This is a genomic window from Microtetraspora sp. NBRC 16547, from assembly GCF_030268965.1.
Classification (GTDB): Bacteria; Actinomycetota; Actinomycetes; order Streptosporangiales; family Streptosporangiaceae; genus Microtetraspora.
This window is the reverse complement of record NZ_BSSE01000020.1, coordinates 57,672-115,342: the sequence shown is the minus strand read 5'-3', so window position 1 is coordinate 115,342 and position 57,671 is coordinate 57,672. Positions and strand designations below refer to the sequence as shown.

Sequence of the window (57,671 nt, the reverse complement as noted above, 5' to 3'; positions counted from 1 at the left end):
CCACCGGGTGCGACGCGCTGCTGCTGGGCCGCGTCACCTACGAGGGCATGGCCCAGGCCTGGCCGAACATGGGCGGCAACCCCTACGCCGACCACGTCAACGCCATCACCAAGTATGTGGTGGCCTCCCAGCCGGTCGACACCAGCGCCTGGGACCCCACCATCGTCATCCCCGGAGAGGACCTGGCCGCACAGGTCGCCAAAATCAAGGAGCAGGACGGCGAGGACATCCTGATCTGGGGGTGTGGCCGGCTCACCGACGCGCTGATGGAGCACGGCCTTCTCGACGAGCACCGCATCTGGATCTACCCCGTCATCCGCGGCGCGGGGCAGCGCCTGTTCCGCGAGGGCACCGAGGCGACCCTGGAACTCGTGGACTCCACGACCTTCGACTCGGGTGTCGTCGTCCTCACCTACCGGCCGGTGAGCGCGGCGGGTGAGACGGGCGGCGACACGGGTGGGGAGACCGCGGCCACCGGCTGATCGGCCCGCCGGCGCCGTGCCCGCCGGTGCCGTGCTGCCCGGCGGGCCCGTGCCGTCTAGCGGTGCCGTGCTGCCCGCCGGACCGTGGGTGCGTTCGCGACGGGCACCGAGGCGGACCCGACTGAGGCGGGATCTGAGAGGGCGTTTCGCGAGTGAATGCCCGGATTGCGTAGTGTGATCGTGTGAATTTGTAGCGTTACGGCCGGTCGGCGGACTTGGGTGTGCTGGGATGGCGACGTGAGTGAGCGCAAACCGTACCCGAGCGACTTATCCGACGAACGGTGTGCCCTGATCGAGCCCGTGATCACCGCATGGAAGGCCGCGCACCCCTCGGTCAGCGGCCACCAGGGCAGCTACGAGATGCGAGAGATCGTCAACGCGATCCTCTACCAGAGCCGGACCGGCTGCCAGTGGGACTACCTGCCCCACGACCTGCCGCCCCGCAGCGCGGTGCTACTACTACTTCACAAGTTTGTCGGCGATCGTGAAAGCGGCCGGATCCGTCACCGGTCGATCATCCATCCGGTCGGTCGTGACGGCCTACCGGGTTTCGCGCCGGTCGCTGGCGTCGAACACCGGAAGCCGCCCGGTGGTGCGGGACTGGTCGAGGCTTGCTCGGCCGTCTGAAGGCGGTCCGGATTGATGGCCCGGGCAGGGCTGTTGCGCGGCGAGGAAGTCTTTCTCGCTGACCAGCGCCGGGTGAGCGGTCGTTGCGGAGATCACCCACTGTTGTGTCGCATTCCAGCGGCGAGCGTCCGCCCGGGCGAGCAGGTCGCCTGCCTCATTCGGCGGGCTGTGGCCGGTGCCGAATGGGCACTGCGGACATGGGAGCTAACGGTCAGCACAACTGCAGGTCAGCGGCCATTCTGATCATGTAGTTGGGGTTCAACTCGGGCCTCCGACACGAACTCCCATCCGCCGAGCGCCGCTCCCGCGTCGCTGCCACGCCCCCGGGCGAGACCTCATGGCCTATGCGGGATCTGCCGTTTGGCCCGCAGGCGCAACACCAAGGCGCGAATGTAATGCACGGTGCGCGCTGCTGCGAGGCTGGTGGTGACCAATAATCGTCATTCCGGGCGCGCCTGGTCCGGGTACTGCTCCTGGGGCGGCCCGGGGGACCCTCTGCGTCCGCAGCGCTCTTCGGCGCCTCGGCCGTCCGCTCGCAGCGGTCGTGAGGGGGGCGGTACGCGCGCGCCAGCTTGCCGCGGTCGCGGCGAGTCACGTCGCATACGAACTGATCAGCGCGATGGCGCCGGGTTCCTGAGCCCCCCGAACTCGGCCTGTGCGGGTCGAGGAGCTGCGCGTGCGCCGCGTCTCGAGACCCAGCCGTTTCGATACGCGCCTGCGGCGCTACTCGACCCACGCAGCGCGTCAGCCGAGCGCGAGCGACACCCCTGCCACGACGGTATACGCCGTCACCGCGGCCAGGGTGATCGCGAGCGTGCGCCAGCTCTCGCGGGCGCGGAGGCACTGCGCCCCGCCGAGCGCGAACGCGAGGCCGAGCAGCACGAAGCCGATGACGTCGTCCTCGCGCGGGTTCTCGATGATGCCGCCGGCGAGCCGCCAGACGATCGCGCCGACCGCGATGAGGGCTCCCGCGACGACGAGCGCCCAGAGCGCCGCGAGGAGCAGCCCGCGCGGTCGGTCCTCCGACGCGACACCGCCTGCGGGCAGGCTGCGGCGGTCGGGCGCGAGGAGCACGGTCGGCACTACGAGCAGCGCGAGCCATCCGACCGCGAAGATCGCGGCGCCGACGAGGTCGCGACCCTGGATGACCGACGAGACCACGCTGGTGATGCCCATCGCCGCGACCATCGCGACGAACCAGGCGGTGAGCGCCGACCGCCGGCGCGGCAGTACGGCGAGGACGATGCCCGCGGCGCCGACCGCGCCCATGACCGCGGCGCTCACGGTGTCGGCCGTCCGGTGCAGTTCCGGCGTGCGGGTCCAGCCGTGGTCTGTGGTGTCGGCGAAGCTCACCCACGGCGTGAGGATCGACAGCCACACGTTGAATCCGACGATGAGCAGCAGCGCGATCGCGGCGACGATGATGCGGAACGCGATGTGGCGACGGACTCGCGTGGGTGACGCGGGCGCGGACGGAAACGCTTCGGCGGACAGGGACATGGGATCTCCTTCGGATCATGAACTGGTGGACTGGGTCGTGCTCGACCAGCGTCGCGGCGCGGGGGCGCCCCGGGACAGGGCGAGGGAACCCGTCGACTCGGGCGATGTGCCCGGCCGAACGGGACGCTGGCCCGTGGCGTCTCGGGCGCGCGGGCTCCAGACTGATCCCATGTGGGTCCCGAGAGCCGCTGTCGGTGCAGTCGCCGTGCTCGTCGGCGTGGCCGGCCTGGCGGGCGCGGCGGCCGAGGGGTTCGCCGCGGCCGCCTACGGCGCACGGCTCCCCCTCACGCTCGCGCTGGCCGGCACGCTGGTCGGTGTCGGATGGTCCGTCGCCGGTGCGCTCCTCGCCTGGCTCCGCCCCGCCAACGCGATCGGCTGGCTCCTCCTCGTCGTCGGGACCATGACCCAGCTCTCGCTGACCGAGGAGGCGTTCGCCGCGGCCGGATGGCTCGGCCCCGCAGCGGCCGCGGGCGACTGGATGGCACGCGCTCCCGGGCTGGTCCTCACCCTGGTCGGCGGATGGAGCATCATGGCGATGCTGGGCACGCTGCCCGCGTTCTTCCCCACCGGGCGCCCGCCCGGACGTACCTGGTGGTGGCCGGTGGGCGTCGTCGCCCTCGGCGCGGTGCTCATCCAGTTGCACTGGCTCGCGGGGCAGCCGTCGGACGGACCGCTCGGCGCGGTGTCTTTCGTCGTGTACCTGGCCGGTACGGCGACGATCTGGGTGCTCGCGATCGTCAGGTTGGCCAGGTCGGCCGCGCCGCGACGCCAGCAGCTCGCGTGGCTGCTCGGCAGCGTCATCCTCATCATCGTGGTGAACTTGCTCGGCGAGAGCCTGGTCGCCCAGGTCGCCCAGGTCACGAGCCTGTACCTGCTGCCGGCGGCGATCGCGATCGCGGTGCTGCGCTATCGCCTGCTGGGCATCGACGCGTCACCACGGGCGGATCCGGTGCGGATCGTAGCCGAGATCGGCACGCACGTCGGCGCGCCGGCCGACACCGACGGTGAACTGCTCACCGCGGTACTCGCCGCCGTGCGGCGGTCGGTCGGCGCCCCCGGCGCCCGGATCCGCGACGCCTCCCGATCAGTGATCGCGTGCAGCGGCGACCTGCAGCCCGGCGCCGAGCTTCCCGCCACGGCGTTCAGCGCCACCCTGGCGGTCGGCGACATGCCACTCGGCGTGCTAGAGGTCGCGCCGAGATGGCCGGAGGAGGGGTTCGCACGGCGCGAGGAACGGATGCTCGCCGCGCTGGCCGCGCAGGTGGCCGCCGTGCTCCACGCGCGGGGCCTGGCCGAACAGCTGGAAGCGCAGCGGGATGCCGCGATGGACGCCCGCAGGCGGGAGCGCGAACGGCTCCGCCACGAGCTGCACGACGGGCTCGGGCCCGCCCTGACGGGGATGGGACTGGGGCTTGCCGGACTGGAGGACGCGATCCGGGCGTCCAGTGCGACGACCGCGCTGCAGATCACCGGGGTGCTCCGAGCCGAGGTGGCCGGGACCGTGTCGGAGGTGCGTCGCATCCTCGACGACCTGCAGCCGGCGGCGCTCGAGGAGCGCGGCTTCGCCGAGGCGATCCGGCGCGGGGTCGTCTCGGTGGCCGCGACCCTGCCGGTCAGCGTGGAGGTCGGTCCGCTGCCCGCGCTGCCGCCGAGGGTGGAGCAGACGGCCTACCGGGTCGTGGCCGAGGCGGTGACCAACGCCGTCCGCCACGCCGACGCCACGCAACTCGACGTGTGCGTGCGAGGCGATGAGGGCGACAACCTCGTTATCGACGTGCGCGACGATGGCGCAGGATTCGACCCGTCCCAGCCGCCGCGCGGCGGGATCGGCCTGGCCTCGATGCGGGCACGTGCCCGCGAGCTCGGCGGCGAGGTCGCGATCAGCTCGTCGGACGCGGGCACCACGGTGACGCTGAGGGTGCCGACGGCGGTGCGGATCGCATGAGCGCGTCGGTCGATGCATCCGCCCCCGTGCGTCTGGTCGTCGCCGACGACCACCCGATGTTCCGCTTCGGCCTGCGCGCGGCGCTGGCCTCCTCACCCGACGTCGAAGTCGTCGGCGAGGCCGCTGACGGCGCGGAGCTGGTCCGTCTCGTGGAGGAACTGTCGCCCGAGGTCGCGCTCACCGACCTTGAGATGCCCGGGGTCGACGGGCTCAGTGCCCTCGCCATGCTGACCGCCCGCTTCCCCGACCTCGGGGTGCTCGTGCTGACGATGCACGCCGACGACGAGCGGCTGCTCGCCGCGGTCCGCGCCGGCGCCCGCGGCTACCTGCTCAAGGGCGCGGAGCGCGAGGAGATCACCCGCGCCGTCCTCGTGGTCGCCGCTGGCGGCACCGTATTCGGCGGAGAGGTCGGCCGCCGGATCGCCGCGTACGCGACACGGCCGCTCACCGCCGCGGGCAAGGTCTTCCCAGAGCTCACCGATCGCGAGCACGAGGTGCTCGGCCTCGTGGCGGCGGGGCTCGGCAACCACGAGATCGCGGCCAGGCTCATCCTCTCCGAGAAGACCGTGCGCAACCACGTCGCCGCCATCCTCGCCAAGCTCCAGGCGCGCGACCGTGCGGCGCTCGTCGCGCGCGCCCGCGACCGCGGACTCGGGCAGCATCCGGTCGAGTGACGTTGTGCGCGGTCGAGGATCGGCGCCTGCGATGACAGCACCGACCAGACGATCCACGACCTGCTGCGCTGGCAGACACGGGAGAAACACCGGCGATTAGCCGATCCGAGCCTGGTGGTGCTGGACACCCAAAGCGTGCACGCGGCGGCCGGGGTGCCGTCGGGCACGACGGGCCGGGACGCGGGTAAGAAAGTGCCCGGACGCAAGCGCGGCCTGGCCGTGGACGTGCTGGGCCTGGTCATCGCGGTGGTGGCGCTGGCAGCCTCAGCGCACGAGAACACCGCCGGGATCGCCCTGCTGGACAAGATCGACGCACGCGAGGCTGCCCTGACCTGCGAGGCTGAACACACGCGCGCCCGGATCGACGAACTCACCGCGAGGCTGCACGAACTCGACCAGGCGATCGACCATCTGCGGATCACCCGCAAGACCCTCGTCTCGCTCGCCGAAGACGACACCGAGCCGGCCACGCCACCTCCCTCGATGCCCGACCACTCCGCCTACCAGCAGATTTTGACCGTCTTCGCCGACGTCGACCGACCTTTGCGCGCTCGCGACCTGTGCCAGGCCCTGGACCTGCCCATCGTGTCGAAGAACACCGAGAACATCCGCTCCAAGCTCAAACGCTTGGTCAGCCGCGGCATCCTCGTCGAGACCGAGCCGGGCTTGTTCACTCAGCCGCGCCCGTCGCCCAGCAGCCGACCGCCTGACCAGCCCGCCTCTTCCAACCCCAACGACGAAAGGGGCATCAACTCACGAACCACCCTCTGAGGCGGGACGGAAGGGTGGAAGGCGGCGATATTGCCATGTCTCTGCAGTGTGCCAAGATCGATACGATCACCGCCATGATGCGCAAAATGATCACGTTGGCCGCTGTGGCCGGAGTCGCCGTTTCGGTGGTTCAGGCCCCCGCGTCCGCGTCCACTTCTTCCGCTTTATCTGCTTCTTCCTCCACCGCCACGACGCCGTTGAGCCTGCGCGGCGGGCTGACCCTGGAGCTGCCGAGCTCGTGGCACGTGTACGGCGGCGGCGACCAGATCCGCGTGGTGACCGGCGCCTGCGCGCGCCCGAAGAGCCACTACTTCGAGCCCAAGTGCCGCAGTTTCTGGGTGATGGGGCAGCAGGCCATCAAGACCGGCGGTGAGGGCTTCCAGCCGTACAACCCCAACAAGGGGCCGTTCTACCCCGCGGTGGACGTCGCGCAGTGCGCGACCGACCCCTCCCTCGGGCAGGTCCTCGGCAAGGCGATCGCGGTCGGCTACCGTGCCGTCGGCGTGGGCCACAGGGCGCAATACCGCGTGTGGCCCGGCCGCTGCGTGCGCTACGACAACGGAGAGCAGAAGTCCACGTTCAACCAGCGCGAGTGGTATCTGCCGAAGGAGCGGGTCCTGATCGTCGACCAGTGGGGCACGCCGGGCCTGCCCACCATCCTGAAGAACGCCGTCTGGCGCTGACGCTCACCGGGACGCCCGGGACCGCCGGGCACGGACCCCGCGTGGCGAGGTGGAGAGCGCCCGGCGGGGACGTAACCGCCGGGCGATAGCGTGAGCAGCTTCCGATCAGGAGGAGGACGGGTTGAAGGGCGCGTTGCTGGTCGCCGGGACCACCTCGGACGCGGGGAAGAGCGTCGTCACGGCCGGGATCTGCCGCTGGCTGGCCAGGCGGGGCGTCCGGGTGGCGCCGTTCAAGGCGCAGAACATGTCGCTCAACTCGTTCGTCACCGGCGACGGCGCCGAGATCGGCCGGGCGCAGGCGGTGCAGGCGGCGGCGTGCGGCCTGGAGCCGTCCGCCGACATGAACCCGATCCTCCTCAAACCGGGCAGCGACCGGCGCAGCCAGGTCGTCGTGCTCGGCCGCCCCCTGACCGACGTGGACGCGATGGAATACGGCGCGCTGAAGGACCGGCTGCGCGCCGTCGCGGTCGAGGCGCTCGACCGGCTGCGATCCCGGTACGACGTGGTGGTCTGCGAGGGCGCGGGCAGCCCCGCCGAGATCAACCTGCGCCGGGGCGACATCGCCAACATGGGCTTGGCCCAGGCGGCCCGGCTGCCCGTCATCGTCGTCGGGGACATCGACAGAGGCGGCGTCTTCGCCTCCATGTACGGCACGCTCGCCCTGCTCGACGCCGCCGACCAGGCGCTCGTCGCGGGGTTCGTGGTCAACAAGTTCAGAGGAGCGCCCGAGCTGCTGGAGCCGGGGCTCGACATGCTCCGCGACCTGACCGGCCGCGCGGTCTACGGCGTGCTCCCGTGGCTGGACGGGCTGTGGATGGACGTCGAGGACTCGCTCGCCCTGGACAACCGGCCGCCGGTGGCCGCGCCGGGCGGGCGCACCCTGCGGGTGGCCGTCGTGAGGCTGCCGCGAATCTCCAACTTCACCGATGTGGACGCGCTGGCGAGCGAGCCGGGGGTGGTGGTCCGCTTCGTGACCTCGGCCGCCGAGCTGGACGACGCCGACCTCGTGGTCCTGCCCGGTTCCCGGGCCACCGTCTCCGACCTCGCCTGGCTGCGGTCCGCCGGCCTGGCGGAGGCCGTACGGGACCGGGCGGCGCGGGGGAGGCCGGTGCTGGGCATCTGCGGCGGCTACCAGATGCTGGGCCGCACGATCAAGGACGACGTGGAGTCGGGCGCCGGGATCGTGGACGGGCTCGGCCTGCTTCCCGCGTCGGTCGAGTTCGCGGAGGGCAAGACCCTCGCGCGCCCGGTGGGTGAGGCGTACGGCTGCCGCGTGTCCGCGTACGAGATCCACCACGGCACGGTGACGGTGGACGCGGTCTCGGCCGGAGCGGCTGGGAACGGAGATCACCGGGCGGAGGCGTTCCTGGACGGGTGCCGCCTGGGCGCGGTGTGGGGGACGACCTGGCACGGCGCGCTGGAGAACGACGGCTTCCGGCGCGCCTTCCTCGCCGACGTCGCGGCGGTCGCCGGGCGGGACTTCACGCCCGCGCCGGACACCTCGTTCTCCGCCCTACGCGAGGCACGGCTGGACGCCCTCGGCGACCTGGTGGAGAAGCACATGGACACCACGGCGCTGGTCCGGCTGATCGAGGGCGGCGCGCCGGACGGCCTGCGCCCGCTGCCGCCCGGCGCCTGATCGGGCCGCGTGTCTCCGGCCGCGTGGTCGGTCGCGTGGTTCCGGTCGCGTGGTTCCGGCGGTGTGGTTCCGGCCGTGTGGTTCCAGCGGTGTGGATCTGACCGTGTGGATCTGATTGGGTGCGTCTGCCGCCGGTGGGTTCGGCTCGAACCACGGGGTCCGATGAATACGATCGCGGGGTGACGGATGACACTCTTCACATTCAGGCCATCGACGCCTTCATCGCAGCGACCGGCACGAGCGATCCGGATCAGCGGTCCACGCTGCTGAGCCGGGCCCTCGCCGCCGACGTTGTCTTCTGGGGCCCGCTGGGCCGCGGCGTCGGGCGCGAGGCGGTCGAGGACTTCATCACCGAGGTGGTGCAGGGACACCCGTCGGGACCCAGCCGGATGGTGCGTACGACAGGGGTGGACGCACCGAGCGAGTGGGCGCGCTTCGGCTGGTGTTACGAGGACGCCGCCGGTCAGATCATCCTGTCCGGGACGGACGTGGTCCACGTGACCCCCGCCGGGGACATCGACGAGATCGTGGTCTTCGCCGGTCCCTTGAAGTGATCCCCGGGCCGCCTTCCCCGCGTCGATGTCGCCCGGCGTTTCTCGGTCTGACCGTCCGGAAAACCCCTCGATTCAGGGCCATATGAATATTTCGGGTCATCTCCGATGACCAGGTAAATTGTCGGACTGCGGCGTTCCTGGTCCGCATGGAAAGCGAAGCGGCCTGGGCACACTTCTCGCGATGTGCAACAGGACTTTCCGCGACGTGGCGGCGATGCCGCCCGGCGACCCGGCGTGGGCGCGCGTGAGCCGGATGCTCGTCGTCATCGTGGTGGCGATCGGGCTCTTCTCGGTGTACGCCGCGTCCTGCTGCACGCTCGACCAGGGACACCGCGGTCACCACCACCACGTCGCCGCCGGCACGGACTGCCCGGACGGCGACGGGTGCGACGACCCGCCCGGGCACTCGGACTGCTGCGACGAGAGCGCGGGACTGTGGACCCGCGCCCTGGATGCCCACGACCTGTTGTTCCACGCGGAGGCCGCCGTGGCGGTGGCCGTGCAGGTCGTGCCGCGTCCCTCCGTCCGGTCCGTCCCTCCGCCGTCGCTCCGCGTACCGTGCCGGGGAGACCGCCTGGCGCTCTGCGTGCTGCGCATATAGACCCACCGCTCCGCGCGGCACGAGTTTCCCCTCGCCCGGGCCACGCGGAAAAGCGCACGCGGAAATGTTCGGCGCCTCAAGAAAGGGGCGTCGCGGACCTTTGGTGGGTTGGTACCAGTGAAATCTCTCGTCAGTTCCACGCTGCCCGCGTTCGAGGGCATTCCTTCGCTGCGGAATTCGCCTGTCGATCCGCGTTTCCATTCGCCGGTCCGAGTCGGTGACACGCCGGTCACGTGGATTCCCACGCGTTCTCCGGAAAGGGGCTTCTGGGCGAAGCTGGAAGGGTTCAATCCGGGCGGGATCAAGGACCGTCCGGCGCTCAACATGGTGCGTTGCGCCCGGCGGCGCGGCGAGCTGGTCCCCGGCGGCACGATCGTCGAGTCGACCAGCGGCACGCTCGGGCTCGGCCTGGCGCTGGCCGGCATCGTCCACGGTCACCCGGTCACGCTCGTCGCCGACCCCGGCCTGGAGCCGCTCATGGCGCGGCTGCTCCGGGCGTACGGCGCCCGCCTGGAGATCGTGACCGAGCCGCACCCGACCGGCGGATGGCAGGAGGCGCGCAAGGAGCGGGTCCGGCGGCTGCTCGCCGAGCTGCCCGACGCCTACTGCCCGAACCAGTACGACAACCCGGACAATGTGGCGGCCTACGCCGCGCTCGCCGCCGAACTGGTGGCGCAGCTCCCGCTGATCGACGTCCTCGTCTGCTCGGTGGGCACGGGAGGGCACAGCGCGGGGATCCTCCGGGCGCTGCGCCGTACCTTCCCCGATGTCTCGCTGGTCGGGGTGGACACGATCGGCTCGACGATCTTCGGGCAGCCGGCCAGGTCCCGCCTCATGCGCGGCCTGGGCAGCAGCATCCATCCCCGGAACGTGGACTATCCCGCGTTCTCCGAGGTCCACTGGGTCAACCCGGCGGAGGCCGTGCACACCTGCCGCGTGCTCGCCGCCGCGCACTACGCCTCCGGAGGGTGGAGCGCGGGAGCGGTCGCGCTGGTCGCCGACTGGGTGGCCAGGACCTCGCCGAAGGGCACCGCGATCGTGGCGGTCTTCCCCGACGGGCCGTGGCGGTACTGGAACACCGTCTTCGACGACGACTACTGCGCGGCCAACGGCCTTCTCGACGGCGCGCCGGCCGAGCATCCGGACGAGATCTCCCACCCGGCCGAGCGGGAGGTCGCCCGATGGACCCGCTGCTCGACCGTGGTCGATCCGCTGGGAGCCGCCGTATGAGAGCGCGGTTCACGTCGTTCGGTCCGGCCGTGCGGCTCCTCATGGTCAACCAGTTCGGGATCAACCTGGGCTTTTACATGCTCGTGCCGTACCTCGCCGACCACCTGTCGGGGCGGCTCGGGCTGGCCGTCTGGCTGACCGGGCTGCTGCTCGGCCTGCGCAACCTCAGCCAGCAGGGCATGTTCCCGGTCGGCGGCACGCTGTGCGACCGGTACGGCTACAAGCCGCTGATCATGGCGGGGTGCGCGCTGCGCACCGTGGGGTTCGCCCTGTTCGGCGTCTCGACGTCGGTGCCCGCGCTCATCGCCGCCTCGGTGCTGACCGGCCTCGCCGGTGCGCTGTTCAACCCGGCCGTCCGCGCGTACGTCGCGGTCGAGGCGGGGGAGCGGAAGGTCGAGGCGTTCGCCCTGTTCAACGTCTTCTATCAGGCGGGGATCCTGGTCGGGCCGCTGGTCGGCGTGCTGCTCGTCGCGGTCGACTTCCGGCTCGCCTGCCTGGCCGCCTCGGTCGTCTTCGCGGTGCTGACGCTGCTGCAGGCCCGCCGGCTGCCCTCTCGCCGGGGCACGGCGGAAGGGACGGACCGCCCGGTGCTGGTGGACTGGAAGGAGGTGATCGCGAACCGGCCGTTCGTGGCCTTCTCGGCGGCCATGTTCGTGTCGTACGCCCTCTCCTACCAGGTCTATCTGGGGCTTCCGCTGGAGCTGCGCCGCGCGGGAGGCGGCCAGGCGGCGATCGCGGTGATGTACACCTTCATGGCGCTGCTGGCGGTGGCCGGCCAGGTCCGGCTCACCGCCTTCGCCTCGCGCCGATGGCGGCCGGAGCAGGCCATCGCGCGCGGGCTCGCGGTCATGGGTGCGGCCTTTGTACCCGTGCTGCTCGCGAGCCAGTTCGCCGCCCAGCCCGAGCGCCTGCCGTACGGGCTGGGGGCGGCGCCCGCGGTGCTCAGCGCGATCCTGCTCACCTCCGCGGGGATGCTGATCTTCCCGTTCGAGATGGCCATGATCTCGACGCTGGGGGCGCCGGAGCTGACCGGCACCTACTACGGGCTCTACAACGCCTTCTCGGCGGTCGGCATCCTGCTCGGCAACCTGGCCAGCGGCTGGGCCATCGATGTGGGGGCCGCCCACGGCGTCCCCGCGCTGCCGTGGCTGCTCCTGCTGGCCGCCGGGCTCGCCTCGGCGTACGCGGTACGGCGGCTCGACCGTGCCGGGCGGCTGCGCCCCGCCCTTCATCGAGATCAGGTACGCCAGGCGGGCTAGTGCCGTGACCGGCAAGGTTTGCCCGGAAGGAGCGGTGTCCAGGGTGGTGCATCGCAAGGCGGAGGAGGAGGTCGTAGCGGAGCCTACGGCCGACATTCGCGGGTGGGGCGACAACGCAGCGAGGTGCCACCCTGGGCGACGCGACGGGGCAAAGATTGACGGGAGGGGCACTAGTGTCATACGCCCACTACAGCCTGATTTGGTGATGGTGGAGCCAGCACTTTCGGTGATGGCCGGCTCGGGCGCGCCTCAGCTCACCGCCTGCTTCACCAGCGCACTGATCCGCGCCTCCGCCTCGGCCGTCACCTCGGTCAGGGCGAAACCGACCGCCCACGTTGTGCCGTCGTCCAGCTTCGCCTGGTCGCTGAACCCGAGCGTCGCGTAGCGCGTCTTGAACTTCGCCGCGCTCTGGAAATGGCAGACGATTTTGCCGTTCAGCGCGTAGGCGGGCATGCCATACCAGAGCTTCGGCGCGAGGGCCGGGGCGCTGGTGGTGATGATGGCGTGGACGCGCTCGGCGAGGAGCCGGTCCGAGTCCTGCATCTCGGCGATCTTCGCGAGTACGTCCTGCTGCTCCTGCGCCGCCTTGTCCGCACGTGAGCTACGGCGCGCTGCCTTCTTCTGGTCCTGGGCGTGCTCCTTCATCGCGGCCCGTTCCTCGGCCGTGAATCCGTCGTAAGTGGTGCTTTCGGTGCTGCTCATGGCAGATTTCCCCCTTGCGGAGCTTGATGTTCGGAATCTTGAGGGGACCTCATGGTCCTCTTTCGGGCCGGTGCCACCGGACCGTGGAGCCTCGATCAGCCGAGGCGTATGGCCGATGCGTCAGACCAACCAACTCCCGATCGCGCGTCGGTCGCCGACGACGTCCGGCTGCGCTGACGCTTTTCCCTGATGGCCTCGGCACCACCGGCCTGTACGTGCGTGATGATGCCGTCGAGGTCGCCGCTCAGCGGTCCTGGATCAGCCCGAGGACGTTGCCGTCGGGGTCGGTGACGGTGGCCACCAGGCGGCCGCCCCCGACCTCGTGCGCGGCCTCCTTCACGGTGGCCCCCGCGGCGGTCACCTCGGCCAGCTTCGCCTCGATGTCTTTCACGTGCCAGTAGGCGACCGGCGAGGTCATGCCCTGCGGTCCACCGTCCGGCACCAGTCCGATGTGCTGGCCCTCGGCCTCGAAGCCGACGTAGTAGGGCGAGTCGGCCTGCGGCGCAACACCGAGCAGGGCCGCGTACACGGCTTTGGCCTTCGCCAGGTCGGACACGGGGTGCAGCACGGTCGTGATTCCCTGAGTGGACGAGCCGGTCATGGTCGCTCCTGTAGTGGTGGGTCACATCGACCCGCTGTGTAGGTGTTCACAGCTTCGCTTCCGGCCTGTCCACTCCACATCCGTGGCGACCACGGAACCGTCCACGGATCGACAGCACGGATCGACAGCACGGATCGCGGGCGGTGGTCACCACGGATGGGGCCGTGGAGCGGATGCGGCAAACTGGGGCAGTGGTGACAGACGTGGAGATCTCGCCTCGGGAAGCCGAGGTGCTGGAACTGGTCGGGGCTCATCTCAGCAACGCCGAGATCGCGGCACGGCTGTGCATCTCGGTGCGTACGGTGGAGAGTCACGTCTCCTCGCTGCTGCGCAAGCTGGAGGTGCCGGATCGGCGGGCGCTCGCCCAGCGTGCGCCCGAGCCGACCGGCGCCGGCCCGTCGCACCCGGCACCGGTTCTGCCCGCCCCGCTGACCTCGTTCATCGGCCGGATGAACGAGCGAGCCGAGCTGACCGAGATGATCAAGGCACACCGCCAGGTGACCGCGGTCGGTCCCGGCGGAGTGGGCAAGACCCGGCTGGCATTGGCGGCGGCCGCGGAAGCGGCCGGCGAGTACTCCGACGGGGTGTGGTTCGTCGACCTCGTCCCGGTCACCGACCCGGGGATGATCGCGACTGCGGTCGCCGGGGCGTTCGGCCTGGGTGAGCAGCCCGGCCGTGACATGACCGAGTCCGTGGTCGCCGCGCTGGCCGACCGTCACGCGTTGCTGGTGCTGGACAACTGCGAGCACGTGGTGGACGGGGTGGCGCTGTTTCTCGAGCGGCTGCTGGCGACGTGCCCTCGGTTGACGGTGCTGGCGACCAGCCGGGCACGGCTGATGGTGCCGTTCGAACGGGTGTATCCGGTGCCGCCGCTGTCGTTGACCGTCGACGGTGAGTCGGACGCGGTCGCGTTGTTCATGGAGCGGGCCGCGGCGGTCGGCTGGCCGCTGGATCCGCCACTGCGCGACCAGATCGCCGCGATCTGTGCGCGGCTGGATGGAATGGCGCTGGCGATCGAGCTGGCCGCCGCCCGGTATCCCACGCTCGGGCTCGATGGCATCACCGCGGCCCTGTCCCACCCGCTCCGGATGCTCACCGGCGGCTCCCGCGCCGATGAACGGCACCGTTCGGTGCGTGGGGCGCTGGACTGGAGCCACGCCCTGCTGGAGCCGGCCGACCGGGCGCTGCTGCGCCGGGTGTCGGTGTTCGTGGCGCCGTTCACCGTTGCGGCGGCGGCGGAGGTGGCCGGATCCGAGGAAGGCATTGTCGCCGAGGGACTGGCCCGGCTCGCCGAACAGAGCCTGCTGGTGGTGACGGCGTCCCCGGGCGGGACGGAGTACCGGGCGCTGGAGACCATCCGCCAGTACGCGACGGAGCGGCTCGCCGAGGCCGGTGAACTGGTCGACGCTCGATCCCGGCACCTTCGCTGGTGTCTGGCCAAGGCCGCCGGTCTGGCGGTGGCACGCCAGGATTGGCGGGCTCGGTTCGACCTGGTGGCGGACGATCTCCGCGCGGCCCTGGTGTGGGCGGCCGAACAGCCGGAGCAGCGCGCGGACGCGTACGATCTCGCCCGGCGCCTGGCGGAGCTGACCTTCACCCGTAACCTGATCGGCGAGTCGCAGGGGCGCTATGAGCAGGCGGCCGCGCTCGCGACCGATCCCGCCGCCACGGCGTCGATGCTGCGGCAGGCGGCGGCCGTGGCCGGCTGCCGGATGAATGGCGATGACATGGACCGCCTGCACCGCGCGGCCGCGGACGCCGCCCGCAGGTCCGGCGACACCGCCGGTGCCGCCCGTGACCTGGCGACCGCCGCCGCCAACGCCTACCGGTTCTCCGGCAAGTTCGTACGGAAGCTGCCGCAGCAGGAGGCGATCGCACTCATCACCCAGGCGCGGGAGCTGGCCGGCGACGACCCGGACGCCCAGGCCGCGGTAGCACTGGCTGAGGCTGGGCGGGCGCTCACCGAGATCGGTGCCGCGCAGGGCCTGGACGACAACGCGGTCCCGGTGACGATCGAACGCGCCGAACGAGCGGTCGAACTCGCTCACCGCACGGGTGACCCGCTCGCCGAATCCGCCGCGCTGGATACGCTCACCTGCGCCCAGAGCTGGGCCGGTGACACGTTCGCCGCCGCCGACACGGCCCGGCGCCGAATCACCCTGCTCTCGTCCACACCGGACACCCCGGCCGGTACCCACGAGCTGATCGAGGCACTTGGTGAGGTCACCGAGGCCAGCCTCGGCACGGGGGACCTGCCTGGTGCCCGCCGGTGGGCACGGCGACTGGCGGATCATCCGCTGCTGGCGGAAGTCGGCCATCGCGCCACGGGCTGGCTCCTTGTGGCCGACGCGTTCGCGGGCAACCTCGACGAGGTACGCGCCGGCAGCGTCCGGTTCCTCGACGCGTGGCAGCGGGCCGGCGCCCCCGCCAGGTCCATCCTCGGTCCGCCGGCGGCTGCGGTGGCGACGATCCACGGCCTGTGCGACGACCAGGACGCCCGGCGCGAATGGAGCGCCGTCCTGAATCAACTCGACCCCTCACCGGGCAATACCTACGGCTACGGGGCGATCTTCGACGCGATGCTTCTGCTCCACCGCGGGCAGGCGCCGCAGGCGCTGGAGCGGCTGGCGCCTGAGCCCGGCGAGGTGTGGCAATGGGTCACCTGGATCTGGCTTCACTGGTACGTGGCGCTGCGCGCCGAAGCCGCCGTGCTCGCCGGGAGCCCCGGCGCTCGCGACCGTGTGGCCGAGGCTCGGACCGTCGTGGCCGGCAACCCGGTCGCCACCGCCATTGTGGAGCGGGCCCAAGCGCTGCTCGACAATGACCAGGAGCGGTTGCTCGCCACGGTAGACGCGTTTGACACCGCCGGCTGCCGCTATCAGTCGTTGCGCACCCTGGTGCTCGCCGGCGGCGACCACGCCGGCCGTGGCGCGGCCGCGCTGGCCGATCTCGGCTTCGCCCCGATGGCCCCCGCCGCGACACCGATGATGACCTCAGAGCGATAGCCGCCGAGGAGGATCCACCAGATCAAACTCAGCGACTGAGCACAGAATCGCGGATTCTCGGCACAGGGTTGCCCGCCAAGCCGGCGCCCGGAGCTCAGTCGTGGCGCGGCGTCCCGGACACCTCGTGATCGGCGTGCGAGAGCGCCTCGGCGATGAGCGTGCGGACGTGCGTGTCCGTCGCCCGGTAGAGGACGCGGCGGCCGTCCCTGCGGGTGCGCACCAGCCCGGCCATGCGCAGCTTGGCGAGGTGCTGGGAGACCGAGGGGCGCGCCACGGCCACCATCCGCGACAGCGACGAGACGTCGTACTCCCCGGAGGCCAGCAGCCACATCAGGCGCAGCCGGGTCGCGTCACTGAGCATGCGGAACGCGGCGACCGCCGCCTCCACCCGGGCGCGGTCGGGTTGCTCCTGCGACATGGTCGTACCTGATTCGTTGTCGCGTGCGTACATGAATACATATAGTCGGCCGGAGAGCCGTCCGACGCAAGCGAGGCACTCATGTCCGAGCCGCACCAGGGTCAGGATCACCCCCACGGCCACCCCTCCGGCCGTGCCCACGCCGACCGGCGCGGGCCGGATCAGGGCCACGGGCATGGTCACGGGCACGGGCACGGTCACGGGCATGGGGCTCGGGGCGGGGCGGGCGGCGGACGGTTCGGGGTGTGGGCGTCCCGGGTGGGCCGGACCGTGGTGCCGCACAGCCACGACACCGCCGACAAGACCGACGCGGCGCTGGAGTCGAGCGGTCGCGGCATGCGGGCGCTGGCGGTCTCCTTCGCGGTGCTGATGGTGACCGCCGCCGCCCAGGCGGTGATCGTGGCGTTCTCCGGATCGGTGGCGCTGCTGGGCGACACCCTGCACAACGTCGCCGACGCCCTGACCGCCGTCCCGCTGGGCATCGCCTTCTGGCTGGGGCGGCGCGCGGCCACCCGGCGCTTCACCTACGGGTACGGCCGGGCCGAGGACCTGGCCGGCGTGCTCATCGTGCTGATCATCGCCGCGTCCGCGGCCCTGGCCGGATATGAGGCACTCCGGCGGCTGGCCGACCCGCACGACATCCGGGCCGTGGGCTGGGTGGCCGCCGCCGGGCTGGTGGGGTTCGCCGGGAACGAGTGGGTGGCCCGCTACCGCATCAGGGTCGGCCGGGAGATCGGCTCGGCGGCGCTGGTGGCGGACGGCCTGCACGCCAGGACCGACGGCTTCGCCTCCCTGGCCGTGCTGGCCGGGGCGGGCGGAGCCGCGCTGGGCGTCCCGCTCGCCGACCCGGTGGTCGGCCTGCTGATCACGGCCGCGATCTGCTTCGTGCTGCGGGACGCGGCGCGGCAGATCTGCCACCGGCTCATGGACGCCGTCGATCCGGCGTTGGTCGAGGAGGCCGAGCGCGTCCTTGGCGAGGTCCCGGGCGTGCGGCGGGTGGGCGCGGTCCGGCTGCGCTGGGTCGGCCACACGCTGCGCGCCGAGGTCGAGATCGTGCTCGATCCCGGGCTGACCCTGGTGGAGGCGCACGCCGTCGCGGTGGAGGCCGAGCACCGGCTCATCCACGGCCTGCCCCGGCTGGGTGCCGCCACCGTCCACGCCGACCCGGACGGCCCCGAGGGCGCCGACCATCACGCGGTGCTGGTCGACCATCAGGAGGCCGCGGCGGAGCGCGTCCGGCACGCCGCGTAGTCGCCGGCCGAGGCGATCAGCGCCGCAAGCCAGCACGCTGCTCCCGCGAATGGGAGGACTGGCGCGGCCGTCCCCGGGAAGGGGGCATGAGGTGCGCTTCGACATCATGGTGGAGACGCCGCGGGGGTCGCACAACAAGTACGAGATGGACGTCACCCGGCAGCGGATCCGCTTGGACCGGATGCTGTTCACCGCGACGTCCTACCCCTACGACTACGGCTTCCTGCCCGGCACTCTGGCGGAGGACGGCGAGCCGCTGGACGCGCTGGTCCTCGGCGACCTGCCCACCTTCCCCGGCTGCGTGATCCGGGTCCGCCCGGTCGCGGTCTTCTGGATGCACGACGAGATGGGCCCCGACGCGAAGGTACTGTGCGTGCCCGCCGACGACTGCCGCTACGAGGGCATCCAGAACCGTGAAGACGTCCCGACGCACGTGCTGAACGAGATCGCCCATTTCTTCGACGTCTACAAGGACCTGGAGCCGGGGAAGAGCGCGGACACCTGGGGCTGGGAGAGCCGCGAGCGGGCCGAGGCCGTGGTGGAGGACGCCAGGAACCGGGCACGGCCGAGGGCCGGGAGACACCCCTGAAGGTGATCCCCCGGCCCTCCGTTCCGCAGGCCGTCCCCGGTCACTGGGCAGCTGGAGTACGGGTCAGACGCTTGCGGAAGACCCAGTACGTCCAGGCCTGGTAGCCCAGCACCACCGGGGTGAAGATGGCCGCCACCCAGGTCATCACCTTCAGCGTGTACGGCGAGGACGCGGCGTTCGTCACGGTGAGGCTGTACAGCGCCGAGGTGCTGGACGGCATGACGTTCGGCCACAGGTCGAGGAAGAGCGTGGCCGTGGCGAGCACGATCGTGATCGCCGTGCCGGCGAAGGCCCACCCCTCCCTGCCGCGGACCGCGGCGACGACCCCGCCGATCAGCGCTCCGGCGGCCAGTGCGGTGGTGGCCCAGGTGAGGGGCTTGCCGTGCATGATCTGGGTGATCACCAGGAACGCCGCGGCGACCGCGACGACGGCGGGGGAGATCCGCAGGGCCAGGGTGCGGGCGCGGGCCCGCAGGTCGCCGCCGGTCTTCAGGGACAGGAAGACCGCGCCGTGCAGCAGGAACAGGCCGAGCGTGACCAGGCCGCCCAGCAGCGCGTACGGGTTGAGCAGGGTGAACAGGTTCCCGGTGTAGATGTGCTGGGCGTTGATCGGCACCCCGGCGACGATGTTGCCGAAGGCGACGCCCCACAGGAAGGCGGGGAGGAGGGACCCCCAGAAGATGGCCTGGTCCCAGCCGCGCCGCCACCGGTCGGAGTCGTGCTTGCCGCGGAACTCGAACGCGACGCCGCGAATGATGAGCGCCAGCAGGATGAGCAGCAGCGGCAGGTAGAACCCGCTGAACAGGGTGGCGTACCACTCAGGGAAGGCGGCGAAGGTGGCGCCACCCGCTACCAGCAGCCAGACCTCGTTGCCGTCCCACACCGGGCCGATCGCGTTGATCATGATGCGGCGGTCGACGTTGTCCCGGCCGAGGATCGGCAGCAGGACGCCCACGCCGAAGTCGAAGCCCTCCAGCACGAAGTAGCCGGTCCACAGCACCCCGATGAGGACGAACCAGACGGTGGTGAGTTCCATGACGTGTTCCTCAGTAGGTCAGGGCGGGGATGGTGGGGTCGGCGGCTTCCTTCTGCGCCGTCAGGTCGGGTGGCCCCGCCTTGGCGTGCCGGGCCATGATGACCGCGGTGATCGCGGCCAGTACGGCGTAGACGATGGTGAAGGCGCCCAGGGAGATCGCCACGGTGGTCACGTCCACGCCGGGGGAGACGCTCGCCGCGGTCCGCAGCACCCCGTACACCGACCACGGCTGGCGGCCCATCTCGGTGAAGATCCATCCGGCGGCGTTCGCGAGGAACGGCAGCGCCATCGCGGCGAGCGCGGCGCGGTAGAACCACCGGCTGTTCGGGGTGCGTCCCTTCCTGGTCAGCCAGAGGCCGACCAGCGCGAGCAGGCTCGCCAGGGCCCCGAACCCGATCATCAACCGGAAGGTCCAGTACGTCACGGGGATGGACGGCCGGTAGTCGCCCGGACCGTACTTGGCGACGTACTCCTTCTGCAGGTCGTTGATGCCCTCGACCGAGCCGTTGAAGTCGCCGGTGGCCATGAAGGACAGCACGTTCGGCACCCGCAGGCTCCACAGCTCCTCGCTGCCGTCCGGGGTTCCGAGGGTGAACAGGGAGAACGACGCGGGCGCGGACGTCTCGTACAGGGCCTCGGCGGCGGCCATCTTCATCGGCTGCTGCTCGGTCATCAGGCGGGCCTGGATGTCGCCGGTCGCGGCGACCGCGATTCCGGACGCCAGCGAGACGGCGAGCCCGATCCGCATCGCCTTGCGGAACAGCGGGACCTCGCGGCCGCGGGCGAGATGCCAGGCGCTGACCCCGATCAGGAACCCGGCGGCGGTGATGAACGCGCCGAACAGGACGTGCGGGAAGGTCACCAGCGTCGTCGAGTTGGTGAGCACGGCCCAGATGTCGGTCAGCTCGGCCCGGTTGGTCTCCGGGTTGATGCGGTAGCCGACGGGGTGCTGCATCCACGAGTTGGCGGCCAGGATGAAGTACGCCGAGAGCGTCGTTCCGATGGCCGCCAGCCAGATCGTGGCGAGGTGCAGCCGGGGCGACAGGCGGTTCCAGCCGAAGATCCACAAGCCGAGGAAGGTCGATTCGAGGAAGAACGCGAGCAGGCCTTCCATGGCCAGCGGCGCCCCGAAGATGTCACCCACGAAGCGGGAGTAGTCACTCCAGTTCATTCCGAACTGGAACTCCTGCACGATTCCGGTGACTACCCCCATCGCGAAGTTGATCAGGAAGAGCTTCCCGAAGAACTTGGTCATCCGCAGATAGGTCTCGTTCCCGGTGCGGTGCCAGGCGGTCTGCATGGACGCGACCAGTAGGGCCATGCCGATCGTCAGGGGAACGAAGATGAAATGGTAGACGGTTGTGATCCCGAACTGCCATCGCGACAGGTCCAGCACGTCCATGGGGGCTTCCTCCTAATTTCCCCCTAAACGTTCCCGTACGAAGCCTTTGCCGGGCAGGGACCTTTGTCATGCATCCGAAGGTCCTACGTACGGGTCCAAGTACCGCCCTTGGCCCGCGATCTACCTGCGGCGGCTCGACGGGCTCTCCCCGTCACTCGCCGGGGAGATCCTCTGAGGGGCCCAGGCGGTGGACGGTGGAGTCCGGCCCGCACCACCGGTCGAGCAGCTCGGTGTCGTGGCTGATCGCGAGCACGCCCGCGCCCGACTCCCGGCGGTACTCCTCCAGCCGCCCGACGAGAAGGGCCTGGGTGGAGGCGTCGAGCATGGTGGTCATCTCGTCGCAGATCACGTAGCGCGGCCGGAGGGTGAGCGCGCGGGCGACGCAGGCGCGCTGGAGCTGGCCGTCGGACACCTCGTGCGGCCGCCGTACGAGCAGGTCCGGGGTGAGTCCCATCTCCTCGGCGAGCCGCTCCGCCCGGTCGAGGGGCAGCCGCGCCACGCGCAGTGGCTCGGCGACGATGTCGAGCAGGGTGAAGCGGGGATCGACGGCGAGCCGCGGCTGCTGGAAGATCAGCGCGACCGTGGTGCGCAGCGCGGGCGCGGCGCGGTGCCGCCAGCGGCGGACCTCCGTCCCGTCCACGCTGACTCGCCCGGCCGAGGGCCGCAGCAGGAGGGCGAGGACCCGGGCCAGGCTGGACTTACCGCATCCGCTCGGCCCGGCGAGCCCGGTGACCACCCCAGGAGGTACGGCGATCGCCACCCGGTCGAGCACCCGGTGGCGGTCGTAGGCGACGGTAACGCCGTCAGCGCGCAGCATGGCGGTCCAGCTCCATGGGATGGTCCAGAGGGTGATGGCAGGCCACGTCCTGCCCGGCGGCGGAGACGGGTTCCGGAGTCCGCTCGCAGGCCGCGGTGGCCCGGTCGCAGCGCGGCCGGAAGGCGCATCCGCCGGGCAGCCGGGTCAGCTCGGGCGGCCTGCCAGGGATGGGCTGGAACGCGCGGGACGGCAGCGCGTCCAGCAGCCCTGCCGCGTACGGATGACGTGGCCCGGCGAAGAACTCGGCGGCGGGGGCGACCGACACGACGCGGCTCGCGTACATGACGGCGATCCGGTCGGCGACCCGCTCCGCGGCGCGCAGGTCGTGCGTGATGAGCAGGACGGCCCGCCCCTCGTCGGCGAGGCGGCGCAACTCGGCCATGGTGGCGTCCACGAGCGGCCGGTCCAGGCCGCTGGTGGGCTCGTCCGCGAGGATCAGCCAGGGATCGCCGGCCAGGGCCAGCGCGTTGGCCACCCGCTGGGCCATGCCGCCGGACAGCTCGTGCGGGTAGCGGTCCAGGTCGGCGGGGCGCAGCCCGGCCCGCACGGCCAGGTCATCCGCGCTCTCCGGGTTGCCGAGCTCCCGCAGGGCCTCCTCCAGCTGGGAGCGCGCCGTGCGGACCGGGGTGAGGTGCGTCGCGGGGCTCTGTGGGACCAGCCCGATCCGGCGGCCGCGCACCGTGCGCGCCAGGACCTCCTCCGGAGCCGCGATCAGGTCCACGGCAGGCCCGCTCCTGGTTTCCAGCCACGCGGAGCCGGTGACCTCGGCGTTGCCGGGCAGCAGGCCGAGCAGGGAGTGGGCCATCACCGACTTGCCGCAGCCGGACTCGCCGACCAGGGCCAGGCACTCGCCCTGCCGTACCTCGAACCGGGCGTCGGTGACGGCGTGCACGGTCGCGTCCGGGAGGTGGAAGCGGACCGTGAGGCCCTCGACACGCAGCCGGGAAGAGGCGGTCATAGCTGAAGCTCCGATCGCCGTCGGGGGTCGCTCCTGTCACGCCAGTGCTGGGCGAGCGAGGAGATCGCCAGGGTGGGCAGGAAGAGGAACAGGCCGGGGAAGAGCGACGGCCACCAGTCGCCCGCCAGCAGCGACCGGGCCCCATCGTTGATCATGTTGCCGAGCGAGGCGAGGTGGGGCGGCAGGCCCAGCCCGAGGAAGCTCAGCGCGGTCTCGTGCCAGACCGCGTGCGGGACCATCAGCACCGCCGTCAGCGCGATGTGCGGCCCGAGGTGCGGCAGGAAGTGCCGCAGCACGATTCGGGTCCTCCCGGAGCCCGCGGAGATCGCGGCGTCCACGAACGGGCGGGAGCGCAGCGTGAGCACCTCCGAGCGGACGATCCTGGCGGCGGTCATCCAGTGCGTCAGCCCGACGGAGACGACGACCGCGGTCGCCCCGGGCGAGAACAGCGCGACGATGAAGATGCCGAACAGCAGGTGGGGCACCGAGTTGAAGCCATCCACGACCCGCATCAGGACGCGGTCGGCCATGCCGCCGAGCGTCCCGGCGGCCAGCCCCACCAGCGTGCCGATCGTGGCCGACACCGCGGCTGCCACCAGCCCGACCAGCAGCGACACGCGCAGGCCGTACACCACGCGCAGCAGCACATCCCGGCCCATCTCGTCGGTGCCGAAGGGATGCGCGAGCCCCGGGGGGAGCGAGGCGGAGTGCAGGTCCACCTGGCTCTGGTCGAGCCGGGCGACCAGCGGGACCAGCAGCACGGCCAGTCCGAGCACGACCAGCGTCGCCGTCGCGAGGCGGCGTGAGCGGGCCGGACCCCGCCGCCGGTCCCGTGCGCGCCACCGTGCTTGCCCCTGTGGCCGCGCCCGCGTTCCGGTCGCCATCAGCTCACCCCCAGCACCCGCACGCGCGGGTCGGCGAAGACGTACGCGGTGTCGGCGAGGAGGCTGCCCGCGACCACCGCGAGGGTGGCGAGCAGCGTGAGCGCCGCGAGCAGCGGGAAGTCCGCGGACAGCGCCGCCTGCACGGACGCGGAGGCGACCCCCGGCCACGAGAAGACGGACTCGACCAGGATCGCGCCGGTGACCAGCTCGGGAACGCGCGCGCCGACCAACGTGATGAACGGCAGTAGTGCGGAGCGCAGCGCGTGCCGCAGGATCACGGTGCGCTCGCGCAGCCCGCGGGCCCTGGCCCCGATGACGAAGTCCTCCCGCAGGGTGCCGATCAGCGACTCGCGGACGAACAGCACGAGCCAGGAGGACTGGGAGAACGCCAGCACGGCCACCGGCAGCACCATGTGGCGCAGCACGTCACCCGGCTCCACGGTGGTGGAGGCGGCGTCGGTCAGGCCGCCCGAGGGCAGCCAGCGCAGCTTCACCGCGAACAGCCAGATCACCAGGAGCCCGGTCCAGAAGACCGGCGCGGCCTCGTTGGCGTAGGCCGTGCCGGTGATGACCCGGTCCAGCCAGGAGCCGCGCCGCCAGGCCGCCGCGACGCCCGCGACCAGGCTGCCGGCCAGCATCAGCACCAGGGCGCAGCCGACGGCGAGGAGGGTCCAGCCGAGCCGGTCGCCGATCACCTCGGCGACCGGCCGGTGCAGGCTCCGGGAGTCGCCGAGGTCACCGCGGACCAGGTTGCCCAGCCAGGTGAGGTACTGCTCGATCAGCGGGCGATCCAGCCCCCAGTTGGCCCGGATCCGCTCGGCGATCTCGGGGCTCGTCGTCAGCGCCCGGTCGCCGAGGTACTGGCGCACCGGGTCGAACGGCGACGCCTTGGCCAGCGCGAACATCCCCATCGTGACCGCGAACAGCAGCGGGACGGCGAAGAGCAGCCGCCAAGCGGCCATCCGGGCCAGGGCGCGGATCACGCCGCCGGCTTCCACTCGGCGAGGTTGCGGAACAGCCCGCCGGCGGCGTGCTCGTGCGCCTCCACGCTGGGGGCGACGCCCGTCCACTCGCCGCGTACGACGTAGACGTGCTGGAGGAAGGCCAGGTACGTCCACGCCTCGTCGTCGCGGATCCGCTGCTGCGCGGCGTCGTAGGCCTGCTTGCGCGTGGCGGGGTCGCTCTCCTCTCGTCCCTTCTCCAGGAGCGCGTCGACCTCGGGCGACTTGTAGTGGCCGGGGTTGAAGAAGCCTTGGCCGGCGAAGCGCGAGTGGAACGTCTCGAAGTTGGTGTAGTCGGGGTCGAACGGGGTGCCCATCCCCATGAGCAGGGCGTCCTTGCTCATGCGGGGCTCGATGGCGTCCCAGTCCAGGCCGGTCGGCTGGACGTCGATGCCGATCTTCTTGGCGTCCGAGGCCACCGCCAGGGCGAGTTCCTTGCGCAGCGAGTCCCCGGCGGGGTACATCAGCGTGAACCTCGCGGGCGTGCCCTTCCGGGCGCGGACGCCGTCGGTTCCCTCGGCCCATCCGGCCTCCTCCAGCACCCGTACGGCCTGGGCCTGGTCGGGGGTGGGGGAGCCCTCGACCGCGGGGTTGTGCCAGGTGGTGTCCGGAGGGATCGGTCCGAACGCGGGACGGCCCGCTCCGGCGAGAATGGTCTTCACCATGGCCGCCCGGTCGAGGGCGAGGCTGAGCGCCTTGCGCACGGCGAGGTCGCCGGTGACCGGCGCGTTCATGGGGTACATCACGCCGCGGTAGTCGGCGCTCGGCACGCGGTGCACGGTCAGGCCGTCGGTGTTCTCGAACCGCGCGGCGGCCTTGGGCGGCAGCTCGGCGGCGTCGAACTCGCCCGCCGCCATGCGGGTGGCGCGGACGTTGTCGTCGGAGGAGAAGGCCAGCACGAGCTTCTTGATCGCAGGGACGCCGCCCCAGTAGGCCGGGTTCGCCTCCAGCACGATCTTGTCGCCCGGAGTTCGGGACACGAACCGGTAGGGGCCGGTGCCGACCGGCTTGGCCTCGAACCCGGAACCTTCCAGGCTGCCGTCCGGCACGATGCCCAGCGTGGCCCGCTGCAGGATCGGCGCGTACGGGTGCTTGAGGTGGAACACCACCGTCGTCGCGTCGGGGGCCTCGACGGAGTCGATCGCCGCGTAGTCCCCGCGGATGCCGGAGTCGTTCTTGTCATCCAGCACCGACCGGTACGTGTAGGCGACATCCGCGCTGGTCAGCGGGGTGCCGTCGTGGAAGGTCACGCCGGTGCGCAGGGTGAAGGTGACTGTCGTGCCCTTGACCTCGGGGATGCTCGTGGCCAGCGCGGGCCGCAGGGTGAGGTCGGCGTTCCTGCTGACCAGGCCGTCGTACAGCAGTGATCCGCCGTCCGCGGCGTACCCCATGACCGGGCTCAGCGAGTCGGGTTCGGAGCCGAGGCCGGCGACGAACGTGTCCGTTCTTACGGGCCGGTTCTGGGCGGGCGCGGCCGAGCAGGCGGCGGACAGCCCGACGATCGCGGCGAGCGCGAGCCGGGTCAGGGCACTTCTCATGGGAGCGAAGGTAGAACGCGACCTGCGACTATTGCAAATATTTTGCAATTACATGTTGCTGTCAACAGGTTGAACGCCGGGTTCTGTGGCGCCGCGGACCCGATGAGCGGTCGCCCGGACCTTGATGCAAGATAGAGGCTATTGCGAGTAGTTCGCGATAAGCTGGCATCGATCAGTGGAGGCATATTCATGGGCCAGTACACCCTGCCGGACCTGCCGTACGACTACGCGGCGCTGGAGCCGGCGATCACCGGCGAGATCCTCGAACTGCACCACTCCAAGCACCACGCGGCATACGTCAAGGGCGCCAACGACACGCTGGACCGCCTGGCCGAGGCGCGGGACAAGGACGAGTTCGGCTCCCTGGTGGGCCTGGAGAAGACGTACGCGTTCAACCTCTCCGGCCACGTCCTGCACTCGATCTTCTGGCAGAACCTCTCTCCGGACGGCGGCGACCGCCCGGAGGGCGAGCTGGCCGCCGCCATCGACGAGCACTTCGGCTCGTTCGAGGCGCTCGCCAAGCAGCTCTCCACCGCCACCTCGACCGTGCAGGGCTCCGGCTGGGGCGTGCTCGCCTGGGAGCCGCTCGGGCGCCGCCTGATCGTGGAGCAGGTCTACGACCACCACGGCAACATCGGCATGAACACGACGCCGCTGCTGGTCTTCGACGCCTGGGAGCACGCGTACTACCTGCAGTACCGCAACGTCCGGCCCGACTACGTCCAGAAGCTGTGGTCGCTGGTCAACTGGACCGACGTGACCGCCAGGTTCGACGCCGCCCGCGCGAAGTAACCGCGCCCGCAGACGGCGGTGCCCCGCGGTCCGGATCCTTCCTTGCTGTTCAGCACTGTCCAATGCTCTTCAGCGCTTCCGATCCGGCCAGCGGGGCATCGCTCTTTCCCCGGCTACTCGCTGTCGGCCGTGGTCCGCTCGCTGTCCCGCCTGATCCGCTCGAACAGCTTGTCAGCGGCGGGCTGCTTCCAGACGAGCCTGTTCTGGTCGGCGGGATACGGCTTGACCGGGACCGTCGTGAACGTGGTGGCGCTCGGCTTCACCGCCACCAGGCTGCGGGCGAGGTAAAGAATCCTCTCCGCGTCGAGTCCGGCATCGACGGTGATCGAGGTGGCGACCGCCTGGATGAAGGTCATGAGCCGCGCGGGATCGGCCGGCAGGTCCTTCGCCTTCTTCACCATGGCGCGAATGAGCGTGTGCTGGCGCTTGATCCGGTCCAGATCGGAACCGTCGCCGAGCGAGTAGCGGATCCGGGCGTACCCAAGGGCCTGCTCGCCGTCGACGACCTGCCGACCCGCGGGCAGGCGCAGTTTCGCCTTGCGGTCGTCCACCGCCTTCGGCAGGGTGATCTCCACGCCTCCGAGGGCGTCGATCACCTCCTTGAACCCGGAGAAGTCGATCGCGATCGTGTGGTCGACGTGTATCTGGGTCAGCGTCTCGACCGTCCTGCGCGCGCAGATGCGGCCGCCCTCGGCGTACGCCGAATTGATCATGTCTATGTGGGCGGCGACCACCTTGCCGTCACTCGCCCGGCATTCGGGAATCTGCACCATCGAGTCCCGGGGGATGCTGACGACCTCGGCACTCTTTCGGTCGGCGGGCAGGTGCACCAGAAGCAAGGTGTCGCTTCGCGCGCCATCGTCCTCCATGTGCGGGCCGTACTTCCGGTTGCTCCCGGCCCGGGTGTCGGACCCGATCACCAGCACGTTGAGCGGTCCGGTGGGCGCGCTCGCGCGTTTCCCGTCCAGGCTGTCGACACCAACGACGGAGTAGTACTGGCTGCGGAGCACCATCGGCACGGTGACGACGGCGGCGGTGAGACCGGCGGCCAGGCCGACCATCGCCCAGTTCCGCGTCCGGCGGGACGCGCTCATCAGGATCCGGCCGCGCGTCCGGCCGCCTACCTGACCGCCTACCTGACCGCGTGCCTGAGCCTGCGCCGAGGGGTCGAACAGGCGCCGCCGCTGGTGTGCGAGCGAGGCCGGGGGCTCGTGCTCCAACTCGCGCCCGAGGTCGCGGAGCAGCTTCAGATCGTCCATGGTCACTCCTCCTCGTGCATCGGGTTGGTGTCGCCGAGTGCGGCGCGGACCTTCTTCCTGGCCCGGTTCAGCCGGGAACGCACGGTGCCGACCGGGATGTCCAGGGCCCGCGCGACCTCCTCGTACGACAGGTCGCCCCAGGCGATCAGCAGCAGGACGTCGCGGTCCCGTGCGGGCAGCGCGGCCAGCGCGCGGGCCAGCATCGGTCGGGCCGACCGGGCGGTGACCCCCGCCGCCACCCGGTCGTCGGGGGAGTCGACGACGTCCTCGGCCGGAGTGCGCAGCAGCGCCCGGTACCGGGCGGACTCGGCGCGGCGGTGCCGCGAGACGAGCTTGGTGACGATGCCGAACAGCCACGGACGCGCGTCGGGATAGGCCCCGTCATAGCGGTCACGCCGGGCGAAGGCGATCAGGAACGTCTCCCCGACCAGGTCTTCGGCGACCTCGGGGCCGAGCCGTCGAGAGACATATCTGTACAGCATGCTGGAATAGCGATCAAAGAGGGCGGCGAACGCCTCGGGGTCGGTCCGGGACTCTCCGATGACGTCGGAGTCGCGGACGCGGTCCGCGGGGATCGCGGTCATCGCGGGCACCATGACACGTGGGCGGCCTTTCGTGGGGGACAGAGGCACCGATGTCTCGCCACGAGGCCGCGATGAGGTTCACGGGCGGGGCGGTCGGGGGAGCCGCGGGAGCCGTGCGATCGACCGCCGTCAGTCGCTGTCAGTCGCCGTCAGTCGCGGTCAGTCGCGGTCGACTCCGTCGCCGGCGTTCACCGCGAGCACGGCGGGAAGCTCGCTCAGCTCCGCCGTCAGGTCGGTGACCGACCCCGGGCCGCGCAGGCCGAGGGTGACGGAGACCGTGCGCCCTCCCGGCAGGCCGGGCTCGGCGCGCTCCCGCCCGTCCGCCCGTCCGAGGTCCGGGATCTCGCCGTGGACCGCTCTCTCCGCGGCGACCTCGGTCACCACGAATCCGCGCCGCGTGGCCGCCACGAGCGCGTCGCGCAGCGTGCCGGTCCCGTCCACGTACACCAGGCGCAGATGGGACGCGCTGGTACGGGCGGGGAGGAAGCGGCGGGTGATGACGTGGAGGCCGAGGACGACCAGGAAGTGCCCGGCGGTGACCGCGATCGCGAGCACGGGCAGGCCGGCGCCACACGCCATGCCGATCGCCGCGGTCACCCAGACCACCGCGGCGGTGGTCAGCCCGCGTACGGCGTCCCGCCGGACGAAGATGAGCCCGCCGCCGATGAAGCCGATGCCCGTGACGACCTGGGCGGCGACGCGCGAGGGGTCGAGCCGGACGTGCTCGCTGAGGACGTCGAAGAAGCCGTACTTGCTGATCAGCATGAACAGGGCGGCGCCGAGACCGACCAGGGCGTGCGTGCGCAGGCCGGCCTGCTTGAAGCGCAGTTCGCGCTCGATGCCGATGGCGGCGGAGAGCACGATCGCGAGGGCGAGTTCGCCTATCTGGGGGAGGCCTTGACCAGGAGAAAGGGCGAACATTCCGGGATCCTACCCACGGATCGGCAGAAAAGTCCGAAAACGAGGCGGGGGCCGGACTCCTCTTGGGGAGCCCGGCCTCCACGCCGGTGGGGTTCTCGTGGCGACCGGTGCGGTGCTCGGTCGCGCAGGGGGGCGGGTTACTTACCGTCGCCCGCCGCGGCCCGGTAGAGGTCGGCGGTGTAGTAGGTGGCGGGGTCGGGAGACTCGGTGATCTTGCCCATGGTGACGAAGATGTCCGCCAGCCCCTTGTACCAACCGGCGACGGTGCCGTCGGCGCTGAACTCGGCGAGCTCCGCCGTCGTCAGGATCTTGGTGACGGAGGAGGCGCCCTTGAACTGCTCGGCCGGCGCCTTCAGGAAGGACGCGGACAGTCCCTCCGCCTCGGCCGTGTTCGCCGCCACCCAGTCGTTGGCCTCCTGGAGGACCTTGAGCACCTTGGTCACCGTCTCCGGGTGGTCCTTGACCAGCTCGTTCCGCGCGACGAAGGAGCTGGGGAAACTGAGCTTGGGGTAGAAGTCCTCGCTCTTGGTCAGCTCGACCAGGTCGGGGACGTTCTTCTTGATGGTGTCGATCAGCGGGTACCAGATGGCGGCCGCGTCGACCTGGCCGGAGGAGAACGCGGTGACCACCGTGCTCGCGTCCATGGAGACCTTCTGGACGTCCGTCGGGGCGAGCCCGGCCTCCTTGAGGGCGAGCTGGAGGATCATGTCACCGGACGTGCCCTCCGGCACGCCGACCTTCTTGCCCTTCAGCTCGGCGATCGAGGTGATGCCGGAGCCGGGCCGGGTGATGACCCGGTCGGCCTGGCCCAGCATGTTGACCGAGATGATCTTCGCCTTGCCGGAGGCGGGCAGCCAGGTCGCGCCGGAGCCGATGTAGCCGACGTCGAGGTCGCCCGCGCCGAGCGCCTGGATCTGCAGCGGCCCGTTCGTGAACGCCTTCAGGCTGGGCGTGAGACCCTGCTTCTTCCACAGGCCCAGCTTGTCGGCGGCGGCGAGGGACGCCACGCCGGAGAAGTCGGCGATGTAGCCGAAGGTGATCTCGGTCGCCCCGTCGGCGGAGTCCGAGGACGAGTCGCCGCAGGCCGCGACGGGGAGGAGGAGGGCCAGGGCGGCGCCGAAGGCCGCGATCAGCCGGCGGGGTTGCCTCACGGGGAGGTCCTTTCGATGGGGGAGGGCTGGTGGTAGACGGAGTGCCAGACTTCCCGCCTGAGCTCGGCGAACTCCGGCGACAGGCGCATGTCCTCCGTACGCGGATAGGGCAGGTCGACGTCGATCACGCGGTGCACGCGGCCCGGCCGCGCGGCCATGACGATCACCCGGTTGGCGAGGTAGACCGCCTCGTCGACGTCGTGGGTGATGAACAGCACCGTGCGCCGCTCCCGGCTCCAGGTGTCCAGGAGCCGGTCCTGGAGCTGCACCCTGGTGAGCGCGTCGAGGGCCCCGAACGGCTCGTCCATCAGCAGGATCGTGGGATCGACCGCGTACGCGCGGGCGATGGCGCAGCGCTGCTTCATCCCGCCGGACAGGGTCTTGGGCAACGCGTCCGCGAAGTCGGACAGGCCGACCATGTCGATGAACCGCTCCGCCGTGCGGCGGCGCTCCTCGGCGTTCACTCCGGCGATCTTCAGCCCGAACTCGACGTTCTTGCGCACGGTCATCCATGGGAAGAGCGCGTACTGCTGGAAGATGACGCCGCGCTGCGGGCTCGGGCCGCGTACCGGCTGCCCGTCCACCAGGACCTCGCCGCTCTGCGGATCGAGCAGCCCGGCCGTGATGTTCATGAGGGTGCTCTTGCCGCAGCCGGACGGCCCGACGACGGTGACGAACTCCCCTTCGGCGATGTCCAGGCTGACGTGGTCCAGGGCGGCGAACGTCTCTCCGCCGAGGTCGAAACTATGCGAGACGTCGCGGAACTCGATCTTGGGGGTCGCCGGCTCAGGGGTCACTGCGTTGGGGATCACTGGGCTCATCTCCGTTCCTGCCAGCTCGTCAGGCGGCGTTCGGCGAGCAGCAGCAGGCGGTCCATCAGGAGCCCGACGAGGCCGATGACGATCAGCTGCACGAAGATCGTCGGCAGGTCGTAGTAGAGCTGGGCCTGCTGCATCCGGTAGCCCAGCCCCTCCTGGGCGGCGAGCAGCTCGGCGGCGACGACCGTGGCCCAGGAGGCGCCGAGGCCGATGCGCATGCCGACCAAGATGAACGGCGTGGACGCGGGGACGACGACCCCGGTGAAGACTCTGCGGTCCTTCGCGCCGAGCACCCGGGCCGCGTTGATCAGCGTGGAGTCCACCGAGACCACGCCCTGGAACGTCGAGACAACCGACGACAGGAAAGAGGCCAGGAAGATCACGAAGATCTTCGGCGTCTCGCCGATGCCCATGAGCACGATGGCCAGCGGGATGATCGCCAGCGGCGGCACCATGCGGAAGAACTGGAGCCAGGGCTCGATCAGGCCGCGGACCGGCGCGTACCAGCCCATCAGGAACCCGACCGGCACCGCCAGCGCGATGCCGAGCACGAACCCGGTGAGCACCCGGCGGAGACTGGCGAACAGGTCGCCGAACAGCGTGCCGTCTCCGATCGACGCCACGGCCCGCTCGGCGACCTCCAACGGGCCGGGGAAGCCCTGAATGCCGCTGTTCGCGAGCAGCACCCAGACGGCCAGGCCGAGCAGGCCCGACCCGATGGTGAGCGGCACCGTCGAACGGCGGTTCCTCGCCGTGTCCCCAGTTGTGGCACTGGGTGAGCTTCTGGCTGTTTTTCGGACCATGTCAGGACACCTCGTCGGCCACGCCGTCGACGTCGGCGGCGCGGCCGGTCCCGATGTCGGCCATGTAGCTCATCCAGGTGTAGGCCGGATCGCCCCGCCGCAGCAGCTCCCGGTAGAGACGCGTGGTCATCTCGCGCCGTACGCCCGCGTAGGAGGGGGCGGTGTAGACGTTGTGCAGCTCGTGCGGGTCGGTCTCCAGGTCGTAGAGCTCGTGCACGCTCTCCGGGTTGAACACCAGCTTGTGCCGCCGGTCCCTGATCATCCGCTGCGAGTAGGGGAAGTGGTGGCCGTGGAACTCGGTGACCACCTCCTGCGGCCACTCCGGCCGCTCGCCGTTGACCAGCGGGAGCAGGCTCCGGCCGTCGCAGGGCTCCTGCGCGGGCAGCCCGGCGAGCTCCAGGATCGTGGGATTGAGGTCGATCAGCGTGACGAACTCGTCGACCGCCTGCGCCGGTGCGCCCGGGACACGCACGATGCCGGGGATGCGGTAGATGTCCTCATACATCGCCGGGCCCTTGTCGTTGAGCCGGTGCGCGCCGGTGAACTCCCCGTGGTCGGCGGTGAACATCACGGCGGTGTCGTCCCAGAGGCCCAGCTCGCGCAGCGCGGCGAGCAGGCGGCCGATCTGGTCGTCGATCATCGTGACGTAGCCCCAGTAGACCGCGATCAGCTTGCGCCACGCGTCGGCGTCGAAGTGGTCGGCCGACCAATACTCCGCGTAGCGCCGCTGGACGTCCGGCTTGCCGGCGAACGTCTCGGCCATCGAGGCCGGCAGCGGCACCCGCTCCGGGTCGTACATGTCGTAGTACTCATCCGGGATGAGGTACGGCAGATGCGGGCCGTACCAGTGGCAGGACAGCACGAATCGGCGGCCGCTGTCATGGAAGTCCCGGGCGTAGCCCTCCAGGAGTTCGAGCGTACGGTCGGCCAGGAACGCCTCGACCGTGGCCTCGACCGGCTGCTCCAGCCGTCCGGCGATCAGGTGGCCGCGCCCGGAGTCGTTGGGCGCCTTGCCGAAGACCGCGTCACGCACCGCGAACGGCGGGTGGCCCTTCTCCTTCAGCCAGCGCTCGTACGAGGGGTGGTGGAAGGGGTTGAGCGCGCCGGGCAGGTGCTCGCCGTCCATCCGGTAGAACTCGGGGCCGCGCTCGCGCCCGATGTGCCACTTGCCGACGTGGCCCATGTTGTAGCCCGCCTCCAGCAGCGGAGCGGCCAGGACGGGGTGCTCGTCGGCGACCTCGTCACGGGCGCCGCCGTTGCGCTCGGGGTTGACCAGCAGGCCGTGCCGGAACGGGTGCAGGCCGGTGAACAGCGAGGCACGCGCCGGGGTGCAGATAGCGGTCGGCGTGTAGAAGCGATCGAACCTGGTGCCCTCGGCGGCCAGACCGTCCAGGGCGGGGGTGCGCGCCACAGGGTTGCCGTAGCAGCCCAGCGTGTCGACCCGGTGCTGGTCGGTCATCAGGAACAGGACGTTGCGTGCGGACACTCGCTCTCCGATCGGGCGATTTTTTCCTGAGGGTTGACGTTAATGCTCCGTGCAAACCGTGGCAAGGGGTGATTCTTGATCACTTGACCGGATTTATTGGGATGCGGCGCGGTGTGAAGGCTTCGGAGACAGAGGCGCATCCGAGACGGGTGCGCCGCCGGTTCCGAGGCCGCGTTCTGCGGCTTCCGAGGTTTCCGAGGTTTCCGAGGTACCAGGGTGTCGGGTTCAGAGACGCGGGTGCGCGGGTTCCTCGTTCAGCAGGAGGGCGATGGCGCCCATCGCGGACGCGTTCACGCCGAGATCGGCAGGCGTGACCTCGATGTGGCGGCGCGCGTTCGGCAGTGCCAGCCGGGCGATCGCCGTCCGGATCGGATCGAGCACCAGGCTGCCGAGCGCGGCGAACTCCCCGCCCACGACGATGCGCTCCGGGTCGAGCTGGATCACGGTGTCGGCCAGGATCCGCCCCAGGTCGGCGGCCGCGGCCGAGATCACCGCGCACACCGTCGGCACCCGGTCCTGGGCGGCCGCGATCAGCTCGTCCAAGCTGGACACCGCGACGCCGCGCGCTGCGCACGCCTCCAGCAGTGCCGGGCTGCCTATCCGGCGTTCCAGGCACCCGCGCCCGCCGCAGTGGCACTCCGGGCCGTCCGGGTCCAGGGAGACGTGGCCGATCTCGCCCGCCGCGCCGTGCGCGCCCCGTAGGAGTCGGCCGCCCACGATGAAACCGCCGCCGACGCCGACCGACCAGCGCACGTAGACCACGTCGCCGACCGAGCGCGCGGCCCCCCAGGTGTTCTCGGCCAGTGCGGCCAGCCGCGCGTTGTTGTCCACCGCCACCCGTACCCCGAACTCCTCCGAGATCCTGCGGGTGATCGGCGCGTACCTGGCCGGAACGGTACTCGCCGGCAGCGAGGGGTCGTCCATGATGCCGACGAGCCCAAGGCCGACCGCCTCCAGGGCGCTGAACCGTACGCCGTGCTCCTCGCCCACCTTCCTGATCAGTCGGACCGCCGCGTCGGTCTGGCTCTTCGTGTCGGCTCCCGCCGGGATGTCGTCCATGCCGGTCACGATGACCTCATGCGCGACGTTGGCGACGGCCAGCCGGACCCGCCTCCGGCCGAGATCGACGCCGATGAACAGGCCCGCGTCGGGGTTCAGGGCGACGAGCGCGGCGGGCCGTCCCCGGCCGCGCGGCTCGGTGGCCGGGGCCTCGATCTCCACGACCGCACCGCGTTCCATCAGGTCGGAGATGATCGCGAAAAGCGTGGTCCTCGACAGCCCGGTCTGCTGGACGAGCTGGGCTCGGCTCAACGAGCCCGTCGAACGCAGCGTGGCGAGGACCGCGTCCTCGTGCGCCCGGCGGAGTCGCCGCAGCGCGTCGGCGGGCCGGTCCGTGTTCACCTGTCCCGTGTTCACCTGTCCGTGTTCACCTGTCCTGCGGTCACGTGTCCGGTGCTCACTTTCCGTGTAATTTCGTAAAATCTCCGGATTAAAGATCGGCGGCGATTCGGAATCCGGTGTTCCCCGAGCTGCTGTCCGGGGTGTTCGCGCTCCGCGCGGCCACGCGGTACCGGTTGCAGTAGGAGTCATGGCACAGGTAGGAGCCCCCGCGCAACACCCGCGCCGTCCCTGTTTCCGGCCCGCGCGGATCTTCGAGCGGCCGGGAGAGATGGTCGGTGGCGAAACAGTCCGCGCACCACTCCCAGACGTTGCCGACCATGTTGTACAGCCCGTAGCCGTTGGGGCGGTAGGTCTTGACCGGGGCGGTCCCGAGGTGGCCGTCCTCCTCGGTGTTGTGCGCGGGGAAGCGTCCCTGCCAGATGTTGCAGCGGTGCTGTCCGCGCGGCGTGAGCTCGTCGCCCCAGGGGTAACGCGCCTGGTCCAGGCCGCCTCGGGCGGCGTACTCCCACTCGGCCTCGGTGGGCAGCCGCCCGCCCGCCCAGGCGCAGTAGGCGCGCGCGTCCTCCCAGGACACGTGCACGACAGGGTGCTCGCGTCGGTCCGCGACCGTGCTGCCGGGGCCCTCCGGCGCGTGCCATGCGGCGCCCTCGATGGCCAGCCACCAGGGCGTTCCCTCGGGAGAGGGCGCGTGGCGGCGGGCGTCCCCCGGCGCGAGCAGGTGGAAGACGTAGGACCAGCCGAACCGCTCGGCCTCCGTGACGTGACCGGTGGCTTTCACGAACGTCGCGAACTGGGCGTTCGTCACCGCAGTGCGGGAAAGGCGGAACGGCCGCACTGTCACCGACCGGACCGGGCCTTCGCCGTCCGATGGGAAGCCCTCGCGGTCGTCCGTTCCCATCCGGAACGTCCCGCCGTCCAGGGTGACCAGACCGCTCACCCGCCGCGTCGTGGGCGCGGCGACCGCCACCCTCGACTCCTCCCGCCCTTCCGCGGTACGGCCCGGCGCGCAGCAGTGCTCGGTCATCAGCTCACAGTCCCAGGTTTCACAGTTTCCACGGTAAAAGTCCGACTTGTTGACATTATCCCAAGGCAAGCCACGCGAACGTGCCCGACGACTTGTCGCGCTGAGGATGTGTACGAGCGTCGGTGGCGTCACCGCCTGGCTGGGGGACACGTCGACCCTGCGAACTCGGGACTCCGTGATGTCGGCACGGCGATGTCGGCACCGTCAGGACAGGGCGTCGACATGTGGCGTACGACCAATTGCCATCCGATGTCCGTGGCGGAAATCGGTACACGACAGGACCAGTGGGTCTAACCTCGATGGCTATGTTCGTCCGCACGGCCCCCGTTGAGATCACCTTCGACCCAGATGAAGAGAGGATCGTACAGGTGGGGACCACCGTGCGGCGCCCCATGGGATCCTCCTCACCGTCGGTGCATGCGCTGCTCGCGCACCTGGAAGCCGTGGGGTTCGAGGGCGCTCCGCGTGTGCTCGGCGTCGATGGGCAGGGCCGGGAGATCCTGACCTTCGTCGAAGGGGAGACGGCCACCCGTCCGCTGCCTACCTGGGCGGTGTCCCACGAGACCCTGGCCGCCCTCGCCGGTCTGTTGCGCCGGTTCCACGACGCGGCCGAGAGCTTCATCCCTCCGCCGGGTGCGATCTGGGAGCAGGGCTCCCAGGCGGACGAACGGCCGGAACTGGTCGGCCACTGCGACGTCACTCCGGAGAACGTCGTCTTCCGTCCTGGACCGAGCGGCCGGATGCTCCCGTACGCGCTGATCGACTTCGACCTGGCCCGGCCGACGACCCGGCTGTTCGACGTGGTCACGACACTGCGGCACTGGGCGCCGATCGCCGACCCGATGGACCGCGACCCCCTCCAGCGCACCCTGGACGTCGGAGCCCGGCTCCGGCTTTTCTGTGACGCGTACGGCCTCGCCGTACGGGACCGGCTGCGCTTGCTGGACATGGCGCGAACCAGGCTCGGCCGCTCATACGTCGCGACCCGGGCCCGTGCGCTGACACTCGGCGGCGACTGGGCGCGCAGATGGGCTGGGGGAGCGGGGGAGCGCATTCGCAGGGCGAGCGCCTGGCTCGACGCCCACGAGGACGACCTCCGCCGCCATCTTGTCTGATGAGATGTCCAGCCATGGTGGCCGACAAGGCGCTCGTTGCCTGATCCGCCGTAGCTGTGGGTCGCTGCGCTGCGGTGGGTGGTTGTTCCGGCGCGCCGTGATAGTTGCGTCCCGGTGATGCCGCTGTCGCGGCCATCGCGGGCGCGGTGGTTGCTGGCACGGTCTTACGCGCGCCTCCACAACCACCCACCTCCGCTCCGCTCCCCGCCGCCCTCGCATCGGCTCTGCGCTCCTCCATATCGGGCGGCTTCACCGCCGTTCTCGCCTGCGGCCATTTCTGCCAGGGCCATCCGGTCACTCCGCCGTCTGCGGTCGCGCCCATGGTCGGCGGTGTGCTGGTCGCGAGCTCCGGCACGGACCATCTCCGGACGGACCATCTCCGGACGGACCTTCTCCGGACGGACCTTCTCCGGACGGACCTTCTCCAGACGGACCTTCTTCGGAAGGGGCCTTCTCCGGCACGGGCCTTCTCCGGCACGGAACTTGCCGGTCGCCTTGGCGGGCACGGACCGGCCGTGGGCCTTGGCTGTGCTTTCTCGGCACATTGTGTGGCGCCCGGCTCGAAGGAGAGCGGAGCAGACGGGAGCGAGGACCGCAGCGAAGGCCCAGCGAAGCGGGCTTTGCGAGGACCGGAGGTTCCGGCAGGCGCAGCGACCCCCCAAGAAACCCGATTCGAGAAGCCGCCCCAACACGATCGGCCCTCAAACCGCCGATTCGCCCGCTCTGCCCCGCGCCCGCAGGATGCCGCGTCCAATAGTTATTGGCGCACGGAAAATGTGATTCCAGGTGAATGTTTTCCGGCGCTTTATCGGGGTCGCCTGGGAGGCGTTTTTGTCGGTGGGGGTTGTTAGCGTTCGGGTGTGATTATCGAACGGCAGCCGATACCCGCCGGCCTGGAGCTGATGGCCCCCGGCGTAGAGCTGGCCGCCGTGCTCGATGGGATCGATATCGCCAGGCTGGACGGCTTCGACGCCGTGATCGTGATGCAGGCATATGCCCGCCTTGAAGCGCACATGCAAGCCCGGAAAGCCATCGTGATGGCCGAGGTCGGCCTGTATGAGATTTCCGTCTCCGGCATGGAGAAAATGGCGGAGCCGGACAAGAACTCACCCGATGAGGTCAGGTCGGCGTTGGGGCTCACCCGCCGGGCTGCCGAGCGGGAATACGGGTTCGCCTACGACCTGAAAGTCCGTCTGCCGCGGGTGCGGGATGCTCTGTCGGCGGGTTTGATCGATAAGGCGCGGGCGGTGGTGTTCTGCGACTGGCTGGAAGACGTCCCCGTCGAGCTCGCCCGCGCTGTCGCCGATCATCTGCTGCCCAAGGCGGGTAAGTGGACGACGAGTGAGCTGCGGGAGAAGATCAAGAAGTTGTTGATCGCCGCGGATCCGGCCTGGGCGCGCCGTAAGTATGAGCGGGCTGTTCACCAGCGGCGGGTGATCGGGGTGCGGCATGCCGATGGTTCGGCGAGTATCACCGGCGAGCAGTTGCCGGTGGATCAGGCGGCCGCTGCGATCGCGCGGGTGGATGCGATCGCGGTGCGGGCGAAGAAGAGTGGCCTGCACGCCCCGATCGATCATGTCCGGGCGGATGTGTTCCTCGGCCTGCTTGAGGGCAGCATGTCCGGCCTGGACGACGACGCCATCATCGCCGTCCTGTTCGCCAACGCCGCCCGTAAGGCGGCCGGTGAGGAGGACGACTACGACGACCAACTCTCCGACGCCCCCTTCGACGACCCCGACTCCCAAGGCTCGGACCCCGGCCCCCACGGCTCGGACCCCGACCCCCAAAGCTGGGACGACCCCGACCACACCGGCGACGACTTCGGCGACGGCGACGGTGGCCGTGGTGACAGCGATGGCGGCTGTGGCGCTGGCCGCCCGGACGCCCCCGATGACGGCGGCGGTGGCCCTGGCGGTTGTGGCGATGGCCGCGCGGATGCCCCCAATGATGGCGACGACGGCGATGACGGCTGTGGCGATAGCCGCGCGGGCGCCCCCGATGACGGCAACGGCGGCGGCGGTGGCCCTGGCGGTTGTGGCGCTGGCCGCGCGGGCGACCCTGATGACGGTGACGGCGGCGGCGATGGCGGCTGTGGCGATAGCCGCGCGGGCGCCCCCGATGACGGCAACGGCGGCGGCGGTGGCCCTGGCGGTTGTGGCGCTGGCCGCGCGGACGACCCTGATGACGGCGACGACGGCGATGACGGCTGTGGCGATAGCCACGCGGATGCCCCCGATGACGGCAACGGCGGCGGCCATGGTGGGAGTGGCGACGGCGACGGCAGCGAGGACGACGGCGACCGGGACGGCAGCAAGGACGACGGCGATGGAGACAGCGGCCATGGTCGCGGCCGTAGCCGTGGTGACGGTGGCGCTGGGAGTGCTCAGGGCAGCAGCGTGAAGTCGAGCGCGGGCGTGGTGGAGCCGGTGGGGTTCGCGGCGGGTGAGCTGCGGGTTCAGGTCTCCACGCTCATGCACCTGGACGACCTTCCCGCCGAGCTTGCCGGGTGGGGGCCGATCCACGCCCATCTGGCCCGCAGGCTCGCCAAACGACAGATCGGCGGCGAGTGGCGGTTCGCCATCTGCGATGAGGACGGTCACCTCCTCTACGCCGGGATCACCCGACGCCGCCCCGCAGGGTGGCCCCGCCGCCCGACCCCTCCACCGCCATCACCTCCCGCATCCCGCCCGACCGCCGGTCGCGAACGGGACTCCGGCCCCGTGGGTGGCCTTGGTTCCCCGTCGGTGCTTGGTCCGGTTTCAGCCGCGCGTTACGGGTCCGATTCCTGTGAGGTGCCCGGCCCCGGCCGCGTGCCTGGCATCTCATCCACGCTCTGTTCCGGGGCTGATACCGCTTCCGCAGACGTCGGCGGGATAAGGGTGAAGCCTGCTCACGAGTCGGACCGGGAGCCGCAAGGGGATCCCCGCGCGAAACCAGCGGCGGTTCGTCGTCGTGGGATCGTCGAGTTGCAGTTCCCGTTGTCGCTGCTGCGGGCGCTGTACGCCGACATCCACGCCCAGGGCGGCTGGGCCGGTGTGATCGCTGACGTCATGCGCCAATACGACCAGGCCATCGAAGAGAGCTTTCCGACCGACGATGACGGCCACGGCCACAGTGCGGGTGACGGTTCGGCGGGTGATGGTTCGGCAGGGGATGGTTCGGCGGGTGACGATTCTGTTGGTGGCAGTGCTGCGGGTGACGCTTCTGCGGTAGACGGCGCTGCGACAGACGGGCCTGTACGGCAGGGTGCTGTGGAGAACGACGCTGCCCGAGGGTCTGTGGTCGGCTGTGGGGCGGCTGGTGGGGGTGAGCGGCGGCGGTTCCCCACAGCGGGACTGCGGCGGCGGATCGAGATCCGGGACAGGGTGTGCTCCCATCCCGGCTGTCGTGCTCCGGCCACCCGGTCGGAGCTGGATCACACCCGCCAGTACGCGCATGGCGGTCTCACCACCGAGGACAACCTGGCTGCCGCGTGCGCGCATGACCATGACCTGCGCGACAACGGCTGGCGGGTCATCCAGACCGCGCCAGGACATGTGACCTGGATCAGCCGGACCGGCCACCGCTACCCGGTCCAGCCGCCGCCGATCATCGAATCCCTGCCGGAGCCCTTCGCCCCCGGAGGCTGGGCCATGCCCGGCCGGTCGGGAACCAGCGGGGTACGCGGGCTCGCGGCCTTCGGGTATGGCGCGGGCAGCATCACCGACCCTGCCAACGACGAACTCCCGTTCCTGCCGACCTGGACCTACGAACCCGCATGGTGGGAAGAACCCATCCCCGCACCGAGCCCAGCGCAAGAGACCGGACCCGAAACCACGCCCTGCCCGCCGCCAGACCCGGCCGACGACATCCCGCCCTTCTAGGTCGTGTTTCGCGGATCTTTTTGGCCTACTGCGGTCGCCCAGTTGGCGCCTCGCTTCGTTGTCGCCCCACCCACGAAAACTCCTCGCAGGCTCGGAGTTTCCGCGGGGCCCGGGAATGTCGGCCGGAGGCTCCGCTCCGACCTCCTCCTCCGCCTTGCGCGGCATCCATCTGGCCGATCCTCGCTCCGGCAAAGATCCACGAAACGCTCCCTAGCGCGGGTGATCAACGGGCCGGGTCGGCGATGACCATCGCATTCAGCCGGCGACTGGAGCTGCAGAACGTGAGCTGCAGAACGTGAGCTGCAGAACGTGAGCTGCAGAACTGGAGCTGCAGAACGTGAGCTGGAGAACGTGAGCTGGTCTGGAGCACTCGGGGGCGCGCCGTCAAGGCTCTCGGGAGCTGACCAGGCTGGGCCGTCCGACGGCCACCTTTCCGGCGATCACGAGACAATTCCCCCGTGACACGCACGGACAGGTATACGGCCGCGGGGATGGCACTCGGGGTTGCCGTCGACGCTCTGGTGGGCGATCCCCGGAGGGGACATCCGGTCGCCGTTTTCGGCGGCCGCGTCGCCGCCCTCGAAGAACGGATATATGCGGACTCGCGGGCACGGGGGGTGCTGTTCACCGCACTGTGCGTGGGCGCGGCCACCGGCGTCGGGGTGGTGGCGGAGCGGCTCACCCGGCGCCGGCCGTTGGCTCGCACCGCCGTCACCGCCGCCGCCACCTGGGCGGTCCTCGGCGGGACCACCCTCGGGCGTGAGGGCGCGCACATGGCCGCGTCCCTGGAGTCCGGCGACCTGCCTGCCGCCCGCGCCCGGCTGCCGCACCTGTGCGGGCGGGACCCGTCCCGGCTGGACGCGCCGGAGCTGGCCAGGGCCACCGTCGAGTCGATCGCGGAGAACACCTCCGACGCCGTCGTCGCGCCGCTCTTCTGGGGCGCGGTGGCGGGCGTGCCCGGTCTGCTGGGCTACCGGGCGATCAACACGCTGGACGCCATGGTCGGGCACCGGTCCGCGCGCCACGAGCGCTTCGGCTGGGCATCCGCCCGGCTCGACGACGTGGCCAACCTCGTGCCCGCCCGGCTGACCGGCCTGCTCACCGCAGCCCTCGCCCCCGTCACCCACGGCTCGTCCCGCCGGGCGCTCGCCGCGCTGCGCAGGGACGGGCACCGCCACCCGAGCCCCAACTCGGGCCGGTGCGAGGCCGCCTTCGCGGGCGCCCTCGGCGTACGGCTCGGCGGTGTGAACGATTACGGCGGGCGGCTGGAGGAGCGTCCCGAACTCGGAGACGGCCCGCGCCCCGACGTGCCCGACATCCGCCGTGCCGTACGGCTGGCCCGCGCGGTGTCCTACGCCGCGGCGGCGCTCGCGGTCGCCGCGCGAGCGACCGCGCGTTGCCGGAACCGCGAAAGGAACACGTCGCCAGATATCCGATGACGGGCATTTCCTCCGGCCGCGCGCGGGAGGACGATGCCGGTCATGACAGCAGTGGTACGAACCGAAGGACTGACCAAGTTCTACGGGAGACGACGGGGCCTCGAAAACCTCGACCTGGAGATCCAGCCGGGCGAGGTCTTCGGATATCTCGGCCCCAACGGTGCGGGGAAGACGACGACGATCCGGCTGCTCCTCGACGTCATCAGGCCGACGTCGGGGCGGGCCGAGATCCTCGGCCTCGACCCGCGCGACAGCAGGGTGCGGGCCAGGATCGGATACCTCCCCGGCGAGCTGGCCCTGGAAGGCAGGGAGAAGGCGCGCGCCTACCTGGAATTCATGGCTGGCGTACGCGGTGGCCTGCGGCGCGGGCGGATCGAGGAGCTCGCCGAGCGGTTGGAGGCCGACCTGTCCGTACGGATGGGCGAGCTGTCCAAGGGCAACAAGCAGAAGATCGGCCTGATCCAGGCGTTCATGCACGATCCGGAGCTGCTCATCCTGGACGAGCCGACGAGCGGCCTCGACCCCCTCGTCCAGCAGGAGTTCCTGGCCATGGTCCGGGAGGTCAAGCGCGATGGTCGCAGCGTCCTGATGTCCTCGCACGTGCTGGCCGAGGTCGAGCACGTCTCCGACCGGGTCGGCATCGTACGCTCCGGCCGCCTCGTCGCGGTCGAGGACGTCGGCGCGCTGAGGGAGCGGGCCATCAGGAAGGTCGAGTTCCACTTCGACGGGCCGATCCCCCGTGAGGCGTTCGAGAACCTCCCGGGGGTGCGGGACCTGGTCGTCGAGGGCGCCGCCCTGCGCTGCACGATCGACGGCCGCCCCGACGCGTTGATCAAGGCGGCGGCGCAGTTCACGGTGGTGCACATGGTCAGCGCCGAACCCGACCTCGAGGAGATCTTCCTCGCCTACTACAGCGACGAGGAGGCCCGGCATGCCCACGCTGGTGCGTAAGACGCTGAACGACTACCGCCGGGCGCTCGTCGGCTGGACGGTCGGCGTCAGCGCGTTCTTCCTGCTCTATCTGTCCATTTACGGCAGCATCGCGGAGAATCCGGACTTCTACGAGAAGGCCGCGACGGCCAAGTACCCGGGCGCGCTCAAGGACCTCATGGGCGGGCTGGCCGACATGACCAGCGGCCCCGGATATCTCCAGGTGATCGCCTACCAGCTGTTCGGCCCACTGCTTCTGATCATGTGCGCGGCGGTCCTCGGCAACCGCGCGATCGCCGGCCCCGAGGAGTCGGGCACGCTGGAGCTGACCCTCACCCTGCCGATCGGCCGCAGGCGGCTGGTCGTGGAGCGGTTCGCCGCGCTCGCGCTCGGACTGCTGGGCATCGCGGTCGTGACCTTCGTCCTGATCGCGGGCATGGCCGCGGTACAGGACATGAACGTCCCGATCGGCCACATCGTCGCCGCGCACACGGGCCTGTTCCTGCTGGTCCTGTTCTTCGCCACGTTGGCGCTCGCCGTCGGCGCGGCCAGCGGCAGCAAGGCGCTCACCCTGTCGGTGACCGGGGCCTACGCCGTCGCGGGATACGTCGTCGAGACGCTCGGCAAGAGCGTGGACGCGATCTCCTGGCTCCGGTGGGTCTCACCGTTCCACTATTTCCTGGACGGCAGGCCCATATACACGGGCTGGCCGGTCGGGGATTATCTTGTCCTGCTGGGCGCGTCGGCCGTCCTCCTCCTGGTGGCCGTCCTCGCGTTCGATCGGCGTGACGTAGGAGTCTGATGGACGTTCTCGTTCGGGTGAGCGAGGCGACCGGGGTACCCGCCGACCTGCTCGGCGGGTACCTTTCCGCGCTGGCGGCCTCCATCGCCACGGGCCGGCTCCCCGACCGGTCCGAGGTGGACGCGCTCAAGGCGTGCGGCACGCTGGCCGCCGAGCGCGGCGTCCCGTTACGCGCCCTCGCCGACGCCTGCCTCCTCGCCGCCGAGCTGTCCGGCGCGGTCACGCCATCCGGTTCCGGATCCCGCTCCGCGTCTGGATCCCCGTCTGGGGCCGCTCCGGACGGCGGCGTGCTGCTCGCCGCGGTCCTCGGCGCGGTACGGCGCAGCCTCGCGGCCTTCGCCGAAGGGTATGAGGAGGCCCACCTCACGGCGATCACGAAGGAGGACGCGGCGCGCAGGGAGTTCGTGGACGACCTGCTGCAGGGCCGGGCCGACGCGCGACAGGCCGAGCACTTCGGGCTCCGCCTGGCGGAGGCGTACGCCGTGACCGTGGTCAGGACGGCGGAGCCGCTTGCCCCGGACGCCCCCGTGATCAGGCGGATCGAGCAGGCGCTGGTGGCCCGGTTCGGCTCGCACAACATCCTCATCGCCGGGCGCGACGGCATGCTCGTCTGCGCCGCGCCGGGCTCGCTGGCGGCGGCGTCGGGGGAGTTCACCCACCACGTACGGTCGTCGATGGCGGCGTGGCGGGCCGGTGTGGGGCGGCCGCACCACGGTCCGGGCGGCATCGTCACGTCCTACCGCGAGGCGGTCGGCGCCATCGAACTCGGCGAGCGCCTCGGCCTGCGCGCGCAGGTGCTGAAGTCCGCCGACCTGCTGGTCTTCCCCGTGCTGCTGCGCGACCGCGGCGCGATCGTGGACCTGGTCGGCACCGTTCTGGGCCCGCTCGCGGGGGCGCGCGGCGGGCCCGAGCCGCTGCTGGAGACGCTGGAGGCGGTGTTCGCGTCCCAGGGCAACCACACGGCCGCCGCGCGCCGGCTCGGGATCAGCACCCGGGCCGTGACCTACCGGCTGGAGCGGGTCCGCAGGCTGACCGGCTTCTCCCCGGCCGACCCCACCCAGCGGTTCACGCTGGAGACCGCGGTGCTCGGGGCGCGTCTTCTGGAGTGGCCCGTCCGTCCCCTGGTCTGATCGCCCCGGTCTGACTCTGGTTTGACGGGCTCCGCCGCTTCTACGATGCGACCGTGCTCACCCCCCTTCAGCTCGCCCGGCGGTCCATCGGGATGCTCGCCGGGCTCGGTGTTCTCGCCTGCTCCCTCACCCTGCTCTACCTCGGCTCCCACACCGTCATGGGGATCGGCGGAAGCTGCGGCTCCGGCGGGCCGTACGAGATCGTGACCCCCTGCCCCAAGGGCATCGGGTGGATCGTTCCCGTCTCGATCTTCGCTGGGATGGCCGGGCTGGGCCTCTACGCCGGGAGCAGGCTCCCGGTGGGGCCCAGGCTGACGGAGCTGGCGTGGCCCGCGCTGTTCCTCAGCCTCGGCTACGCCTTCCTCGACGCGGCCCTGAACGCCGGTGACGGCGTCGACTGGGGCTTCATGGTCTGCGCGGTGACCTTCGTCCTGCTGGGCGGGCTCCCGCTGCTGTTGCTGGCGAACCGGGACAACTTCCTGCGGGTGTTCTGGGGGCCGGAGCCGTCCCCGGCCCAGGGGAGGCCGGCGCGCGTCCTGTCGATCGTCCTGCACGTGATCGCGATCGCGGGCGGCGTCTCCCTCGGCATCCTGATCTTCCACGCCGCGACGGGCTGACCCGGCCCCTATGACCCGGCCCTACGGGATCAGCAGGAGCTTCCCGGTCGTACGACGGGCCTCCAGGTCGTCGTGCGCCCGGCGGGCCTCGGCGAGCGGGTAGCGCTCGGAGATGTGCACCTTGAGCGCGCCTGAGGCGACCCAGCCGAGCAGCTCACCGGCCCGGCCGAGCAGCTCCTCGCGCGTCGCGATGTAGTGGGCGAGCGTCGGCCGGGTCAGGAACAACGAGCCGCCCACGTTCAGCCGCTGCGGGTCGAAGGGCGGGACCGGGCCGCTGGCCGCGCCGTAGAGCGCCATCATGCCGCGCGGGCGCAGCGCCGCCAGCGAGCCGTCGAACGTGGAGGCGCCGACGCCGTCGTACACGACGTGGACGCCCGCGCCGGTGAGCTCGCGGACCGCCTCGCTGAAGTTCGTGTAGCGCAGCACCTCGTCGGCGCCGGCCTCCTTGGCGAGCTTCTCCTTCGCGTCGGTGGAGACGGTGCCGATCACCCGCGCGCCGAGCAGTTTGGCGATCTGGGTGAGGAGCAGCCCCACGCCGCCCGCCGCCGCGTGGACGAGCACGTTGTCGCCCGGCCGCACGGCGTACACCGAGTGGGTCAGGTAGTGGGCGGTGAGACCCTGGAGCAGCACCGCGGCCGCGAGTTCCGGCGCCAGGCCGTGGGGGAGCGGCACGGCCATGCTCGCCGGGATCACCGCGCGTGTGGCGTAGCTGCCCAGCACGCTCGCCCAGCCGACGGCGTCGCCCACGACGATGTCCGTAACGCCGTCCCCGGTCGCGACGACCGTGCCCGCGCCCTCGGAGCCGGGGACGAACGGAAGCGGCAGCGGGTAGCGTCCCTGCCGGTGGTAGACGTCGATGAAGTTGACGCCGCTCGCCGCGACCTGGACGAGCACCTCGCCCGGCCCGGGCACCGGATCCGGGCGCTCGGTGCACTCAAGCACAGAGGAATCACCGGGGGCGGAGACGACTATGGCACGCATGACAACTCCCGTTGCGAGACTTCCCTTGCTCGTGCCCAACCCTCGCGCGGTCACCCCTTGTTCCCGGCCGCGTCACGCGCCGGCTGAGACCCGAGGTTCCGACACCAGGACCGGGCGGTCGACCAAGGTGACGGACACCCGCACACCTGGCGCGAGCCGTACGGAGTCGTGGCCGGGGACGTCGGCCAGCAGCTCCGAGCCGTCGGCGAGCTCCACGCGCAGCCGGGCGGTCGAGCCCCGGAACGAGGAGGCGACGACCGTGGCCGTCCCGTCGGACGCGGGGGTGAGGATCACGGCCTCGGGCCGGACCAGCACGTCGACGTTCCCGTGGACGGCGGGCCCGTCGACGGGCAGCGCCCGGCCGAGCACGGTGACCCGGTCGCCGGAGGCGGTCCCGGGGATGTGGTTCATCGTCCCGACGAACTCCGCGACGAACGGCGTGGCCGGCCGGTCGTACAGCGTCGCCGGGTCCGTGACCTGCTCCAGGCGGCCCGCACGGAGCACGGCCACCCGGTCGGCGATCGACAGCGCCTCCTCCTGGTCGTGCGTCACGAAGATCGTCGTGATGCCGAGGGAGAGCTGGAGCCGCCGGATCTCCTCGCGGAGCGTGACCCGTACCTTGGCGTCCAGGGCGGACAGCGGCTCGTCGAGCAGCAGCACCCGGGGCTCGAGCGCCAGCGCCCGGGCCAGCGCCACGCGCTGCTGCTGCCCGCCGGAGAGCTGGTGCGGGTACCGCTCGCCCACCGAGGGGAGGCCGACCAGCTCCAGCAACTCCTGCGCCCGGGCGTGCCGTTTCGCCGCCGCGACCTTGCGTACCCGGAGGCCGAAGGCCACGTTGTCCCGGGCGTTGAGGTTCGGGAAGAGGCTGTAGGACTGGAAGACCATCCCGGCGTCGCGCCGGTTGGCGGGCACGCCGGTGATGTCCCGGCCGTCCACGAGGACCGCGCCCTCGTCGGGGTGCTCGAAGCCGGCCACGCAGCGCAGCGCGGTGGTCTTGCCGCATCCGGACGGGCCGAGCAGGGCGAGCAGTTCGCCCGGCTCGACGGTCAGGTCCAGCCCGTCGAGGGCGACGGTGTCGCCGAAGCGCCGGTACAGCCCGCGGAACTCCACCCTCGCCCCGGCGGCGGCCCCGGTCGTGACGTCCCCGGCGGCCCCGGTGGTGGGCGCGGTCATGAGCGATTCCTTCCTGCGACGGAGACGGCGAGCAGCACCAGCCAGGTGAGCAGCAGACTGAACAGCGAGACGGCCACGGACACCTGGGCCTGCGAGCCGGAGATGTAGACGATCCACACCGGGAACGGCTGGAAGCTGAGCAGGCGCGCGACGGTGAACTCCCCGAGCACCAGCGCCAGCGTGAGGAACGACGCGCTGGCCAGGGCCGAGCGCAGGTTCGGGACGATCACCCGGAACACGACGTGCGGCCACGAGGCCCCGCAGTTCCGCGCCGCCTCCACCAGGGTGGGCACGTCGATCGCGCGCAGGCCGGCGTCCAGGGACCGGTGGGCGAACGGCAGCGCCAGCACCACGTAGGCGAGCACCAGCACCACCGGGAAATCGGGGTTCTGCATGGCGATGATCGTCTGGTAGAAGGGCGTCCTGGCCAGGTACTCCGGCCCGAACCGCAGTACGGTGCTGATCCCCGCGACGAACGTGATCGGCGGCACCACCAGCGGCAGCGTGCACACCACCTCGAGGACCGGCCGCAGCCGCGGCGCGCCCAGCCGTACGGCCAGCATGGCCGGCAGGGTGAGCAGCAGGACGACCACGATGGTCGCCGCCGCCAGGCCCAGGGACAGCAGCAGGCTGGACCCGAAGCCGGGGGCGGAGAAGATCTGACCGTAGGCGTCGGCGCTGAAGCCCTGGGGATCGTCCACCGTGAACCAGAACGAGGCGGCCATCGGCACCAGGAAGTACAGCGCCGCGAGCGACAGCACGACCACGCGCCAGACTCGCGGCCTCCCCTTGCGCCCGCGGCCGGAGGAGGCGGGCGCGTCCCCTGGAAGCGGGGCCGGTGTCAGCGCAGCCATCGGGCGCTCCTCCGTTGCAGCGGCAGGTAGACCGCCATGACCAGCCCGGCCACCACGATCATGTCGAGGCTCAGCGCGAGCGCCACGTTCTCGTGGCCGATCAGCACGTTGCCGGTCAGCGCGTTGGCGATCTGGAGGGTGACCAGCGGCACCGTGGTCCCCACCATCGCCGCGGCCGTGGCGTAGGCGGCGAAGGCGCTGCCGAACAGCAGCACCACTCCGCCGAGCAACGACGGCGTGAGCACGGGGACGCCCACGTACCGCCAGAACTGCCAGGCCGAGGCGCCGTTGTTCAGCGCCGCCTCGCGCCACTGCGGCCGCAGGCCGTCCAGCGCCGGCGTGATGACGAGAACCATCAGCGGGACGGAGAAGTACAGGTAGACCAGGGTGAGACCCCAGAAGTTGTAGAGGCTCCACCCGTGCTCGCCGAGTCCCAGGACGCGGGTGACGACGCCGGAGTTGCCGAGCGTGGCGATCCAGGCGAACGCCAGCGGCACCCCGCCGAAGTTCGCCAGCACGCCCGACGCCGTGAGGACGGCCTCGCGCAGCCGCGAGGCGACGATGGCCTGGGCGAGGAACGTGCCGATGACCGTGCCGAGCCCCGCGACCGTCGCCGACAGCTTCACGCTGCCGATCAGCGCGGTGAGGTAGGCGCCCTGCAGCGACTCGGCCAGGTTCTCCCCGGTGATCTGTCCCTGGCGGACGAACGTGCCGCCGAGCAGCACGACCAGCGGGGCGCCGAAGACGATCGCGACGAACGCCAGCAGCGGCACCGTCGCGATCCATCCTCTCGATCTCCTGCGGCTCCGGCCCGGCGCCGGGGCGGAAGCCGTACCCGCGGGACGGCTCATCCGGAGACCGCGGCGCCCCAGCCGGTGGCGAGGGTCTCCTTGGCCTTGTTGATCTGAGCCTCGGTCGGGAACGTGGGCGTGCCCTCCACCGCCGGGAGCTTGGCCACCACGGAAGCGTCGGCCGTGCCGTCGGCCTGCATCGCGGGCAGCAGGACCGCGCGGGCGTAGCCCTTGAGCCAGAGGTTCTGGCCCTCGGTGCTGAAGAGGAACTCCTGCCACAGGCGGGCGGCCGCCGGGTGCGGAGCCTCCTTGTTGATCGCCTGGGCGTAGAACTGGGAGTACTTGCCGTCGCTCGGGACGACGACCTTCCAGTCCACGCCCTTGGTCGCGAACTCGTCGGCGTACCCGGCGTTGAGGTAGTCCCAGTCGATGCTGATCGGCGTCTCGCCGTTCTCGACGGTCGCCGGGGTGGACTCGACGGGGTTGAAGTTACCGGCGGCCTTGAGCTTCTTGAAGAACTCCATCCCGGGCTGGATGTCGTCGAACGAGCCGCCGTTGCCCAGGGACGCGGCGTAGACGCCGCCGAAGGCCGCGCCCGCCTTGGTCGGGTCGCCGTTCAGCGCGACCTTGCCCTTGTACTCGGGCTTGAGCAGGTCGGCCCACGTCTGCGGGCAGGTGGTGACCCTCTTCGCGTCGCAGCCGATCGACACGTAGCCGCCGTAGTCGTTGACCCAGGTGCCGTTCGGGTCCTTCTGCCCGTCGGGGATCTTGTCCCAGGCCTCGACCTTGTACGGCGCGAACAGGCCCTCCTGCGCGCCGCTGAGCGCGAACGACTGGCCGAGGTCGAGCACGTCGGGGGCGCGGTCCTGGCCCTTGAGCGTCTTCACCGCGTTGATCTCGTCGGCGCTGGCGCCGTCGGGGTTGTCGCTGGTGATCGTGATGCCGTACTTCGTCGCGAAGGTGTCGAGGAGCTCTCCGTAGTTCGCCCAGTCGCGGGGAAGCGCGATGACGTTGAGCTTGCCTTCCTTCTTGGCGGCCTCCACCAGCTTGTCCATCCCGCCGAAGTCGGCGGCGGAGGTGGCGGTCTTCGCGTCGGCCCCTCCGGAGCCGGCCGCGCTCTCGGTGGGTGCGGCTCCGCAGGCCGCGCTCAATGGGATGGCTATGGTCAGGGCGGCCACGAGGCCCGCGATGCGCGCAGACACGCTTTTGTCTCCCACTGTCGTACGTGGATCGAACGTAGGCGAACTCAATGCAACAAACCAGACCTAGTTAGCCCTGGGCAGATTGCGCTTTGGTGAACGGAAGGGCCCGGGACGGTGGCCCTTTGTGAACGGATCCCGGCCCGGTTCCGGACCGAGTTGCGGTCGATCTTCTGAGAACATATGTTCGAAGTAGCACGTAGCGCCCGCCTTCCCCCGGGTGCCGACCATGGGGGGAAGATCCGTCTTGAGCAGACTTTACGGCGATCCGATCGAGGTGTGGATCCGGGACGACCGGCCCGCCCAGTTCGTCTGGCGTGACCGGCTCTACGCGATCCGCCAGGTCCAGGATCACTGGGTGGTGGCCCGCGAGTGGTGGAAGACCTCCGACACCGACCCGGGCGAGCGGCGGTTCTGGCGGGTCGAGGCCGGAGCGAACACCGGCGTCGGCACCTACGAGCTGCGTTTCGACACCGCGAGCGGCGGCTGGCTGCTGCTGAGGGCGTGGGACTGATGGCTCCCTTCGTCCACCTCCACGTGGCCTCCGCCTACTCCCTCCGGTACGGCACGGCCTTCCCGCCCGCGCTGGTCGCGCGCGCGGCCGCCCAGGGCATGGACGCGCTCGCGCTGACCGACCGCGACGGCCTTTACGGAGCGATCAAGCACATCCGGGCATGTCACGCCGAGGGCCTCGCCCCCATCGCCGGCGTCGATCTGGTCCTCGGCCCCCGGAGTGAGCACGAGGGCCGCCACGGCAGGCACGAGAGTCGCCAGGGTGGGAACGAGGGCCTCCCGGGCATGGACGAGCGGCGGATCGTCGTCCTGGCCCGCGCGGACGGCTGGGCCCACCTGTGCCGCCTCGTCACCGCCGCCCACCACGTGGGTGAGCGCGGCGAGCCGTACGTGACCCGCGAGATGCTCGCCGAGCACGCCCGCGGTCCCTCGGGCGACGCCCGGCTGACGGTGCTGCTCGGACCCAGGTCCGACCTTGGCCACGCGGCGGCCGGGCACCGCGACGAGGAGGCCAGGGCGCTGCTGGCCGCCTGGCGCGCGGCGGTGCCCGACGTCGTGGTCGAGGTGACCGACCACTACGGCTACCGCGACGCGAACACCGCTGCCCGGATGCTCGGCCTCGCCGACTCGGTGGGCGTCCCCGCCGTGCTGACCAACGCGGTGCGCCACCTCGACACCTCCGACCACCAGGTCGGCAACGTGCTGGACGCCGCGCGACGGCTCGCGCCGCTGCACGTCCGGCACCTTGAGCCCTCCACGCAGGCGTATCTCAAGAGCGGCGAGGAGATGGGCTCGGTGGCGGCCCGGGTCTGCGGCGGTGACCGAAGCCGGATGGCCCGCCTCCTGGAGGAGACGCGTCACGTCGCGGAGAGATGCGTGCTTGACGCGGTCGAGATCGTCCCGCTCCTGTCCGACCCTCCGGGTGCGCTGCACCTGCCGGAGATCGGCGGCGATCCGGTCCCGATGCTGCGGGACCGCTGCGACGACGGGTTGCGCCGCCGGGGCATGGAACGTTCGAAGGAGGCCAGGGAACGGCTCGCCGCCGAGCTGGACATCATCGAGAGGAAGCGGCTGTCCGGCTACTTCGTCGCGGTGGCCGGCATCACCGACATGATCCGCGCCATGGGCGTGCGCTGCGCGATCCGCGGCTCAGGCGCGGGCAGCCTGGTCAACTACCTCGCCGGCATCGGCGAGGTGAACCCGCTCGAACACGGCCTGCTGATGGAGCGCTTCCTGTCCGAGGGCCGCCACGGACTGCCGGACATCGACGTGGACGTCGAGTCCGCGCGCCGGCTCGACTGCTACCGCGCCATCCTCGGCCGGTACGGCGAGGCCCGGGTGGCCTGCGTCTCCATGATGGAGACCTATCGCGCCCGCAGCGCGATCAGGGACGTCGGCTCGGCCATGGGGCTGCCCCCGCACGAGATCGACGCCATCGCGAAGGCGTTCCCGCACATCCGCGCCAAGCAGATCCGGGCCGCGCTGGCCGACCTGCCCGAGCTGCGCGACAGCGGGCTGAACGACCGGTCGCTGGAGACGGTGTTCCGGCTGGCCGAGAAGCTCGACGGGCTGCCCCGGCACATTGCGCTGCATCCGTGCGGCGTGCTGGTCGGCAACGCGGCGCTGCGCGACCGCACGCCGGTGGAACGCAGCCTGCTCGACTTCCCGATGTCGCAGTTCGACAAGGACGACGTCGAGGAGGCGGGCCTGCTCAAGCTGGACGTGCTCGGCGTGCGGATGCAGTCCGCGATGGCCCACGCGCTGGACGAGATCGAGCGGGTCGACGGCGTGCGGATCGCCCTGGACGCCGTCCCGCGCGACGACGTGGACACCTACGACATGATCTGCTCCGGTCGCACGATCGGCTGCTTCCAGATCGAGTCGCCCGGCCAGCGGGAGCTGGTCGCCAAGCTGGAGCCCCGCACGATGCACGACCTGATCGTGGACATCTCGCTGTTCCGGCCGGGTCCGGTCAACTCCGACATGGTCACGCCGTACCTCGAGGCCAGGCACGGCTTCCGGCGGCCGTCGTACCCCCATGAGGACCTGCGCGAGTCGCTACGGGAGACCCACGGCGTGGTCGTCTTCCACGAGCAGGTCCTGAAGGTCATCGACGTCATGACCGGATGCGGGCTGTCGGAGGCGGAGAAGGCCCGCCGCGCGCTGGACACCCCGCAGGGCAGGGGGGCGGTCCGCGACTGGTTCGTGCCGCTGGCCGAGGAACGGGGCTTCGGCCCCGCCACGGTGGAGAAGGCGTGGAAGATCCTCGACGCGTTCGGCGCGTTCGGGTTCTGCAAGGCGCACGCGGCGGCGTTCGCGCTGCCCACCTACCAGTCGGCGTGGTTGAAGCGGCACCACGCGGCCGCCTTCTTCGCGGGCGTGCTCACCCACGAGCCGGGCATGTACCCGAGCCGCGTGATCCTCGACGAGGCCCGGCGATGCGGCGTCGACATCCTGGCCCTGGACGTTAACCACTCCGGCAGGGACTGGCGGGTCGAGAAGACCGGCGGCGAGCCGGCCGGGCCGCCTCCCGAAGAGCCGTACGGCGAGGCGGCGGCGACAGGGGAGTCGACGGGGGAGTCGACGGAGGAGCTGACGGGGGAGTCGCTGACCCTCCGCGTCCGGCCCGGCGACCTGGGCCCGCGGCGGCAGGACGTCGATCTCGGCGGTGGCGTCGACAGTGGTGTCGACGGCGGACCTGACAGGGAGACCGGAGGGTTCGGCCGTGGGTACGGCCTGCGCGTGCCGTTCTCCGCGGTGCGGGGGGCCAGCGAGGCCGAGGTCGCCCGGATGGTCGCCGGCCAGCCGTACACCTCGATGGCCGACTTCTGGGAGCGGGCCCGCCCGTCACGGCCCGTCGCCGAGCGGATCGTGGAGGTCGGCGGCCTCGACGCCATGTACGGCCTGCACCCCGGCGGCCCCCGATGGCGGCCGGGCAGGCTGACCCGGCGTGACCTGATCGCCCAGGTCGGGGCGCTCGACCGCTCCTCGGCGGCCGGCGTGGCGGCCGGGAGGGACGCGACGGCCGTGCAGCTCCCGATGGGGTTCACCGAGCGGGTCACTCCCGGCGAGCTGCCGGAGATGACCGAGGCGGAGGTGGTCGAGGCGGAGCTCGCCGTCCTCGGCATGGACGTCAGCCGGCATGTGATCGGCTTCCACGACGAGCTGCTCGACGCGATCGGCGTCGTCCGGTCGAAGGACCTGCTGCGGCAGCGGAACGGTGCGGAGATCCTGGTCGCCGGGGTCAAGGTGGCCACCCAGACGCCCGCCGTGCGCTCGGGCCAGCGGGTCATCTTCCTCACCCTCGACGACTCCACCGGCCCGATCGACCTGACGTTCTTCGAGTCGGTTCAGGCGCACACGGCGGCGACCGTGTTCGGGTCCTGGCTGCTGGTCGCGAGGGGCGTGGTCCGGCGCACCGGCGCGCGTGCCGTCTCGCTGCGCGCCCTGCACTGCTGGAACCTCGTCGATCTCGACGAGCTGTGGCGGGCCCCGGCGCCCCACGGAGGCATCGACGCCGTACGCGCCCGGCTGGAGGAGAGGCCCGAGCCCGGCGGCGGCGTGGGCGGGCGCTCCATCGAGTACGACAACGGCTACCGGCTCTCGCCCTACTCCGATATCGGGCCGACCCCGGGCGTGCGCGACGCCGCGGCCTTCCTGGCCCATCCGGCCGAGCCCCAGCGGCGGGTCTGGCACGCGAGCTCCGGCAGCTCCGGGCCCACTCGCACGCGTACGCGGTGACGGCCCGCGTCGGCCTGCGCGGCGGGCGCCCTGACGCTGCGGAACCCCGTGATCCGATGGACGGTGGCGGCGCACAGCGCGGCGGCGACCGCCGCGGTCACCAGTTCGAGCAGTCCCGCGCCCGTCAGGTCGGCCGAGCTGTGCGTCCGCGGCAGCCGCACCAGCACCAGCCAGATCAGCGCCAGCCAGCTCAGCCACCAGCCGATGAGGAGCGGCAGCCAGCGGGACCGGGTGCCCCGGCCGTGCGCCGCCTCCCGCCAAGCGCGGTCGGCGATGATCGGCGGCACCACGAGGTTCACCCCCGGCAGCAGCCAGGCGCCGACCGCGTAGAGGCCGGAGGAGTCCGGGCGCACCCGCCGCAGCCAGCTCAGATAGGCCACCGCGGCGGTGATCGTGGCCGCGGCCAGCAGCAGCATCAGAAGCGCGAACACGGTCACGGCCCCGACCACCTCACGGGCGGCCGGATCATGCGGATCCCCGCCGAACGCGGCGATCTCCCTGATCAGCCGCCGCCCGCGCACGTGCTCGAAGACGACGAGCGCGGCCATCGAGGCGACCTGGGTGCCGAGGCTCGCGTAGACCGCCACGGCCGACCGGCTCACTTCTGACGAGGCGGACCGCATGTGTTTCTCCCCCCGGCCTCCGTGTCACTTGCCTCTCTCGTATCCCATTGGTACCTGGGCTAATCGGTGGAGGTTCGATGCCCGTCGCGGGCCATAGAAAGGTTTGGCACGCGCTTCCCGCCACTTTGGCCGGGCGATCGATCGCCGCTGGTGAAGAGCGGTCTGAAGGGTGGTGCGACAAGTGACCGGCGGAGCCGGTTGAGGGGCCTTCCCGAGGACTATTCGAGAACGAGGTCGCGGACTGTCCGCAGCGTCTCCTCGTCACGCGGGCCCATCACGAGCAGGTTCGTCACCGGGCTCGCGCGCCACGGTTCCAGCCGCTCGCGGATCCGTCCGGGCGGTCCGACGAGGGAGATGCCGTCGGCCAGCTCGTCCGGGATCGCGGCGAACGCCGCGTCCTTGCGCCCGGCGAGATAGAGCGCCTGGATGCGCTCCGCCGCCTCGGCGTATCCCATGCGGCCGATGATGTCCGCGTGGAAGTTGCGCGTCTTCGCGCCCATGCCCCCGATGTACAGCGTGAGCATCATCTTGACGCCGTCCAGGGCGGCCCTGACGTCGTCGGTGACCATGACCATGACCATGGCCGCGACGTCGAACCCCGGCCGGGCCCCCGCGAGTGCCGTGCCGTACATCGTTCCGATCTTCTCGGGGAAGGCGAACAGCGGCAGCCACCCCTGGGCGATCTCGGCGGCGAGGGCGACGTTCTTCGGGCCCTCCGCGCCCAGATAGACCGGGATGTCGTCGCGGAGCGGTCGCGTGATCAGCTTCAGCGGTTTGCCCAGGCCGCCGGGCAGCGGCAGCGGATAGTGCGGCCCGTCATTGATAACGGGTTCTTCCCGGCGCCACATCTTGCGCATGATCTCGACGTACTCGCGCGTCCTGGCCAGCGGCCGGGCGAACGGCCGGCCGTACCAGCCCTCGACGACCTGCGGCCCGGACGCGCCGATGCCGAGGAGCAGCCGGCCGCCGGTGAGGTGGTCCAGCGTCATCGCGGTCATCGCGGTGGCCGCCGGGGTGCGCGCGGAGATCTGCGCCACGCTCGTTCCGAGCTTGATTCTGCTGGTCCGCGCGCCATACCAGGCGAGCGGGGTGAACGCGTCGCTTCCGTACGCCTCGGCCGTCCACACCGAGTCGTAGCCCAGGCGCTCGGCCGCCTGGACGAGCACGGTCGCGTCGTCGGCGCTCCGCTGCCAGTAACCAAGATTCAGTCCAAGCCTCAGGTCCTCGGCCACCTGATCCTCCTCGATCACGTCGTGCGCGTGGAACCTGATTAGAACACGTTCTACCCCGGATAGGCACGGGCCAGATGCTCGGTGACCGCGGCGACGGAGGCGGCGGCGTCGCCCTCCGTGACGGCGGAGTGGATGCGCCGGTGGTCCGCCTGCAGGTCCGCGGTGTCGCCGAGGCGGAGCACCGCGTCGATCGCGTAGCGCCGTACCGCGTCGCGCAGCGCCCGCATGATCGCGGAGGTGAGCCGGTTGCCCGACGCCGCGG

General features: G+C 71.1%; 51 protein-coding genes and 1 pseudogene (2 of these 52 cut by a window edge). 24 read left to right on the top strand and 28 right to left on the bottom strand.

From position 1 onward, the window contains the following. Both QSK17_RS24950 and QSK17_RS24945 read left to right on the top strand, forming a co-directional pair. Positions 1 to 482, top strand: the 3' portion of a protein-coding gene (locus tag QSK17_RS24950; protein WP_285707661.1) for a dihydrofolate reductase family protein. Its footprint begins 115 nt before the window's first position; 482 of the gene's 597 nt are visible here — the last part of the coding sequence; its start codon lies beyond the left edge, outside the window; its stop codon occupies positions 480 to 482. 219 nt (positions 483 to 701) lie between these two features. Then, positions 702 to 1,109, top strand: coding sequence for a transposase (locus QSK17_RS24945; protein WP_502889283.1), 408 nt, complete (start codon positions 702 to 704; stop codon positions 1,107 to 1,109). A 744-nt stretch (positions 1,110 to 1,853) separates the two neighbouring features. On the opposite strand, the gene QSK17_RS24940 is transcribed toward QSK17_RS24945, so the two are convergent. After that, entirely contained in the window at positions 1,854 to 2,609 is a 756-nt protein-coding gene (locus QSK17_RS24940; RefSeq protein ID WP_285707659.1) for a hypothetical protein, read from the bottom strand. Positions 2,610 to 2,778: 169 nt separating this feature from the next. On the opposite strand from QSK17_RS24940, the gene QSK17_RS24935 reads away from it, so the two are divergent. The 9 genes from QSK17_RS24935 (at position 2,779) to QSK17_RS24895 (ending at position 11,965) form a co-directional block, all read left to right on the top strand. Continuing rightward, the gene (locus QSK17_RS24935; RefSeq protein WP_285707657.1) at positions 2,779 to 4,554 is read left to right on the top strand and encodes a sensor histidine kinase; all 1,776 of its coding nucleotides are present in this window, start codon (positions 2,779 to 2,781) and stop codon (positions 4,552 to 4,554) included. Continuing rightward, entirely contained in the window at positions 4,551 to 5,228 is a 678-nt protein-coding gene (locus QSK17_RS24930; RefSeq protein ID WP_285707656.1) for a response regulator, read from the top strand. Before QSK17_RS24935 ends, QSK17_RS24930 begins: the two co-directional genes overlap by 4 nt. Positions 5,229 to 5,342: 114 nt before the next feature. Continuing rightward, complete coding sequence (locus tag QSK17_RS24925; protein ID WP_285707654.1) at positions 5,343 to 5,999, top strand: transposase; 657 nt, start codon at positions 5,343 to 5,345, stop codon at positions 5,997 to 5,999. 74 nt (positions 6,000 to 6,073) lie between these two features. Then, complete coding sequence (locus QSK17_RS24920) at positions 6,074 to 6,682, top strand: hypothetical protein (protein WP_285707652.1); 609 nt, start codon at positions 6,074 to 6,076, stop codon at positions 6,680 to 6,682. Positions 6,683 to 6,803: 121 nt separating this feature from the next. Beyond that, entirely contained in the window at positions 6,804 to 8,321 is a 1,518-nt protein-coding gene (locus QSK17_RS24915; protein WP_285707651.1) for a cobyric acid synthase, read from the top strand. Between the two features lie 179 nt (positions 8,322 to 8,500). Further along, a complete protein-coding gene (locus tag QSK17_RS24910; protein WP_285707650.1) occupies positions 8,501 to 8,875 on the top strand; it encodes a nuclear transport factor 2 family protein in 375 nt (124 codons plus the stop codon). A 181-nt stretch (positions 8,876 to 9,056) separates the two neighbouring features. Further along, entirely contained in the window at positions 9,057 to 9,476 is a 420-nt protein-coding gene (locus tag QSK17_RS24905) for a hypothetical protein (RefSeq protein WP_285707649.1), read from the top strand. 117 nt (positions 9,477 to 9,593) lie between these two features. After that, positions 9,594 to 10,706: a PLP-dependent cysteine synthase family protein gene (locus QSK17_RS24900; protein WP_285707648.1), complete on the top strand. Its 1,113-nt coding sequence runs from the start codon at positions 9,594 to 9,596 to the stop codon at positions 10,704 to 10,706. After that, positions 10,703 to 11,965, top strand: coding sequence for an MDR family MFS transporter (locus QSK17_RS24895; protein WP_285707647.1), 1,263 nt, complete (start codon positions 10,703 to 10,705; stop codon positions 11,963 to 11,965). The genes QSK17_RS24900 and QSK17_RS24895 overlap by 4 nt, the downstream gene beginning before the upstream one ends. 249 nt (positions 11,966 to 12,214) lie before the next feature. Here the strand turns inward: QSK17_RS24895 and QSK17_RS24890 are convergent, their stop codons facing one another. Next, positions 12,215 to 12,667 (bottom strand): iron chaperone, encoded by a 453-nt coding sequence (locus QSK17_RS24890; protein WP_285707646.1) that lies wholly within the window; start codon positions 12,665 to 12,667, stop codon positions 12,215 to 12,217. Positions 12,668 to 12,911: 244 nt separating this feature from the next. Beyond that, positions 12,912 to 13,268 (bottom strand): VOC family protein, encoded by a 357-nt coding sequence (locus QSK17_RS24885; protein ID WP_285707644.1) that lies wholly within the window; start codon positions 13,266 to 13,268, stop codon positions 12,912 to 12,914. Positions 13,269 to 13,459: 191 nt separating this feature from the next. Between QSK17_RS24885 and QSK17_RS24880 the strand changes: the two genes are divergently transcribed. Further along, complete coding sequence (locus tag QSK17_RS24880) at positions 13,460 to 16,273, top strand: ATP-binding protein (RefSeq protein WP_285707643.1); 2,814 nt, start codon at positions 13,460 to 13,462, stop codon at positions 16,271 to 16,273. Between the two features lie 94 nt (positions 16,274 to 16,367). Here QSK17_RS24880 and QSK17_RS24875 read toward each other — a convergent pair whose 3' ends face one another. Continuing rightward, positions 16,368 to 16,892, bottom strand: coding sequence for an ArsR/SmtB family transcription factor (locus QSK17_RS24875; RefSeq protein ID WP_285707642.1), 525 nt, complete (start codon positions 16,890 to 16,892; stop codon positions 16,368 to 16,370). A 57-nt stretch (positions 16,893 to 16,949) separates the two neighbouring features. Here QSK17_RS24875 and QSK17_RS24870 point away from each other — a divergent pair, with 57 nt between their 5' ends. Next, positions 16,950 to 17,942 carry a cation diffusion facilitator family transporter gene (locus QSK17_RS24870; protein WP_285707641.1) on the top strand — a complete coding sequence of 331 codons (993 nt, stop codon included), beginning with the start codon at positions 16,950 to 16,952 and terminating at the stop codon, positions 17,940 to 17,942. Between the two features lie 91 nt (positions 17,943 to 18,033). Beyond that, positions 18,034 to 18,531 (top strand): inorganic diphosphatase, encoded by a 498-nt coding sequence (locus tag QSK17_RS24865; protein WP_285707640.1) that lies wholly within the window; start codon positions 18,034 to 18,036, stop codon positions 18,529 to 18,531. 40 nt (positions 18,532 to 18,571) lie between these two features. Here the strand turns inward: QSK17_RS24865 and cydB are convergent, their stop codons facing one another. The 7 genes from cydB to QSK17_RS24830 all read right to left on the bottom strand — a co-directional run bounded on the left by cydB (position 18,572) and on the right by QSK17_RS24830 (position 26,167). After that, the gene (cydB, locus tag QSK17_RS24860) at positions 18,572 to 19,567 is read right to left on the bottom strand and encodes a cytochrome d ubiquinol oxidase subunit II (protein ID WP_285707638.1); all 996 of its coding nucleotides are present in this window, start codon (positions 19,565 to 19,567) and stop codon (positions 18,572 to 18,574) included. A gap of 10 nt (positions 19,568 to 19,577) precedes the next feature. After that, the gene (locus tag QSK17_RS24855; protein WP_285707636.1) at positions 19,578 to 20,969 is read right to left on the bottom strand and encodes a cytochrome ubiquinol oxidase subunit I; all 1,392 of its coding nucleotides are present in this window, start codon (positions 20,967 to 20,969) and stop codon (positions 19,578 to 19,580) included. 151 nt (positions 20,970 to 21,120) lie between these two features. After that, complete coding sequence (locus tag QSK17_RS24850) at positions 21,121 to 21,786, bottom strand: ABC transporter ATP-binding protein (RefSeq protein WP_285707635.1); 666 nt, start codon at positions 21,784 to 21,786, stop codon at positions 21,121 to 21,123. Beyond that, positions 21,773 to 22,744 (bottom strand): ABC transporter ATP-binding protein, encoded by a 972-nt coding sequence (locus QSK17_RS24845; RefSeq protein WP_285707634.1) that lies wholly within the window; start codon positions 22,742 to 22,744, stop codon positions 21,773 to 21,775. Before QSK17_RS24845 ends, QSK17_RS24850 begins: the two co-directional genes overlap by 14 nt. Next, complete coding sequence (locus tag QSK17_RS24840; protein ID WP_285707633.1) at positions 22,741 to 23,628, bottom strand: ABC transporter permease; 888 nt, start codon at positions 23,626 to 23,628, stop codon at positions 22,741 to 22,743. Before QSK17_RS24840 ends, QSK17_RS24845 begins: the two co-directional genes overlap by 4 nt. Next, the gene (locus tag QSK17_RS24835; RefSeq protein WP_285707632.1) at positions 23,628 to 24,626 is read right to left on the bottom strand and encodes an ABC transporter permease; all 999 of its coding nucleotides are present in this window, start codon (positions 24,624 to 24,626) and stop codon (positions 23,628 to 23,630) included. The genes QSK17_RS24840 and QSK17_RS24835 overlap by 1 nt, the downstream gene beginning before the upstream one ends. Next, positions 24,608 to 26,167 carry an ABC transporter substrate-binding protein gene (locus QSK17_RS24830; RefSeq protein ID WP_285707631.1) on the bottom strand — a complete coding sequence of 520 codons (1,560 nt, stop codon included), beginning with the start codon at positions 26,165 to 26,167 and terminating at the stop codon, positions 24,608 to 24,610. Before QSK17_RS24830 ends, QSK17_RS24835 begins: the two co-directional genes overlap by 19 nt. Before the next feature lie 189 nt (positions 26,168 to 26,356). Between QSK17_RS24830 and QSK17_RS24825 the strand changes: the two genes are divergently transcribed. Beyond that, entirely contained in the window at positions 26,357 to 26,959 is a 603-nt protein-coding gene (locus QSK17_RS24825) for a superoxide dismutase (protein WP_285707630.1), read from the top strand. Between the two features lie 113 nt (positions 26,960 to 27,072). Here QSK17_RS24825 and QSK17_RS24820 read toward each other — a convergent pair whose 3' ends face one another. The 9 genes from QSK17_RS24820 to QSK17_RS24780 all read right to left on the bottom strand — a co-directional run bounded on the left by QSK17_RS24820 (position 27,073) and on the right by QSK17_RS24780 (position 36,406). Beyond that, the gene (locus tag QSK17_RS24820) at positions 27,073 to 28,218 is read right to left on the bottom strand and encodes an LCP family protein (protein WP_285707629.1); all 1,146 of its coding nucleotides are present in this window, start codon (positions 28,216 to 28,218) and stop codon (positions 27,073 to 27,075) included. A 2-nt stretch (positions 28,219 to 28,220) separates the two neighbouring features. Continuing rightward, positions 28,221 to 28,802, bottom strand: coding sequence for an RNA polymerase sigma factor (locus tag QSK17_RS24815; protein WP_285707628.1), 582 nt, complete (start codon positions 28,800 to 28,802; stop codon positions 28,221 to 28,223). A 159-nt stretch (positions 28,803 to 28,961) separates the two neighbouring features. Continuing rightward, positions 28,962 to 29,723, bottom strand: coding sequence for an MgtC/SapB family protein (locus tag QSK17_RS24810; RefSeq protein WP_285707627.1), 762 nt, complete (start codon positions 29,721 to 29,723; stop codon positions 28,962 to 28,964). Between the two features lie 137 nt (positions 29,724 to 29,860). Continuing rightward, complete coding sequence (locus QSK17_RS24805; protein ID WP_285707626.1) at positions 29,861 to 30,874, bottom strand: aliphatic sulfonate ABC transporter substrate-binding protein; 1,014 nt, start codon at positions 30,872 to 30,874, stop codon at positions 29,861 to 29,863. Continuing rightward, complete coding sequence (locus QSK17_RS24800; protein ID WP_285707625.1) at positions 30,871 to 31,695, bottom strand: ABC transporter ATP-binding protein; 825 nt, start codon at positions 31,693 to 31,695, stop codon at positions 30,871 to 30,873. The genes QSK17_RS24805 and QSK17_RS24800 overlap by 4 nt, the downstream gene beginning before the upstream one ends. Then, on the bottom strand, positions 31,692 to 32,423 hold the full coding sequence (locus QSK17_RS24795) for an ABC transporter permease (protein ID WP_285707624.1): 732 nt from the start codon (positions 32,421 to 32,423) through the stop codon (positions 31,692 to 31,694). The genes QSK17_RS24800 and QSK17_RS24795 overlap by 4 nt, the downstream gene beginning before the upstream one ends. A 73-nt stretch (positions 32,424 to 32,496) precedes the next feature. Further along, positions 32,497 to 33,981 (bottom strand): sulfatase family protein, encoded by a 1,485-nt coding sequence (locus QSK17_RS24790; protein ID WP_285707623.1) that lies wholly within the window; start codon positions 33,979 to 33,981, stop codon positions 32,497 to 32,499. Between the two features lie 225 nt (positions 33,982 to 34,206). Further along, positions 34,207 to 35,397, bottom strand: coding sequence for an ROK family transcriptional regulator (locus QSK17_RS24785; RefSeq protein ID WP_285707622.1), 1,191 nt, complete (start codon positions 35,395 to 35,397; stop codon positions 34,207 to 34,209). 73 nt (positions 35,398 to 35,470) lie between these two features. Continuing rightward, positions 35,471 to 36,406, bottom strand: a complete 936-nt coding sequence (locus QSK17_RS24780) for a formylglycine-generating enzyme family protein (protein WP_285707621.1) — start codon at positions 36,404 to 36,406, stop codon at positions 35,471 to 35,473. Positions 36,407 to 36,774: 368 nt separating this feature from the next. Here QSK17_RS24780 and QSK17_RS24775 point away from each other — a divergent pair, with 368 nt between their 5' ends. The 7 genes from QSK17_RS24775 to QSK17_RS24745 all read left to right on the top strand — a co-directional run bounded on the left by QSK17_RS24775 (position 36,775) and on the right by QSK17_RS24745 (position 46,302). Further along, positions 36,775 to 37,521, top strand: a complete 747-nt coding sequence (locus tag QSK17_RS24775) for a phosphotransferase (protein WP_285707620.1) — start codon at positions 36,775 to 36,777, stop codon at positions 37,519 to 37,521. 860 nt (positions 37,522 to 38,381) lie between these two features. Further along, positions 38,382 to 41,384 carry an HNH endonuclease signature motif containing protein gene (locus QSK17_RS24770; protein ID WP_285707619.1) on the top strand — a complete coding sequence of 1,001 codons (3,003 nt, stop codon included), beginning with the start codon at positions 38,382 to 38,384 and terminating at the stop codon, positions 41,382 to 41,384. Positions 41,385 to 41,842: 458 nt separating this feature from the next. Continuing rightward, a complete protein-coding gene (locus QSK17_RS24765; protein WP_285707618.1) occupies positions 41,843 to 42,823 on the top strand; it encodes a cobalamin biosynthesis protein in 981 nt (326 codons plus the stop codon). 42 nt (positions 42,824 to 42,865) lie between these two features. After that, on the top strand, positions 42,866 to 43,774 hold the full coding sequence (locus tag QSK17_RS24760; RefSeq protein ID WP_285707617.1) for an ABC transporter ATP-binding protein: 909 nt from the start codon (positions 42,866 to 42,868) through the stop codon (positions 43,772 to 43,774). Continuing rightward, a complete protein-coding gene (locus QSK17_RS24755) occupies positions 43,755 to 44,555 on the top strand; it encodes an ABC transporter permease (protein ID WP_285707616.1) in 801 nt (266 codons plus the stop codon). The genes QSK17_RS24760 and QSK17_RS24755 overlap by 20 nt, the downstream gene beginning before the upstream one ends. After that, a complete protein-coding gene (locus QSK17_RS24750) occupies positions 44,555 to 45,685 on the top strand; it encodes a PucR family transcriptional regulator (protein WP_285707615.1) in 1,131 nt (376 codons plus the stop codon). The genes QSK17_RS24755 and QSK17_RS24750 overlap by 1 nt, the downstream gene beginning before the upstream one ends. 53 nt (positions 45,686 to 45,738) lie before the next feature. Further along, the gene (locus QSK17_RS24745; protein WP_285707614.1) at positions 45,739 to 46,302 is read left to right on the top strand and encodes a hypothetical protein; all 564 of its coding nucleotides are present in this window, start codon (positions 45,739 to 45,741) and stop codon (positions 46,300 to 46,302) included. Positions 46,303 to 46,323: 21 nt separating this feature from the next. Here QSK17_RS24745 and QSK17_RS24740 read toward each other — a convergent pair whose 3' ends face one another. The 5 genes from QSK17_RS24740 to QSK17_RS24720 form a co-directional block, all read right to left on the bottom strand. Further along, positions 46,324 to 47,283, bottom strand: coding sequence for a quinone oxidoreductase family protein (locus QSK17_RS24740; RefSeq protein WP_285707613.1), 960 nt, complete (start codon positions 47,281 to 47,283; stop codon positions 46,324 to 46,326). Positions 47,284 to 47,355: 72 nt separating this feature from the next. Further along, a complete protein-coding gene (locus QSK17_RS24735; protein WP_285707612.1) occupies positions 47,356 to 48,456 on the bottom strand; it encodes an ABC transporter ATP-binding protein in 1,101 nt (366 codons plus the stop codon). After that, on the bottom strand, positions 48,453 to 49,310 hold the full coding sequence (locus tag QSK17_RS24730) for an ABC transporter permease (RefSeq protein WP_285707610.1): 858 nt from the start codon (positions 49,308 to 49,310) through the stop codon (positions 48,453 to 48,455). Before QSK17_RS24730 ends, QSK17_RS24735 begins: the two co-directional genes overlap by 4 nt. Further along, entirely contained in the window at positions 49,298 to 50,083 is a 786-nt protein-coding gene (locus QSK17_RS24725; RefSeq protein ID WP_285707609.1) for an ABC transporter permease, read from the bottom strand. The genes QSK17_RS24730 and QSK17_RS24725 overlap by 13 nt, the downstream gene beginning before the upstream one ends. Before the next feature lie 74 nt (positions 50,084 to 50,157). Beyond that, positions 50,158 to 51,303: an ABC transporter substrate-binding protein gene (locus tag QSK17_RS24720; protein ID WP_285707607.1), complete on the bottom strand. Its 1,146-nt coding sequence runs from the start codon at positions 51,301 to 51,303 to the stop codon at positions 50,158 to 50,160. A 244-nt stretch (positions 51,304 to 51,547) separates the two neighbouring features. Here QSK17_RS24720 and QSK17_RS24715 point away from each other — a divergent pair, with 244 nt between their 5' ends. After that, positions 51,548 to 51,814, top strand: coding sequence for a DUF6504 family protein (locus QSK17_RS24715; protein WP_285707605.1), 267 nt, complete (start codon positions 51,548 to 51,550; stop codon positions 51,812 to 51,814). Continuing rightward, on the top strand, positions 51,814 to 55,554 hold the full coding sequence (locus tag QSK17_RS24710) for a DNA polymerase III subunit alpha (RefSeq protein ID WP_285707604.1): 3,741 nt from the start codon (positions 51,814 to 51,816) through the stop codon (positions 55,552 to 55,554). Before QSK17_RS24715 ends, QSK17_RS24710 begins: the two co-directional genes overlap by 1 nt. Positions 55,555 to 55,613: 59 nt before the next feature. On the opposite strand, the pseudogene QSK17_RS36465 reads toward QSK17_RS24710, so the two are convergent. From QSK17_RS36465 to QSK17_RS24695, 3 genes and pseudogenes are all read right to left on the bottom strand, one after another. After that, positions 55,614 to 56,102 (bottom strand): annotated as a pseudogene (locus QSK17_RS36465) (DUF4328 domain-containing protein); the annotation flags it as partial. 293 nt (positions 56,103 to 56,395) lie between these two features. Then, complete coding sequence (locus tag QSK17_RS24700) at positions 56,396 to 57,409, bottom strand: LLM class F420-dependent oxidoreductase (protein ID WP_285707603.1); 1,014 nt, start codon at positions 57,407 to 57,409, stop codon at positions 56,396 to 56,398. A gap of 50 nt (positions 57,410 to 57,459) precedes the next feature. Then, a protein-coding gene (locus QSK17_RS24695; RefSeq protein WP_285707602.1) for a FadR/GntR family transcriptional regulator crosses the window boundary here: on the bottom strand, positions 57,460 to 57,671 show its final stretch. The gene runs 502 nt beyond the window's last position; the window shows 212 of its 714 coding nt (coding positions 503-714); its start codon lies beyond the right edge, outside the window; its stop codon occupies positions 57,460 to 57,462.

Bases quoted from the DNA above. Each gene is read 5' to 3' on its own strand.
- QSK17_RS24940 (WP_285707659.1), bottom strand. From the start codon at position 2,609: ATGTCCCTGTCCGCCGAAGCGTTTCCGTCCGCGCCCGCGTCACCCACG.
- QSK17_RS24935 (WP_285707657.1), top strand. From the start codon at position 2,779: ATGTGGGTCCCGAGAGCCGCTGTCGGTGCAGTCGCCGTGCTCGTCGGC.
- QSK17_RS24930 (WP_285707656.1), top strand. From the start codon at position 4,551: ATGAGCGCGTCGGTCGATGCATCCGCCCCCGTGCGTCTGGTCGTCGCC.
- QSK17_RS24920 (WP_285707652.1), top strand. From the start codon at position 6,074: ATGATGCGCAAAATGATCACGTTGGCCGCTGTGGCCGGAGTCGCCGTT.
- QSK17_RS24905 (WP_285707649.1), top strand. From the start codon at position 9,057: ATGTGCAACAGGACTTTCCGCGACGTGGCGGCGATGCCGCCCGGCGAC.
- QSK17_RS24895 (WP_285707647.1), top strand. From the start codon at position 10,703: ATGAGAGCGCGGTTCACGTCGTTCGGTCCGGCCGTGCGGCTCCTCATG.
- QSK17_RS24890 (WP_285707646.1), bottom strand. From the start codon at position 12,667: ATGAGCAGCACCGAAAGCACCACTTACGACGGATTCACGGCCGAGGAA.
- QSK17_RS24885 (WP_285707644.1), bottom strand. From the start codon at position 13,268: ATGACCGGCTCGTCCACTCAGGGAATCACGACCGTGCTGCACCCCGTG.
- cydB (WP_285707638.1), bottom strand. From the start codon at position 19,567: ATGGAACTCACCACCGTCTGGTTCGTCCTCATCGGGGTGCTGTGGACC.
- QSK17_RS24855 (WP_285707636.1), bottom strand. From the start codon at position 20,969: ATGGACGTGCTGGACCTGTCGCGATGGCAGTTCGGGATCACAACCGTC.
- QSK17_RS24850 (WP_285707635.1), bottom strand. From the start codon at position 21,786: ATGCTGCGCGCTGACGGCGTTACCGTCGCCTACGACCGCCACCGGGTG.
- QSK17_RS24845 (WP_285707634.1), bottom strand. From the start codon at position 22,744: ATGACCGCCTCTTCCCGGCTGCGTGTCGAGGGCCTCACGGTCCGCTTC.
- QSK17_RS24840 (WP_285707633.1), bottom strand. From the start codon at position 23,628: ATGGCGACCGGAACGCGGGCGCGGCCACAGGGGCAAGCACGGTGGCGC.
- QSK17_RS24830 (WP_285707631.1), bottom strand. From the start codon at position 26,167: ATGAGAAGTGCCCTGACCCGGCTCGCGCTCGCCGCGATCGTCGGGCTG.
- QSK17_RS24825 (WP_285707630.1), top strand. From the start codon at position 26,357: ATGGGCCAGTACACCCTGCCGGACCTGCCGTACGACTACGCGGCGCTG.
- QSK17_RS24820 (WP_285707629.1), bottom strand. From the start codon at position 28,218: ATGGACGATCTGAAGCTGCTCCGCGACCTCGGGCGCGAGTTGGAGCAC.
- QSK17_RS24815 (WP_285707628.1), bottom strand. From the start codon at position 28,802: ATGACCGCGATCCCCGCGGACCGCGTCCGCGACTCCGACGTCATCGGA.
- QSK17_RS24810 (WP_285707627.1), bottom strand. From the start codon at position 29,723: ATGTTCGCCCTTTCTCCTGGTCAAGGCCTCCCCCAGATAGGCGAACTC.
- QSK17_RS24800 (WP_285707625.1), bottom strand. From the start codon at position 31,695: ATGAGCCCAGTGATCCCCAACGCAGTGACCCCTGAGCCGGCGACCCCC.
- QSK17_RS24780 (WP_285707621.1), bottom strand. From the start codon at position 36,406: ATGACCGAGCACTGCTGCGCGCCGGGCCGTACCGCGGAAGGGCGGGAG.
- QSK17_RS24760 (WP_285707617.1), top strand. From the start codon at position 42,866: ATGACAGCAGTGGTACGAACCGAAGGACTGACCAAGTTCTACGGGAGA.
- QSK17_RS24755 (WP_285707616.1), top strand. From the start codon at position 43,755: ATGCCCACGCTGGTGCGTAAGACGCTGAACGACTACCGCCGGGCGCTC.
- QSK17_RS24750 (WP_285707615.1), top strand. From the start codon at position 44,555: ATGGACGTTCTCGTTCGGGTGAGCGAGGCGACCGGGGTACCCGCCGAC.
- QSK17_RS24740 (WP_285707613.1), bottom strand. From the start codon at position 47,283: ATGCGTGCCATAGTCGTCTCCGCCCCCGGTGATTCCTCTGTGCTTGAG.
- QSK17_RS24735 (WP_285707612.1), bottom strand. From the start codon at position 48,456: ATGACCGCGCCCACCACCGGGGCCGCCGGGGACGTCACGACCGGGGCC.
- QSK17_RS24730 (WP_285707610.1), bottom strand. From the start codon at position 49,310: ATGGCTGCGCTGACACCGGCCCCGCTTCCAGGGGACGCGCCCGCCTCC.
- QSK17_RS24710 (WP_285707604.1), top strand. From the start codon at position 51,814: ATGGCTCCCTTCGTCCACCTCCACGTGGCCTCCGCCTACTCCCTCCGG.